Origin of the sequence: Hydrogenophaga taeniospiralis CCUG 15921 (genome assembly GCF_001592305.1) — a bacterium.
Taxonomy (GTDB): Bacteria; Pseudomonadota; Gammaproteobacteria; order Burkholderiales; family Burkholderiaceae_C; genus Hydrogenophaga; species Hydrogenophaga taeniospiralis.
Genome location: NZ_BCWR01000011.1, coordinates 55,610 through 110,868 on the forward strand (window position 1 = coordinate 55,610; position 55,259 = coordinate 110,868).

Below are 55,259 nucleotides of genomic sequence, written 5' to 3' on the forward strand. Positions count from 1 at the left end.
GAAAGCCAGCCGGTGACCGCACCGGGCGATTGCACCGACCGCCAGTCGCGCGCCCAGCTGATCAACTGCCTGCAGCCCGACCGCCGCGTGGAAGTGGAAGTCAACGGCACCCGCTGACCCCCTGAGCGCCTGCCACACCCTGTGGGGCAGCAGGCGCAAAGACAAAGCCCGCCACCAGCGATACCGCTGGGGCGGGCTTTGTCCTTGTCGGACCCGACAGTGCTGCGATCAGGCTCAGGCGCTGACGCTGACGGGCCTCATGCCAGCGTGAGGCGGCAGTCCACCGGCCAGCCCGGCGCCGGCACGGCGGGGGCCTGCGGCAGGCCGACCAGGGTGAGGTCCTGCTGCTGTTGCGCGCGGCGCCAGCGCGCCATCTGCTCGCCCAGCGCGGCGGTGTCCAGCCCCACCACACGCACCTCCACGAACAGCACCGCCCGCGCCTCTTCGATGCGCGTGAGCACGCAGTCGCCGAGGTCGATCACGGTGTCGTCGTAGGCGGGGTCGGCGGGGTCCATTTCGTCGAGCCGCGCGATCAGATGGCGCAACGGCGTGTGGTCCCACAGCGCTGCCTGGGCCCGGGCATTGCAGCCCAGCACCGGGCGCACCACGGGGTAGAAAACTTCTTCCTCGATCTGCGCGTTCAGGCTCAGTGCGTCGCACAGCCGGTCCACGATCTCGGCCTTGCGTGCGGTGGTACAGCCTTCCACCAGACGCAGGCCGTCGTATTCACGCAGCAGTTTTCGGATCACCTCGTAGTCCAGCCGCAGCTGGTCGAGGGCGTCGCGGGTGCGCAAGCCGGCTTTGGGGCGCATCGGTGGCTCCGGGGCGTCGCGCTCAAGCGGGCCGCGGGGGCGTTGTGCCTGGCGTGGGGGGCGGCGTGTCGGTGGTGGGGGGCGGCGAGGCTTCGCCGGTCACGGCGTTGTCAGGATCTTGCGGCGCGAGCGGCTGGGGCTTCGCAGGGGTGGCTTTGTTGGCGAGTTCGATCATGGCAGGCTCCTGGCACGGGGCGGCGCACAGCGCGCCCACCCGTGTGTCTTTGTAACGGTGGCGCCAGGCAGCGTCTGTACGACACCGCACCCACCACCGTCACACCGCGAGGCGGTGGGGCAGCAGCCGGTCGTACTCTTTCTTGACCACGGCATAACACTCGCAGACGCGTTCTTCGAGCGCCTCGCGATCGAGCACCGTGATGTGCCCACGGGCGTAGCGGATCATGCCCAGCTTCTGCAGCTTGAGCGCCGCTTCGGTCACGCCCTCGCGGCGCACCCCGAGCATGTTGGCGATCAGCTCCTGCGTCATCACCAACTCGTTGCCACTCAGCCGGTCAAGGCTGAGCAGCAACCAGCGGCAGAGCTGCTGGTCCAACGAATGGTGGCGGTTGCACACCGCCGTCTGCGCCATCTGCGTGATCAGCGCCTGGGTGTAGCGCAGCAGCAGGTGCAGCACCGGCCCGGAGCGGTTGAACTCGTCCTTGATGTCGGCCGCGCGCAGGCGGTAGCCGTGGCCCGCGCTCTGCACCACTGCGCGGCTGGGTGTGGTTTCGCCCCCCATGAAAAGCGCGATGCCCACCAGCCCTTCTTTGCCCACCACCGCGATCTCGGCCGACGCGCCGTTCTCCATCACGTACAGCAGCGAGACGATGGCGTTGATGGGGAAATACACGTGGCTCATCTTGCTGCCCGACTCGTACAGCACCAGGCCCAACGGCAGGTCCACCACCTCCAGCAGGGGCGCCATGCGTTGCCACTCTGGCGCAGGCATCGAAGCCAGCAAGTCATTGGCCGACTGGTCCGGTGCGGTGTTCATGGTTCGTGTTCCCCTGTGTGGTTGTGTGTACCGCCCGGGGCAGTGTGGTGTGTCTGCTAGCGTACACACAAACAGGGGTTTTGTCTGTTCGCTGGCGTACAGAGGCCCGTTCGTGGTGCAGCCGACGCTGTGGGGGTGTTTCGCTTCAGGCGACCGGCGGCAGCGGCACGACAAAACAACTGTCTTGCGGCAGATCGGTCCAGCGCAGGCGCTCGCCCACCCCCAGCAAACGCGCGTTCGGTACGCCGCAATCGGCCAGCGCGGCCATGGCGTCGCCGCGCAGCAGCACAAAGCGCATGCGGCGGCCGTCGCGCAGCAGGGTCAGCTCGGCCCGTGGCCAGTGCGAAGGCAGGCAGGGGGTGAAGAACAGGTCTTCGGCACCGATCTGCAGGCCCAGGATGGACCCCAGCGCGGCCCGATGCAACCAGCCGGCCGCCCCCGTGTACCAGCTCCAGCCACCACGGCCCTCATAGGGCGGCTGGCTGTACACATCGGCCGCCATCACATAGGGCTCCACGCCGTAGCGCGGCCCCCAGTCGGCGTGCGCTGCGCGGTGGGCCGGGCTCAGGTAGGTGAAGTAGCGGTAGGGCGTGTCGTGCGTGGCGATGTTGCCGGGCTCGCGCTGCGCCAGCACGGCCGCGGCCATCAGCGCCCAGACGCCGGCGTGGGCGTACTGCCCGCCGTTTTCGCGCACGCCTGGCGGGTAGGCCTGGATGTAGCCGGCGCTGGGCTGTGCGTGCTGCAGCGGCGGGTCGAGCAGGCGGATCAGCCCGTGCGCCCGGTCCACCAGTTGGGCCTCCACCGCGTCCATCGCCTGGCGCTGGCGCTCGGGCGAGGTCTGGCCCGAGAGCACGCTCCAGGCCTGCGCGATCAGGTCGATGCGGGCCTCGGGCTGCGTGGCCGACCCCAACGGGCTGCCGTCGTCGAAGAAGGCGCGCTTGAACCAGGCGCCGTCCCAGGCTTCGCTGCCCAGTGCGGTGCGCCAACCCGTGAGCGCGGCTTCCCAGGCGCGTGCCCGGTCGCGTTCGCCGCGTGCGCGCGCCAGCGGCAGCCAGTCGCTCACGATGCTGCAGAGGAACCAGGCCAGCCAGACCGACTCGCCCCGCCCTTCGCTGCCGACGCGGTTCATGCCGTCGTTCCAGTCGCCACTGCCCATCAGCGGCAGGCCGTGGGCGCCCACCGGCAGGCTGTGGTCGATGGCGCGCGCGCCGTGTTCGTAGACGCTGGCGGTTTGATGGCTGATGCCGGGCGTGTCGTAGCGGTCTTCCGCGCCCTCGGGCAACGGTGCGCCTTCGAGAAAGGGCACCGCTTCGTCCAGCACGGCCTTGTCGCCGGTGGCCTGCAGGTAGTGCGTGGTGGCCAGGGGCAGCCACAGCAGATCGTCCGAAAAATGCGTGCGCACGCCGGCGCCACCGGGCGCGTGCCACCAGTGCTGCACGTCGCCGGCCTCGAACTGGCGCGACGCGCAGAGCACGATCTGCGCGCGCAGGATAGCCGGGTCCGCGCCCACCAGGGCCATCGCGTCCTGCAGCTGGTCGCGGTAGCCGGTGGCGCCGCCGGCCTGGTAGAAACCGGCCTTGGCCCACAGGCGCGAGGACACGGTCTGGTAGAGCAGCCAGTGGTTGACCAGGGTGTCAAACAGCGGGTCGGGCGTGGCCACCTGGGTCGCGCCCAGCAGCGTTTTCCAGCGTGCCCGGGTGAGGTGTTCGCGCTCGCGGGCGTTGCTGGCGGTGGCCTGGCGCATGAGCGTGCGCGCCGCCTCGGGGCTGGGCGCGTAGCCGATCAGGAAGACCTGGTCGAGCGCGGCGCCGGGGCGCAGCGTGACCGGCCGCGACAGCGCGGCACACGGGTCCAGCCCGAAGCCGCTGCGCTGCCCCAGGCGCTGCGGCAGCACCAGCTGGCCCTGCCGGTCGAAGAAGGCCGCGCGGTCGCAGGTCCAGTCCATGCCCTCGGGGTCGTGCACGCCTTCATTCGATTCGCAGAAGAAGGCGGTGCCCTCGCCAAAACCGCCCGCGGCCTCGGTCTGGGTGCACAGCAGCCCGATCAGGCCGGCGCCGGGCGGGCTCACGAAATACGGTTGGCTCAGCAGGCTGGCGCGGTCGCTGCGCTTCTCGCCCATCATCCACTCCACCAGGCCGGTGATGCGCAGGTGGGCCTTGCCGTTGCCGTGGTTGCGCAGGTGGATGCGCACCTGTTTGACCGCGGTCTCGGCATCGACGCACCAGCTCACCGACACGGCCAGCGGCCCGCGCCGGTGGCTGATGGTGGTGAGGCCCTGGCCGTGCACCACCTCGTAGGTGATGCCCTCGGCGGCCCAGGCCGACGGGGTCAGGCTCCAGACCTCGCGCGTGCGGCGGTCCTGCAGCAGGAAACATTCGGACGGCGGGTCGCCCACGGGGTCGTTGGCCCAGGCGGTGAGCTGGTTCAGGCGGCTGTTGAGCGCCCAGGTGTTGCCACCACCGCTCTCGGACAGCAGCGCGCCGAAGCCCGGGTTGGCCAGCACGTTGCACCAGGGCCGTTGCGGCGTCTGGGTGGCGTTCACCTCGAAGGCGAAGGCGCCGAGGTCGTCCGCGAACACGCCCTCGGCCGGCGCTGCCGCAACCTCGCCGAGGTGCAGCGGCACCGGGTCCGGCACGGCGGGCGCGCCGCGCCAGGGGCTCGCTGTCGGCGTTTCGTGGCAGTCGCACCAGGCACGCACCTGGTGCAGCAGGGCCTGGCCGTCGGCCTGCAGCTGCACACGCGCCAGGCTTCGCAGCGTGCCGATCTGTTCGGCGGAGAGATCGTCCGCGCGCAGCAGGTACAGGCCGGTCACGGCCGGCCCGGGCCGGGCCTGCAGGTCGGCCGCGTGCTGTTCGAGCAGCAGGGTGAGCTCGCGCTGCAGCGGCATGTGGTACGAGTGCGCTTCGTGGCTGAGCACCACCAGGTCGCAGGCCACGCCGGCGCGCGACCACTCGCGCAACACCAGCGCCAGCACGCGCAGCAAGCCCAGACCCTGCGACGCCCCGGCGTGCACCAGCAGCAGCGGGCGCTCGCCCGAGAGGCCCAGCGGCCAGAGCAGGCGCCGGTCGCTGCGTTGCGGTGGCGCGTTCGCGGGGCCGGGGTGTGGCGGGGCCACCTTGGGCAGGGTCAGCACCAGGGCGGTGGTCAGGGCGTGCAGCACGGGCAGGTAGTCGGTGCGCGGGCGGTTCGGCACCGCCGAGATGCCGGCCAGCGTGGCCGACATCACCGAGGAGCGCGCCACGTAGCTGGGCTGGCGGTACTTGTCGATCACGGCGCACAGCGTGGCCGCGTCGTCGCTGGCGGCGGTGGCGAAGGTCACGATGGCCTGCGCGCCAGGCGCGATGCGCAGCCGCACCCCGAGCGCGGCCACCGGGTCCAGCCCGGTCTCCAGCGGGCCGGCTTCCAGCGGCACCGGGTCCATCTGCGCCAGCGGCTGGGCCGGCGTGTGGTGGCGGCCGAGCCAGCGCAGGCGGTCGGTCTGGCAGCGCAGCCCCAGCACCTCGCCCTCGGTGTCGGCCACGAAATGCGCCGCCTGCATGGTTTGCTCGGTCACCAGGCGCGGCGCGCGCACGCAGCGCAGCGCCTGCTGCTCGGGCAGCCAGTCGGTCTTGACGAACAGGTTGGAGAACGCCGGGTGTGCCTCGTCGGCGGCGTGGCTGGCCAGGGTCACGTCGAGCGCGGAGATCAGCTCCAGCTCGATGGTTTCGTCGCTCAGGTTGGACAGCACCACTTTGCGCAGCTCGACGTCGTCTTCCGGGCTGACCCAGACCGTGGTGTTCACGCGCAGCTCGGGCCAGAGCGCGTCGAAACACACGCGGTCGGTGTGGAAGCGGCAGCTGTAGGCCGCGTGGGGGTCGGGCGCGGGGTGGCTCGTGACCGACACCGGCGCGCCCGAAGCGCCCAGGCGCAGGTACACGAAGGCGCCGCAGGCGTCGCGCAGCGCGTCGTCGCGCCAGCGCGTGATGCCGGTCTGGCCCCAGCGGCTCCAGCCCGCACCGTTGGGGCGCAGTGTCACGCTGTAGCGCCCGTTGCCCAGCAGGTGCGTGGGCTCCAGCGCCTGCGCGCCCGGGATCAGCGTGCGGATGTGGTCCGGCGTGCGGCTCTGCAGGGCCTGCAGCGGCAGCCGCAGCGGCGCCAGCAGCGCGGGCAGCTCGCGCGGCGCGCGCTCGTGCAGCAGCGAAGCCACCGCCTGCATGCGCGGATGCGCCATGCCCCAGCGTTGCGCCACGCCAGCGCGCAGCACGTTGGCCAGCGCCACCAGGCTCATGCCCTGGTGGTGCGCCATGAAGGTGTGGACCACGGTGAAACGATCGCCGTGGGTCTGCCGCGTGGGCGTGTAGTCCAGCGCCTCGCAGAAGCCGTAGCGCCCGCGCGCGGACAGCGCGGCGAGGCGCCGCAGGTTCTCGCAGGCCAGGGCCGCGTCCACCTGGGTGGCGAGCACGGTGGCGTAGGGCGCGATCACACGCTCGGTCAGCGGGGTGCGGCGCAGCGCCAGGCGCGGCACGCCCTGCGGCGCGTACTGGTAGGCCAGGGTGTGGTCCTGCCCGGCGTAGGCGCTCTCGGAAATGCCCCAGGGCATGGGCGTGCCGTCGACGAAGGCGATCTGCTCCTGCAGGGCCGACCGCCCGGCTTCGCGCAGCGCGCTGCCGCGGGGTTCGGCGACCACCAGCGAGGGCATCAGGTACTCGAACATCGAGCCCGACCAGGAGCGCAGCACGGCGCGCCGCCCGCTGGCAAAAAACGGCCGGCCCAGCGCCGCCCAGTGGCGCACCGGCAGCTCGCCCTTGGCGATGGCCAGCAGGCTGGTGCTACGCGATTCCGAGGCCAGCAGGTCGTAGTAGCTGGCGTCGAGCTGCTGCTCTTCGAGCCGGTAGCCGATGTGCAGCAGGTGGCGCCTGGGGTTGTAGAGACAGTGGAAGTCCGGCGCCCAGGCCAGCGCCTCCAGCGCGGCGGCGAGGCTGCGCAGGCGCCCGGTGGCGCGCTCGCAGCTGCCCGCGCCCATCGCGGCGGCGTCCTGGCCGGCCGAGTGCAGCGTGGCGAGGTGGTCACTCAGCAGCCAGGCCAGTTCGTCCTGCGGCGTGGTGACGTGGCTGACGATGGCCGGGTTGCGCAACTGCGTGAGACCGCCCAGCTCGTGGCTCGCTTCCTGCAGCAGGGCGAAGAAGGCGGCGCAGGCCGCGGCCTCGCAGGGCTCGGGCATGGGGGTTTCCAGCAGCCGGCCGATGGCGGTCTGCTCCAGGGGCCGGTGCAGCAGGGTCTGCAGCAGGCCCAGGCGCGGCTGCAGCCGCTGGCGCGACAGGCGCAGTGCCTCGGCGCCGGGCTGTGCCGCGTGCGGCTCGTGGGCCAGCTCGGTGCAGGCCTGGGCCACCGTGAGCAGGTGCGCGCTGAGGTTGCCGCTGTCCACCGTGGACACGTAGCGCGGCGGCAGCGGATGCAGGGTCCGGGTGTCGTACCAGTTCAGGAAGTGGCCGCGGTGGCGCTCCATCCGCTGCAGGGTGGCGAGCGTGGCTTCCAGGCGCGTGAGCAGGTCCTGCGTGCCGATCCAGCCGAACTGGCGCGCACAGGCGGTGCTCAGCAGGTACAGGCCGATGTTGGTGGGTGAGGTGCGGTGCGCCACCATCTCGTAAGGCATGGTCTGCAGGTTGTCGGGCGGCAGGTGGTGGTTGTCGGCGTCCACGCAGCGCTCGAACAGGCGCCAGGTGTCGCGCGCCACGCCTTCGAGCAGTTCGCGGTCGGCCGCGGCCAGCGCGGGGCGGGGCCGCCGCGGGGTGTTGCACAGCCACACCAGCAGCGGCGCCAGCGCCCACAGCCCGAGCACGGCCAGCGCCAGCGCGCCGGGGGCCGGTATGAACAGCCACAGCAGGCCCGCCAGGGTGAGCGCGGCCAGCGACTCGGCGCGGTGGCGCCACAGGGTGGGCAGCAGGCCGGTGCCCAGGCCGGCCTGGGCCGCTTCGGCGGTGGTCCATTCAAGCAGGTGGCGCCGGCTCAGCAGCAGCCGGTGCAGGGTGCGCAGCACGGCGTCGAGCGCGAGCACCGCCTGCTGCGGCAGCAGCGCCAGGTGCCAGAGCCCGCCGCCCAGCGCGCGCAGCAGGTCCAGCGTGGCGGCCACCGCATAACGCTGGCCCAGCAGGCGCCAGTGGCGCGGCACCCAGCCCGCCAGCGCGCCCATGAGCGGGCCGGCGGTGTAGGCGGCCACGGTCAGCGCCAGCGCGGCGGGCAGGGAAACGCCCAGCCCCGCCATGGCCAGCCCGACGAGCAGCAGGCAGGCCGGCGCCACCAGCGAGCGGCGCAGGTTGTCAAACAATTTCCAGCGGTTGATGGCGCCCAGCGGCCATTGGCGGGACCGCAGCAGGAAGGGCAGCAACTGCCAGTCGCCGCGGGCCCAGCGGTGCAGGCGCGAGGCGGCGGCGTCCGCGTGGTCGGGCTCGGGCTCGATCAGGGTCACGTCGGTCACCACGGCGCAGCGCACCAGGGCGCCTTCGAGCAGGTCGTGGCTGAGCACCTGCTCGCTCGGCAGGCGCTTGCCCAGCACGGCGTGCAGCGTGGGCACGTGCAGCAGCCCTTTGCCGGTGAAGCTGCCTTCGCCAAACAGGTCCTGGTACACGTCGGAGCTCATGGCGCTGTAGGGGTCGATGCCGGTCTGGCCGTCAAACAGCCATTGCCAGGCGGTGCGCACGCCCTCGCCCGCCAGCGGCTGCACCACGCGCGGCTGCAGGATGCCGTAGCCCTGCAGCACGCGCCGCCCGCTGGCGTCCAGCCGGGGCTGGTTGTCCGGGTGTTCGGCCACGCCCACCAGGGTGCGCAGGCGCCCGGGTGGCAGCTGGGTGTCGCTGTCGAGCGTGAAGATGTAGCGCGTGTGCGGCGCCGTGCGCGAGAGCTCACCGAGCTCGAAGAAGGGCCCGGGCGTGCCGGTGGCGAGCGCGGCCACCAGTTGCTCCAGCTTGCCGCGCTTGCGCTCCCAGCCCAGCCACTGGCCTTGCGTGGCGCTGTGGCTGCGCGGGCGGTGCAACAGCAGGAAGCGCGGCGGGCTGCCCGGCGCCACCGGGTGGCGCGTGTTGAGCGCGGCGAGCTGGTCCTGGGCGTAGGACAGCAGGGACTGGTCTTCGGGCCGGTGTTCGGTGTCGGCATCGCACCAGTCGCTGAGCAGGGCAAACTGGGCGTGGGCCTCGGGGTTGGCCAGGTGGTGCAGGTGCAGCCGGTGCACCGTCTGCGCGATGCCGGCCGGGTGGTTCAACAGGGCCGGCACCACCACCATCACCCGGGCCTGCGGCGGGATGCCCTCGGCCAGCAGCAGGCGCGGCAGGTGCACGGGTTTCACCGACTCGCCGATCAGGCGGTTGAGCACGGCCACCACGGCCTCGGACGCGGGCAGCAGCATCACCAGACCCACCAGCACGCTGCCGAGCTGGGCGGGCCAGCCCGCGTCCAGCCAGCCTGGCCGCTGCAGCAGCCAGGCCACCAGCAGCACCGTGCCCACCCCCATGGCGCCCAGGTAGGCGGGCGTGCGCGAGACCCCCGCCACCGAGCGCCACAGCCCGGCCACCCGCTGCTTCAGGCCGAGCGCCTGCTCCAGCGTGGTGCGGCCTTCGCCGCGCAGCCAGTGGCCGGCCAGCGCGGCGGGGCCGCTGGCGCCGTCCATCAGCACCAGCAGCACCTGGGCCACGGCGGCCTCGCCCTGCCCGCTCTGGGTGGACAGGCGCTCGATGCCGTGCAGCGTGGCGTCGCGCGTGGCGTCGTCTTCGGCCTTGAACACCGGCGAGCGCAGCATCACGCGGACCACGCGGCTGGTGCGCGCCACGATGCCGGGCCAGTCGGCCGCGCCGATCAGGCGCAAGGCGGTCACGGCGTTGCCCACGCTCAGGTGGTCGGCGGCCTGGGCGGCGTGGTGCTGGGCCTGCAGCGCGGCCAGATCGGGCACCACGTCCTGCAGCCACCGGCGCACCTGCGCCAGGGGCGAGTCGGTGGCGGCGGTGGCGTGCCCCACCAGGCTTTGCGCCAGGTGCGAGAGAAAAACATCGCCCACGCCGCGCTGCTCCATGAGCTCGCGCATCGACGTGACCGCGCCCAGCGAGAGCTCGCCGATCCGGCTGGCGCACAGGCTGGCGAAGTCGCGCGCGGCCTTGTGGCTGGCGATGCGGTCGGCCAGGCGGCGCAGGTTTTCCACCAGCACCACCCGCAGCGTGGTGGGCAGCGCCCACAGCTCGCCCTGGCTGAGTTCGCGCGTGTCCTGGTAGGCGTCCAGAAAGTGGCCCAGCAGGGTTTCGTCGAAGGCGCTGTCGGTGTGCGCGACAAAGGCCCAGGCCACACCGTAGATGCGCGGCAGCCCCACCAGCGGTGCGTCCTGCAGCACCGGCAGCGAACGGTAATAGCGCGCCGGCAGGCCTTCGCGGATTTCCCGCAGTTGGCTTTCGATCAGGTGGAAGTTGTCAAACAGCCATTCGGCCGCCGGGCTGATGTCGTGCCCGTCGTGGGCCTCGACCGCGATGTACTGGTAGGCCGCCCGCAGGCTGCGGATGTTGCTCTGCAGGCGGGGGTAGAACGTGGCCTGGCCGAAGCCTGCACGCCCGGCCCGGTGCGACTCGCCCAGGCTGCGGCCGTGCTGCTCGAAGCGGGCAACGCCAAAGAGCTCGGAGCGGATCGGTTCGAGGGCGACGCCGCGTGCGGCGTCCAGCATGCGCTCGATCTTCGGCGGGACCCAGGCCCATTGGGCTTGCAGGCTGCCGGCGGCCACTTACAGCATGAGCCAGGAGCCGCCGAACAGCAGGGTGAGCACCACCGCCGACGTGATCACGCGCCCGGCCAGGATGCCCTGGAGCTCGTCGGCCCCGCTCCACAGCAGCTGCAGCCGCCCGCGCTGGGCGCCGCAATGGGCCAGATGGTCGCCCAGTGCCGTTCGCTCCAGCGCCGAGATGTCCGCGGGATGGCCCAACGACGAGGTGGCCCAGTGGGGGGCCAAGGAAGGATTGGTTGACATGGTCTTCTCCGGAATCGGGTTTTGGGGGATTGCCAGGCAGCGCCCCGCATCGCCCTTTGTACCTGCGGGAGCGCCGCGGGTCTGTACGTTGACGAACAGACCGACCGTCCCCCGCCAGCCCCGCGCCCCGGGGTGTTCGTCAGCGCACAGACGGCCCCCGATCCGGGGGCCATCCTGAAACCCGACCCACAACGTTTCCCCCCCACCAAGGACTCCCCATGCGACACCTCACCCCCCTCTTCACCCTGCGCCAGACCGCCACCTGGCTGGCCGTGGCCACCACGCTGGGCCTGGCCGGCTGCGCCGCGCCCTACCCGGTCTATGAACAACAGCCCATGGCGCAGGAACCGGTGCAGGTGCAAACCTACCCCAGCCAGCGCGAACAGCGGCGCGACTACCGCCGCCGCCAGCACGAAACCCTGTACGAGGCGGAGGTGCTGTCGGTGCGCGCCGTCATGGGCCAGACCGAACAACGTTGCTGGATGGAGCGCGAACAGGTGCAGCAGCGCCCGCCGGCCAACGTCGGTGGCGCGATCGTCGGCGCGGTCATCGGTGGTGTGATCGGGCACCAGATCGGCGGCGGCAGTGGTCGTGACCTGGCCACCGCCGGCGGTGTGGTGGCGGGTGCGGCCATCGGCTCACAAGTCGGCCGCGACCGCTACGGCAACCCCGTGAGCACGCAGGAGGTGCAACGCTGCAGCACCGTCAACAGCCAGAGCGAACCCGCTTACTGGGACGTGACCTACCGCTTCCGCGGCATCACGCACCGCGCGCAGATGCTCTCGCCCCCCGGACGCAGCCTCACCGTGAACGGCAACGGCGAACCACGGGAGGAGTAGGTCCCCCCCGCAGCGCTTCGCGCTACCCCCCCGGGGGGGCGGCACTGGCCGTCCGGCGGAGCCGGCCCGGCGGTGCCCTGGGTTGGGGGTGCTTCAGGCGTCTGGATCGCGCTCCGTCAGATAGTGCTCCCCCTGCAGCGCTTCGCGCTCCCCCCCAGGGGGGCGGCACTGGCCGTCCGGCAAAGCCGGCCCGGCGGTGCCCTGGGTTTGGGGCATGTCGCTCCGGAAGGCGTGGTGTCCTTCACCGCGCCCCTGGAGCTGGGCGTTTTACTTGGTTGAGCCCAGCATTTCGACGCCGAAGCCGCGGTAGCCGATCAGCGTGCAGCGCGAGTCGAACATGGGTGTGCCGCTCACGCGGTACTGCCGGACACCGCCACCGGGCAGTTCCCGGCTGAGCACCATGTCCAGAAACGGGCTGCGCGCGGCGATGCGGGCCTGCAGCCGTTGGCGCTCGGCCGGGTTCCAGCCATCGTCGCTGTGCTCGTGGCCGCTGTCGTCGTTCAGGGCCTCCACCTGCAAGCCCAGCATTTCCAGCACCGGTCCCGAGACTTTGGTGAAGCGGCCTTCGCCGTCCTGCTCCCAGTACCAGTCGGTGGCCAGTTCGGTCAGGCCGCGGTAGCGCGCCTCGCTCTCACGCAGTTCGGCCGTGCGCTCCTGCACCTGCCGCTCCAGCGCGATGTTGTGCTGCGCCAGCTTGCGGTGCAGCAGGCGCACCTCGATCAGGTTGTGGATGCGCGCCTTGACCTCGACCATGTCGAACGGTTTGCTCACAAAATCCTTGGCGCCGGCCTGCAACGCGCGCAGCTTGTGGCCTGGCTGGGCGGTGATCACCAGCACCGGCAGGTAGTCGTCTTCGGCGGTGCTGGCCTTGAGGCTATCCATCACCTGGAAGCCGTCCATGGTGGGCATCTGCAGGTCCAGCAGGATCAGGTCGAAGGGCGTCTTGCGGTGCATCGCGCAGACCTTGTCGGGCTCCATGGTGCTGGTGACCTGGGTGTAACCGGCCTCCTCCAACATGGCTTCGAGCAGGCTCACGTTGGCTGGCTGGTCGTCCACGATCAGGATGCGGGCGCCGAGCCGTTCTTGTGCGGTGAGTTTCATGCGGGTTCCTGTTGGGTGGCGGGGCCGCTGGTGGTTTCGGCCACGCGCAGGGCCGCGTCCAGCGCGTCCATGAGCTGGGCGACCTTGATGGGTTTGGTGAGGTAGTTGAAGAAGCCGGCCTCCAGGCCCTTCTGGATGTCGCGCGGCACGGCGTTGGCGCTCAGCGCGATGACGGGGATGTGGGCGGTGGCCGGGTCGGCGCGCAGGATCTTCAGCGCCTCGATGCCGCTGATGCCGGGCAGGTTGATGTCCATCAGGATCACCTCGGGCTGGTAGACCCGCGCGAACTCGATGCCCAGGCTGGCGTCGGCCGCGCCCAGCAGGCCCAGGTCGGTGCGCCGCGCGATGATCTGCTCCACCAACTCCAGGTTGGCCGGGTTGTCTTCCACATACAGCAGCGTGCGCAGCGGCGTGCCCGGCAAGGCGTCGGGGCGCGGTGGGTCGGCGGGCGCCGCGTCCAGCACGGCGTTCAGCGGTGCCGCGGTCAGCGCCATCTCGACCCAGAACACGCTGCCCAAGCCGGGCGTGCTGCTGGCGCCGATCTGACCACCCATGAGGTGCACCAGCCGCTGCGTGACCACCAGGCCGATGCCGGTGCCCTCTTCGGCGCCCGACTCCTGGCCCAGCCGGTTGAAGGGCTGGAACAGCTGGGCCAGTTGCTCGGGCACGAGGCCCGGGCCGGTGTCGCGCACGCTGATGCGCACGGTGTCGGGCGGGTCCAGCGTGAGCGCGCACTCCACCGTGACGTGACCGCCGCGCTGGTTGTATTTGATGGCGTTGAACAGCAGGTTGATCAGCACCTGCTTGAGCCGTGTGCGGTCGGCCTTCACGTAGCGCGGCGACTCCAGCCGCGCGAACACCATGCCGATGCCCCGCTGCTGGGCCTGCGGCTCCACCATGGCCCGGCACTCGGCCAGCACCTCGGTGAGCGAGACCGGCTCGCCCGAGAGCGAGAGCTTGCCGGACTCGATGAGCGTGAGGTCGAGGATTTCGTTGATCAGCTCCAGCAGGTACCAGCCGGCCTTCAGGATCTGCCCGATGCTGCGCTGCTGCGTCGGTGTGGGCGCGGGCGTGCCCGACTCGACCAGCTGCGCGAAGCCCAGGATGGCGTTGAGCGGCGTGCGCAGCTCGTGGCTCATGCTGGAGATGAAATCGGTCTTGGCGCGGTTGGCCTTCTCGGCCGCGTCCACGGCCTCGTTGAGCTGCTGCTCCACGCGCTTGCGCACCGAGTTGTCGGTGCCGATCAGCAGGTAGCCGATGAGGTCGCCGTAGTCGTCGCGCAGCGCGGTGATCGACACGATGGCCGGGAACCAGCTGCCGTCCTTGCAGATGTAGGTCAGCTCGTAGATGTCTTCGATGCCGCGCGAGGCCTTGAAGGCCAGGGCCTCGAAGCCGGGCGCGATCGGCGTGTCCAGCTCCAGGCTCAGTGCCATGGCGCGCGCCCGCACTTCCTGCGGGTCGTGCATGTCGCTCGGCCTCACACGGTTGACCACCTCGTCGGCACGGTAGCCCAGCATGCGCTCGGCGCCCACGTTGAAGAGCTGGATGATGCCTTTTTCATCGGTCGCGATGATCGAGAAATTGGCGCTGTTGAGGATGGCGTTCTGCAGCGCACCGGCCTTGAGCAGGGCATTGCGCCGCCCGGACTCGGTGGTCTCGCCCGGTTTGCCCGGGAACGCTGGGGCGCCGGGGCGCGGGATGTTCTCGGGCATCAATGTCTCTGGTGGGTGCCACCCGCGGCGGCATGAGAAGACACTAGCCGCCCCTGCGGACAGCGTCTGTACGCTGGCCCACACAGCCAGCGCACCGGGTGTTTTCTTTTTTCTAGAACGGACTGCGCCCGCTGATCACGCGCAGCAGCACCATGACGATGGCGACCACCAGCAGGATGTGGATGAGGCCGCCCATGGTGGTGGCGGTGACGAGACCCAGCAGCCAGAGGATGAGCAGGACGACGGCGATGGTGTAGAGCATGGGGACTCCTTTGAAGGTTGGAATCAGGGAGGGCTGCGGTGCCGACGGCTCCACAGCAGGGCAGCGCCAGCGATGACCCCGACGGCCAGACTGGTCTTGGGATGGCGACGCACCACGGCCAGTGCGGCGGCGCCCAGTGCCAGGGGTTCCTCCAGCGGCGGCGCGGGCGGGGTGGCCGGCGTGCGCTGCTGCCAGCCTCGGGCCAGCGCACCGAGCGCGAGCGAGACCACCGGCTGGCTGCCCAGGCCTTGCAGCACGGGCCACAGCGCTCCCGCCAGCCAGCCGCCGGCGCTGCGCTCGGCCCGGTGGCGGCGGTCCTGTTCGAGCCAGCCGGACAGGCGCTCGCGGTTGCGCGCCAGCCGGTCGCAGGCCAGCACGGCGCGCACTTCGGCCGTCAGCGGTGGCGGCGCCGCGCCGGGGGCTCGGGCCGGGCTCATGGTGTTCCCGGGATGCGCAGCAGCGCGGCATCCTCGGCCAGTTGCCGGCGCAGGTTGGCGAACCATTCCACCGCCTCGCGGTCCTGCGCCAGCCACAGGGCCCACAGGCCGAGCACCGCCGGCAGCACGGGCGTGAGCACGAACAGCCAGGGCGCGCGGGCACCGGCCCCGGGCAACGAGGCCCACAGCAGCAAGGCCACACCCAGCAGCACGGCGGCCACCACCAGGCAGGCAACGCCCGCCAGCTGGAGCGCCAAGCGCCGCTGCAGGCGCGCGCTGCCCATGGCCAGCTCTTCACCCAGCAGGCCCGCATAGGCCGCCGCGTGCTCCGCCAGCAACTGAGGCTGCGAGGCCGCCAGACGGAACACGGGGTGGATCATGGCCAGCGCTCCGGGCTCAACGGCCGTTGTGGCCGCCGTGTCGGCTGCTGAACAGGGCCAACAGGCCCATGAGCGCCGCGCCCACGGCGGCGGCCATCAGCACCGACTTGACCGGCTCGTGCTGGATGTAGCTGGTGGTGGCCTCTTTCGCGTGCAGCGACTTCTCGCGCAGCTGGCCGGCGCTGTCGCGCACGGCGTCCATGCCACGGTGCGCCAGCGCTTCGGTGTCGCTCTTGAGGTGCTGGAACGCGGTGCTGGCCTGGCCACGCACGTTGCCCACGTCGTCGGACAGACGGTCCATGCCCTGCTGTGTCGCGCGCTGGGTGGCGCGCATCGCGTCCCCGGTGGTCTGTGCGACCGCGTGGGCCAGCGAAGAGGCGTCATCACTCAGGGTGTTGGGGAAGTTGGAAGTCGTGCTCATGGTTTTCCTTCGGTGAGGTGGTGGGAAAGGCCGCGGGATTCACGCAACGGTGGAGTTCCGTGTGTTCACGGGACGGCCTCGTCGGGGGAAAAAGGGATGCCAGAGGGCCGAAGCCCGTCGGTCATTTCATGCGCATGTCGTTCTTCACCGACTTGACGCCGGGCACGCCCTGCGTGACCAGCACGGCGCGGTTGATGTCGGCTTGCGAGTTCACGAAACCACTGAGCTGGACCACGCCCTTGAAGGTCTCGACGTTGATCTCCGCCGACTTGAGCGAAGCGTCTTTCAGGATCTCGGCCTTCACCCGGGTGGTGATGACGGTGTCGTCCACGTACTGGCCTGTGCTCTCCTGCTTGGCGTTCGAAGCGCAGCCGGCGATGCCGGTGAAGGCGGCCGCGGCGAGCAGGAGGATGGCGAAGCGTTTGGTGGTTTTCATGATCGTCTTTCTGTGGTGCGGTTAAACGGCGGCCGCATCCCGGGAAGAGGGTGCTCCGCATGGCAGGCTGGCTCGGTTCCAGCGCCAATGGGTCCACAGTAAGCCCGTGAAGCGGGTGCGTCTGTGCGCTGGCGCACCACCGGCCGGCGCGGCCGCAGGGGATGGATCAGACGGGGATGTGCGGCGCTGCCGCGCCGGGTGCCGCCACGAAGCCGAGCGCGGCGCGGCGCCCGAAACCTGTGTGCGGTCTCAGGGGGCCGTGGCCTGCCACTCCCGGAAGAAGCGGATGCGCGCGGCGTGGTCCGGGTGGCTGGAGATGGCGATGGGCAGCGGACCGCCTTCGTCCTGCGCCTCGGCGCTTTCCTCGTCCCGGGCCGGGTCTTTGGGGCCTGTGTGCGGCCCCGGTGGGTCGGCGGGCAGGTCGATGCCCTCCTCCTTCAGCAGGCGCTCGAAGAAGACCGCCATCACCGCCGGCGGTATGCCGCTGCGGTGCAGCATCAGCGCCGAATGGGCGTCGGCCTCGCGCTCGGCATCGCGCGAGTACGACTGCGTGGCCAGGGTGGCGGGCACGGTGGCCAGGAAGCCACTGGCGTCGCCCAGCACCACGCCCACCAACGCACTCACCAGGCTGGCGCGCACCATCAAGTCCAGCCCGTGGCGGTGCTGCACATGGCCGAGCTCGTGCGCGAGCACGCCCACGATGGCATCGGGCTGGTCGTCCAGCAGTTCGACCAGTTCGTCGGTCATCACGATCGCGCCACCGGGCAAGGCGAAGGCGTTGGCGCCCAGCAGCTCGGAGCGGTGAAACGACAGCTGCCAGGCCGGTGCATCGCCCTCGGGGTAGGCGCGCTCGACCACTGAGGTGAAGCGCTGGCGCAGGGCGTCCTGCCGGGCCTGGGGCAGGCGGCTGGGCTGGAGGAACAGCCCGTCGAGCTGCTCCAGGCTTTGCTCGCCGATGGCGACCTCCAGCGAAGCGGGCACCAGCTGGGTCAGGGTCTGGCTGAGCCAGGGCACGCCCCAGACCCAGGCGGCGGCGAAAAACGCCACGCTGCCCGCCATGGCCACCAGCGTGGCGCGCCAGCTCTGCATCCAGCCCACCACGGCACTCTCGTGCAGGCCGCTGGCCTGCCACCACGCATCCCATTCGGCGGCGTTGGCGTGCTGCACCAGGCCACCGTCGGGCAGCTCGGCCTGGCGCTGTCCGTGGGTGGTGCGCTCGGGCCAGCGCACGGCCTTCACCGGGTAGCGCCGCACCTGGCCATCGTCGGCGCCCAGCAGCAGTTCGTCGCCTTCGATCCGCAGGCTCGCGGGCCGGGCCCGTGGGCTGCGCCCGTCAAACCAGAGGGTATCGAGCGACCCAGGCGTGTTCATCACAGGCCCATGTCAAAACCGAAGAAGTCGCCCGCGGCATCGCCCAGCACGCCCTGCCCCGGCGTCTGCGCCGCAGCGACCCAGTGGTCCACATCGCCCTGCACCTGCAGCGACATGGCTTCGAGCCGCACCCGCGTGGCGCGCACCTTGGCAAAAGGCCAGAACAGGCCCAGGGTGACGATGATGAGCAGCCAGTTCACCAGGGTGACGCGAAAGAGCGGGCCGAAGCGCAGCTCGCTCTGGAACTGCACCTTCGGGCTGCTGGTGTGTTCCCACAGCAGGTTCTGCAGGCGCGAGGTGGTGTAGGGGCCGACGATCAGCGGCAGGATCAGGTAGGCCAGACCGATGACAAACACCATCGCGATCATGGCGAAGATGCCCTGCGAGGCGCCGCCCCTGAAGATCTCACCCAGGGTGAACGCACCGAGGGCGATGAACACACCCATCGCCAAGCCCACCAACACGCCAGCGACCAGCATGGCCAGCAGGATCACCCCCAGCACCTTGAGGAACAGCAGGTAGAAGCGCCCGGCGCCCACGGTGAGTTCGGTGCGCTCCTGCGCGAAGGCGTAGCCCCCATGCTGGTAGCGCTTGATGCGCGCCATCAGCCAGGGGAACGTGAACAGGAAACCCAGCAGCACCACGGCCTCCACCGTCAGTATCTGTTTGATGACTTCGGGGTCCACCTTGTCGCCCTCGGGCATGTCGGGCAGGAACAGCAGGAAGGCCAGACCCGGCAGGAAGAACGGCAATATGCTCAGGTAGGCCGACTTCAAATCGCCCAGGAAGGCCAGCCGCACACCGCGCCAGCTGGTGTTGCGCAGACGGAACTGCAGCGAGGCGCGCCACAGCGCCGGCCACAGGACCATCAGCACCAGCAGCGCCACCCAGGCGAAGGCCGGCATGAAATTCGACACCCCCCAGTACCCCACACCGAGCACCAGCACCAGCAGGTAGCCACGGAACATCTTCCAGGGGTCGGCGTGAAAACCCAGCGGGTCGCCGCCCACCAGGGTGTTGTTCTGGAAATAGGCCATGCGCCGCGCGCGGGCGAAGGGCAGGTACAAGGTGAGCGTGACCAGGGTCAGCAGCAGGTTGACGATCCAGATACGGAAATACTCGCTGCCCGATCCGGTGAAGCGGATGTCCAGCTCCCGGGTTTTGTGCGGTGCGCCGGGCGCGCCGCCCATCCACTCGGTTGGCGCGAAATCGTCGTTTGCCTGCATGGCCGATCCTCCCTCTGTTTGAAATTGGCGTGCATCGTAACATTTGGCTACATGCACCCTGTCCACACGCCCGCCGCCGCCAAACGGGCACTTGCAACGGGCCGCCAACCGCCCATCCCGAAAAAGCACCGGCCGACGAAAGGGCGCGCCCGGACCGGGGAAACGGGATATGCTGCACTGCAACATGAACGCCTCCAACGCACTCTTGCTGCCCGGACTGGAAGACCTTCTGGGCGACCTGCAATACGCGCGCCGCAGCGGCGACATGGGCCGGCTGGCCCTGCTGGCCTATTGCGAGGTGCGGCGCTGGGCCCGGCAAGCGGGCGAACAGGCGCTGGCCGAGCGCTCCACCGAACTGATCACGAACAGCCCGCACACCAGCCGGGAAGAGTTCATGGAACAGGTCGACGAGCTCATCGGCGAGCTGGAGAAGGTCCACACCCGCATCGCCAGCGCATTGGCACACAGCCACGCCTGACCCCTCCCCGCCCGGCAGTGCCCGGGCTGAACCCTCGCCTGCGCGGCGGGTGGCGCGGCGGCGCCATGACCCCCTAAGATGCATGGACGATGGCCAGCCCCTGGCGCGGCGCCATGGGCGGCGCTTCCCCCGGCGCTCCCGACAGAAAGGCGATCACATGCAACCCCATCAAAAGACCCAGTGGAACCTGGGCTACTGGCTGCTGGCGCTGCTGGCCCTGACATGGATCCAGTCCCTCTGGCAGACCGCCCGCACGGTGGAGGCCGTGCCCTACAGCGAGTTCGAGCAGGCGCTGGCCGAGGGCCGTGTGGCCGAAGTGGTGGTGGGAGAGACCACGCTCACCGGCACGCTCAAGGCCCCCGCGGCCGACGGCAAGACCACCATCGTGGCCAACCGGGTCGAGGGCGATCTGGCCGAACGCCTCTCGAAACACGGCGTGCCCTACCGACGCGTGGTGGAAAGCACGCTGCTGCGGGACCTGCTGTCGTGGATCCTGCCCGGCCTGGTGTTCATCGGCCTGTGGTTCTTCGTGATCCGCCGCTTCATGGACCGGCAGGGCGCGGGCGGCTTCATGAACATCGGCAAGAGCCACGCCAAGGTCTATGTCGAGCGCGACACCGGCGTGACCTTCGCTGACGTGGCCGGCGTGGACGAGGCCAAGGCCGAGCTGCAGGAGGTGGTGAGTTTCCTGAAAGACCCGCAAGGGTCTGGCCGGCTGGGCGCGCGGCTGCCCCGCGGCGTGCTGCTGGTCGGGCCACCGGGCACCGGCAAGACCCTGCTGGCCAAGGCCGTGGCCGGCGAGGCGGGCGTGCCGTTCTTCAGCATCTCGGGCAGCGAGTTCGTGGAGATGTTCGTGGGCGTGGGTGCGGCGCGGGTGCGCGACCTGTTCGAGCAGGCACGCGCCAAGGCGCCGGCGATCATCTTCATCGACGAACTGGACGCGCTGGGCCGCGCACGGGGCGCGGTCTCGCCCATTGGCGGCCACGACGAGCGCGAGCAGACGCTGAACCAGCTGCTGGCCGAGCTGGACGGTTTTGACAGCTCGTCGGGCCTGGTGCTGCTGGCGGCGACCAACCGGCCCGAGGTACTGGACCCGGCCCTGCTGCGCGCCGGCCGCTTCGACCGCCAGGTGCTGGTGGACCGGCCCGACAAGGCGGGCCGGGTGCAGATCCTGCAAGTGCACACCCGCAAGATCCGGCTCTCGCCCCAGGTATCGCTGGAACAGGTGGCCCAGCTCACCACCGGCTTCTCGGGCGCCGACCTGGCCAACCTGTGCAACGAAGCGGCGCTCGCGGCCACCCGGCGCGGCGCGCCCGACATCGCGCTGGAAGACTTCACCACCGCCGTCGAGCGCATCGTGGCCGGGCTGGAGAAGAAGAACCGTGTGCTCAACCCGCACGAACGCGAGGTGGTGGCCTTCCACGAAATGGGCCACGCGCTGGTGGCGATGGCGCTGCCGGGCACCGACACCGTGCACAAGGTGTCCATCATTCCGCGTGGCATCGGCGCGCTCGGCTACACCATCCAGCGCCCCACCGAAGACCGCTTCCTCATGTCGCAGGAAGAGCTGGAGCACAAGATCACGGTGCTGCTGGGCGGCCGCGCGGCGGAGAAACTGGTGTTCGGCCAGCTCTCCACCGGTGCGGCGGACGACCTGGCCAAGGCCACCAACATCGCGCACGACATGGCCGCGCGCTACGGCATGGTCGAGTCGCTGGGCTATGTGGCTTTCGAGCCCCAGCGCCAGCCCTTCCTGGATGTGCCGGGCCTGGCGCAGAACGGCTGGCACCCCGGCCCCGAAACCCAGCAACGCATTGACGAAGCGGTGAAAGCCGCCGTGATGCAGGCCTTCGAGCGTGCCACCGACATCCTGCGGGAGCGGCGCGAACTGCTGGAGCGCTGCGCACGGGAACTGCTGGTGCGGGAAACGCTGGACGCGGACGCCTTGCGCGCCCTGACCGGCCTGCCGGCGCCCGGGCAACCCGCTCCCGAACTGCCCGTGAACTGAAGGCTGGCCGGTCGCGGGCTTTCAGGAAATTTCGAGACGCTGCGAGGTGGCCGGCGCCTTCTTGGGCAGGGTCAGTTCCAGCACGCCGTCCTGGTACTTGGCCGTGGACTTGCCCTTGTCCACCGGGCTGTCCAGCCAGAAGCTGCGGCTGGCGTAGCCGTACTGCCGCTCGGAGCGGATGACGCGGTCGCCCTTCTTCTCTTCGCTTTCCTTCTTCATCTCGGCCGAGATGCTCACCTTGTTCTCATCGATGTTGATCTCGATGTCTTCCTTGCGCACGCCGGGGATGTCGGCCTTGAGCTTGTAGTCGCCGTTGCTTTCGGTGAGCTCGATCTTGATCTGGGGGGTGTGGCTGGTGCCACGGGCCACCCAGGGGCGCAGGAAATTGCGAAAAGCGTCATCGAAGAGATCGGTGGAGAACGGATCGCGGGTACTGAGTTCGTTCATGAAGCTTCTCCTTTGGGGTGGTATGCGGGATGACTGGAGCGCAAAGGCAGCAACGCGCCCCGACGGGAATGCTGCTACGCGGCAGCAGCCTGCGCATTGAGTCTGGTCAATGGCGCGCCACGCGGCGACGCACCGCTGGCGGCGGCCCCAGATGCCACGGCATTGCGCACGCTCAATCGAACCTGCCCCGGGCGGTGGAAAGATGCGCTGAACGCCGCCATCACACAGATGCCCAGAGATTTGCCGCTGGAGGACTTGGACATGACAGCCAGACAACTGCTCTTTCGCGAAGAGGCCCGCGACAAGATCCGCCGCGGTGTCGATGCCCTGGCCGAGGCGGTGAAGGTGACGCTGGGCCCGCGCGGGCGCACCGTGATCCTGGACCGCGACTACGGCGCGCCACAGATCGTGAACTCCGGCGTGCTGGTGGCCAAGTCGGTGGAGCTGGAAAACCGCTTCGAAAACATGGGCGCGCAACTGCTGCGCGAGGTGGCCTCGCGCACCAGCGAGATGGCGGGCGACGGCACCACCACCGCCACCGTGCTCGCGCACGCCATGATCCAGCAGGGCCTGCGCTACCTGGCCGGCGGCATGAACCCGATGGACCTGAAGCGCGGCATGGAGCAGGCCATTGAAGCGGTGGTGGCCGAACTTCACCGCATGGCGCGGCCCTGCGCCAGCTCGCAGGAGATCGCCCATGTGGCATCCATCTCGGCCAACAACGACCGCTCGATCGGCGAGCTGCTGGCGCGCGCGATCGACAGCGTGGGCCGCGAGGGCGCGATCTCCATCGAAGACGGCTCGGGCCTGAGCAGCGAGCTGGAGGTGGTGGAGGGCCTGCAGTTCGATCGCGGCTTTCTCTCGCCCTACTTCATCAACAACCCCGAGCGCCAGAGCGCCACGCTGGAGGATGCGGCCATCCTGCTGTACGACAAGCGCCTGTCTTCGCTCAAGGACCTGCTGCCTCTGCTGGAAGAGGTGGTCAAGGGCGGCCAGCCCCTGCTGGTCATTGCCGAAGACATCGACAGCGATGCCCTGGCCACGCTGGTGATCAACACCATGCGCGGCACGCTCAAGGCCTGCGCGGTGAAGGCCCCCGGCTTTGGCGACCGGCGCAAGGCCATGTTGCAGGACATCGCCGTGCTCACCGGCGGCACCGTGATCAGCGACGAGCTGGGCCTGACGCTGGCCAAGGCCCAGCTCTCCGATCTGGGGCGGGCCAAGCGGGTGGAGGTGGGCAAGGACGACACCACGGTGATCGGCGGCGCCGGTACCACGCAGGCGATCCAGGAACGCGTGGCCAGCCTGCGCAAGGAGCGCGAGGCCGCCACCAGCGACTACGACAAGGAGAAGCTGGAAGAGCGCATCTCCAGGTTGTCGGGCGGCGTGGCCCTGATCAAGGTGGGCGCGGCCACCGAGACCGAGCTGAAGGAACGCAAGATCCGCGTCGAAGACGCGCTGCACGCCACCCGCGCGGCGATCGAGGAAGGCATCGTGCCCGGTGGCGGCGTGGCGCTGCTGCGCGCGCGGCGTGTGCTGGCGGACCAGCACGGCGGCTCGCTGGACCACGACTCGGGCATCCGACTCATCGCGCAGGCGCTGGAAGAGCCGCTGCGCTGCATCACCCGCAATGCGGGCGACGAGCCCTCGGTGGTGCTGCAGCGCGTGGACGACTCGGCCGAGCCCGCGTACGGCTACAACGCGGCCACCCGCAGCTACGGTGACCTGCTGCAGATGGGCGTGATGGACCCGGCCAAGGTGACGCGCCTGGCGCTGCAGAACGCCGGCTCCATCGCCAGCCTGGTGCTGACCACCGACTGCATGATCGCCAACGCCCCGGCGCCCAAGGCCCCGCAGGACATGGGCATGCCCGGGGCCACCATGCCGGAGTTATAGGGTGGAACACCCCCCGCGCCATCAGCCACCGACATGGCCATGATCAATGAAGCCGTGGTTCTCCAGGCGTCTTCGCTGCAGGGCGATCTGGCGCTGCCGGCCCAGGCCCGGGGCCTGGTGCTGTTCGCGCACGGCAGCGGCAGCAGCCGCCTGAGCGAACGCAACCGCTGGGTGGCCCGCGCGCTGCAACGGCACGGGCTGGCCACCCTGCTGTTCGACCTGCTGACCCTGGACGAAGCGCGCGACCGGCGCAAGGTGTTCGACATCGCGCTGCTGGGTCAACGGGTGCAGGAGGCCCTGCGATGGGCCAGGCAGCGCGAAGACCTCTCGGGCCTGCCGCTGTGCCTCTTTGGCGCCAGCACGGGGGCAGCGGCCGCGCTGGTGGCCGCGGCGGATCGGCCCCAGGACATCGCCGCAGTGGTCTCACGCGGCGGGCGCCCCGATCTGGCCCCGGAGCACCTGACCCGGGTGCAGGCGCCCACACTGCTGATCGTGGGCGGCGACGACGAGGACGTGCTGGACCTCAACCGCTGGGCGCTGCGCCAGTTGCGCTGCACCAAACGCCTGGAAGTGGTGCCGGGTGCCACCCACCTGTTCGAAGAGCCCGGCGCACTGGAGAGCGTGGCCGCGCTCGCCGCCGACTGGTTCCTGAAACACCTGCCTCACAGGCCGGGCGTCTGAAGCGCGCCGTCACCCCATGAACGACGTTCCAGGCTCCCGAACCTGCCTCTACGACAGCGCCAGCCTGGGCGCTGTGATGGACCGCATGGCACAGCAGGCGACCGGGTTGCTGCACGGCAGCGGCCCGGTGGCGGTGGTGGGCGTGCTGCGCCGGGGCGCGCCGCTGGCCGACCGCCTGACCCAGCGCATGGTGCAGCGCCATGGCCTGGCCCCGCCGCTGCGGCTGGACCTGTCGGTCAAGCGCTACGCCGACGACCTCACGCTGTTGTTCCCCGACACGCAGTTCGCCGAAGCGCCGCACCACGCCGCGCTCGACCTGCGCGACCACACCCTGCTCGTGGTGGACGATGTGCTCTACACCGGTCACTCCGCGCTGAAGGTGGTGGACTGGCTGACCCGCAAACGCCCTGCGGCCGTGCACCTCGTGGTTCTGGCCGACCGCTGCGTGACCACTTTGCCGCTGCGTGCCGACGTGGTGGGGCTGCGGCTGGAAGTCGCGCCCACCGACATCGTCGAATGCCATGTGCCCCCCTACGAGCCGGACTTCAGCGTCCAGTTGCTGCGGCCAGCGCCCGCGGGCCGGGCCACTTGAGAGGACCCACCATGTTCCAGGACCGCGAAGACGCCGCCCGCCAGCTGGCGACCCGCCTGGGCGCCTACCGGGGCCAGAAACCGCTGGTGCTCGCCATTCCCCGTGGCGCGGTGCCCATGGGCAAGACCCTGGCCGACCTGCTCCTAGGCGATTTCGACGTGGTGCTGGTGCGCAAGCTGCACGCGCCGTACCAGCCCGAACTGGCCATCGGCGCCATCGACGAGAGCGGCTGGAGCACCATCGCACCCTATGCGGCCGAGGTCGGCGCCGATCCGGACTACATCGCCGAGGAAAAGCGCCAGCAGCTCCGGGCGCTCGATGCGCGCCGTGCGATGTATTCGCCGCTGCGCACCCCCATCGACCCGGCCGGGCGCGTGGTGATCGTGGTGGACGACGGCCTGGCCACCGGCGCGACCATGATCGCCGCGCTGCACAGCGTGCGCCAGCGCCACCCGAAGCGGCTGGTCTGCGCCGTGCCGGTGTCGTCGATCGAAGCACTGGAGCATGTCCAGCCCCTGGCCGACGAGGTGGTCTGCCTGCACGCCCCCGAAGACTTCCAGGCCGTCGGCCAGTTCTACCGCGACTTTCCCCAGGTGGAGGACGACGAGGTGATCGCGCAGCTCAGGGCCTGAACCGCCTGCGCATTCAGGCCGGCGCGTCCATGCGCAGCACGGCCGCGCCCTGGAAAGCGCCGCGGCGCAACTGGTCCAGCGCCTCGTTGGCCTGCTCCAGCGCGAACAGGTGCACCTCGGTCTGCAGCGGCGCCTGCCGCACCAGTTCGAAGAACTCGTCGCCATCGCGCCGCGTCAGGTTGGCCACCGAGCGCAGCGAGCGCTCGCCCCAGAGCCAGGCGTAGGGAAACGAAGGGATGTCGCTCATGTGGATGCCCGCACACACCACGCAGCCGCCCCGCTCCACGTGCCGCAGCGCGGCCGGCACCAGCGCGCCCGCCGGGGCAAAGATCAGGGCCGCGTCCAGCGGTTCGGGGGGCGTTTCATCCGAACCACCGGCCCAGGCCGCGCCCAGGCTGCGGGCAAACGCCTGGCTCTGTGCATCGCCCGGGCGCGTGAGCGCGAACACCTCGCGGCCCTGGCGCCGCGCCACCTGCGTGATCAGGTGCGCCGCCGCACCGAAGCCGTACACCCCGAGCCGCCGCGCATCGCCCGCCATGCGCAGCGCGCGGTAGCCGATCAGCCCCGCGCACAGCAGCGGCGCCAGGTGCTCGGGCGCGGTTTCTTCGGGCAGCGCGAAGCCGTAGCGCGCGTCGGCCACGGTGTACTGCGCGTAGCCGCCGGGGATCTGGTAGCCGGTGAAGCGCGCCCGTTCGCACAGGTTTTCCCGTCCGGCACGGCAGAACCGGCAGTGGCCACAGGTCCAGCCCAGCCAGGGCACGCCCACGCGTTGTCCGGCCTGCCAGCCCTGCACGCCGGCCCCCAAAGCCACCACCCGGCCCACGATCTCGTGGCCGGGAATCATGGGCAGCACCGGGTCGGGCAGCTCGCCGTCCACCAGGTGCAGGTCGGTGCGGCACACGCCGCAGGCTTCCACCGCGATCAGGACCTGACCGACGCCGGGCTCCGGCACCGCGCAGTGCGTCAGGCGCAGGCGGGTACCGGGCCGCTCCAGCACCATGGCGCGCATCGTGTGGCTCATCTCGCTGCCCTTTCATTGCCATCGCCGTCCCCGGGCGGGGCCTCCCCCATGAGCTCCCGGCCCAGCCGGTGCTCCAGCCCGAAGCGCACCAGCGCGGCCGTGGAGTCCAGCCCCAGCTTTTCCTGGATGTGTTTCTTGTGCGTGCTCACCGTCTTGATCGACAGGTGCAGCGCGTCGGCGATGTCCACCGGGCGCTGGCCGCTCACGATGCGCTGCAGGATGTCGAGCTCCCGGTTGGTCAGGGTCTGCAGATCGTGCAGCGGGTGCTGCCCATTGAGCTGATGCACCACCCGCTCGGCCAGCGACGCCGAAAGGAAAACACCACCCGACGCCACCTTGCGCACCGCGGCCACCAGCTCGGTGACCGCGCTGTCCTTGGTGACGTAGCCGTTGGCCCCCGCCTTCAAGGCGCGAATGGCGTATTGCTCTTCGCTGTGCATCGTCAGCACCAGCACCGCCACCGAAGGGAACTCGCTCTTGATGCGCTGGATCAGATCCAGCCCGCTCATGCCCGGCAGGGACAGGTCCACGATGGCGAGATCGAAAGCCTGGCGGCGCAGGCATTCCAGCGCCTGAAAACCGGTGCCGGCCTCGGTGATGCTCCACGGGTTCGCCTGCGGGTCCAGCAGCCGCTTGAGCCCCTCGCGCACCACCGTGTGGTCGTCCACCAGCAGCAGACTGAGCCCGGCGTGCAATGTGGTGTCGTTCATGGCGCATCTCCAGCAACCGAACCGTTGTCCTGCGGCGCCGCCGTGGCCATCGCCGTGTCGTGTGTCCCGGATATGGGCAACCTCACCACCAGCTTCGCACCACCCTCCGGCAGGTTGCCGATGCTGAGCTGCCCTCCCAGCATGAGCACCCGCTCGCGAATGCCGATCAGGCCGAACGAACGCCTCGGGGTCCGGGGCGGGTCATCGGGAAACCCGCTGCCGTTGTCCTCGACGCAGAGATCGATGTGCGATGCCGAGTGGGCCATCGACACCACCGCGCGCGTGGCGCGCGCGTGGCGAACGATGTTGGTCAGGGCCTCCTGCACGATGCGGTAGAGCGCGGTCAGGGCCTTCTGCGGCATCGGGTCCGGCAAAGGGTCGAGCCGCAACACCACCTGCAGCCCCGTGCGCTTCTCGAAATCCTGAGCCAGCCACTCGATGGCCGCGCTCAGGCCCAGGTCGTCCAGCATCAACGGGCGCAAGTCCATCGAAATCCGGCGCGTGGCGGCCACCGTGTCGTCCACCATCTCGATCATGGATCGCATGTGCGCCGAGGGCCCACCCAGCGCCCCGCTCCTCTCCAGCGCGGACAGCTCCAGCTTCAGGGCCGTGAGCCGCTGGCCCAGCTCGTCGTGCAGCTCGCGGGCGATGCGCCGCCGCTCTTCTTCCCGAGCGTCCACCACGCTCGCGGCCAGGTCCCTGAGGGTGCGCCGCGAGTCCAGCAGGTCGCGCCGCTCCTGTGATTGTTCCGTGACGTCGGACAGGACCATCTGGACCAGGGTGCGCGAGTGGTCCGGCAACGCGGCCACCACCATCTCGACATCCCGTGACGATCCGTCGTGCCGGGCAATCTTCCCGTGCACGGTCAACACCTCTTCCTGCCAGGCCAGCGCATGGGCCATTTTTTCGCGGACCAGGTCGTGCGCCACGGGAGCCAGGAGCGCGTAGATCGATTGCCCGGTCAGGCTCTCGCGACGCGCCATGCCAAACAGGCGGGCACATGCCCGGTTGGCGTAGACCACCCGCTCGCCTTGTGCGATCCAGATCGCCACAGGCAGCAGATCAAACAGCGAACGCATGCGCCGGTTGAGCTGATCGATCAGCGCCTCCAGCCTGTGTTCGTCGCTCACGTCGCGCAGCAGCGCCGTGACATAGCGCTTCGCACCCCCAGCGCCCGCAACATCCACCTTGCAGATGGCCGCTTCCAGCGGGAACACCTCGCCGTTGGCCCGCAGGCCCACCAGCTTGCCGCGCTCGGCCATCGGGCGCTCCACCACGTCCGATCCCATGAACTGCCGCACGTGATCGGCGTGCGGCGCCCGCAACGCATCCGGAATCAGGATGGACAGATCTCGACCCAGCGCCTGCGAAGCGCTGCGGCCAAACATGCGCTGCGCGGCGGGATTGATCATCACGATGCGCATCGATTCATCGATGGTGACGATGCCTTCCAGTGCCGCATGAATGGCCCCGGTCTCGATGAGCGAATCCATGTCCTGGGCATCCGCAGGAGGACGGTGTTTGTGCATGCAGAACCTCTCTGTTGAATCAGATTTTTCCTACACTCCATCAGACAACTTCCCTCGCGCCCCGACCCGGATTCCGACTCCATCCGTGCGCCGAGTCCGATGGATGGATCGTGACATTTGGCACATGCTGACGAATGATGAACCTGTTTCGAGGTTTGCAAGCAGGAGCAAGCGATGAGCCGCAGAAATCCGAGCCAGACCCACGGCGGGCAGGCCGATCGCACCGCCCGATCCGCGGTCAGCACCATGGCCGATCTGTTGCAGTTGACGGGGACCCCTGTTGAACGTCCGCAGGCCGCCGAGCGGATCCCCGTCGTCCTTCGGCATCTCCATGCGGGCGAGTGCCTGGTGCTCGAAGGTGCGCCCGTCGACGCCCTCTTTTTCGTGCGCGCAGGCACGTTCAAGATCTTCCGCACCGACGAAGACGGCTATGAGCAGGTGCTGGCCTTTGCCATCCGCGGCGAAGTCCTGGGATTTGACGCACTGTGCATGGCGTCGTATCCGGTGGCCATCTCCGCCCTGGAGGCATCCGCCGTCCATGTGGTTCCCTGCAGCGACATACCGTCTCTGAGCCAGGCGCTTCCGGCCTTTGGCCAGATGCTGCAGCACTGCGGCAGCCGGACCCTGGCGCACAGCCGCGAGCTGGTGGACATCATGGCGGCGGTCGCTTCCGAGGTGCGCCTGGCCCGCTTCCTGATCCAGCATTCCCGGCGCATGGCGGACTGTGGACTGTCGCCGAGCCGCTTCCTCCTGCGAATGGGGCGGCGCGAGATCGCCAGCCTGCTGGGTGTGGCGCACGAAACGGTCAGCCGCAGCTTCACCACCCTGGCCGCGCTGGGTCTGATCCAGGTGTGCGACCGAGAAGTCGGGATACGGGACATGGACGGCCTTGCGGCCTTCGCCCGCAGCACCCGGCGGCCGATGGACGCGCCCCTGATCGTGCGCGCCCGGCTCCCCGCCAACGGCAGCATGCCCGCGCAGAGCCGGCGCCCCACCGTTCACCGGCTCGCGGCCTGAGCTGTTCAGAAAATCTGAAAATCTGCGGCTGAATTGAGCATGCTCAATGGCCACACGCCCCGGTGGCTGCACACTGCAATGGCCAATGGGGGATGTGATGAAAGTCCGCCCGCCAGCGGCGAGGTGAGGTTTCCCTTTAGGGGGAAAGGTCGTGGTGTCTCCGACACCACGAGGGGTGAAGGCACCCTCAGACCGGCAGGACGGTCGCACGCGATGCCGGGGACCTTCACAAGGCCCGCCACCCGTCAGGGTCGGCGGGCCTTCTTCATGTTGAAGGGCTGGCCCGTGGCCCCTTGAGCCCAAAAGGCCGGCCAAGCGCCATCCCCACCCGGCGCACCCAGGAGAAACCCATGCGCGAAAAGATGAACGCCGCCGACATCTGCAACCGGATCGTCACCGTGGCCGAGCGCAGCATGCCACTGGGCGAAGCAGCCAGCCTCATGCGAGAAAGGCACGTGGGCAGCCTGATCGTGGTGGACGACACCGGCGCCGGCCGCATCGCCGTGGGCATACTGACCGACCGCGACATCGTGACCGCCGTGGTGGCCCAGGGACTGGATCCCGCCGTTCTCGCGGTCGAAGACGTGATGACCCCCAACCTGGTCACGGCGCTGGAAGAAGACTCGATCAAGGACCTGCTCTCGACCATGCGCCACAAGGGCCTGCGCCGGCTGCCGATCGTCACGCCACAAGGGTTGCTGGTCGGTCTGGTGACGCTGGACGATCTGCTGCCACTGATGGCGGACCAGTTGCGCGACATGGCGGCCACCATCGAAGCGCAGTACCTGCATGAACGCAGGGACCGCCCCTGAGCACCCATTGCCCGGGCTCACGGGGGGTCGGTCCGTCCGCCCTACTTCACCAGCAGGACCGGCACCTTGGCCAGGTGAACCACCCGCTGAGCCACCGACCCCAGGAACAGACTGCCCATCGAGCCCATGCCGCGCGTTCCCATGGCGATCTGGTCAACCCCGAGGTCGTCGGCGGCCCGCACGATCTCCGACGCCGCAGTCCCGCTGGGGTCCCGTGTGGCGCTCACCGTCAGGCCGCTGGCCCGCGCGTGGGCGGCGGCTTCCTGCAGCACCCGGGCCTGCTGGGTCAGCACGGCGGCCTCCAGCTCCTGCAAGGCATCGGGCGGCAGCTCGGCGTAGTAGATCGGGTCGTTCCTCACGTTGATGAGGACCACTTCCAGGGGCGCCGGCGCGCGTGCCAGCGCGGCAACGGCACCGATGGCATTCATCGCGTGCGCGGAACCATCCACGGCGATCAGAAACTTCAGCATGGCGATACCTCCATCCTCTGCGCCCCGTTGACACCAAAGGCCGCGGTACGAAGGCGACAAGCGCACTGCAACCCATCCGATCCTAGGCAGCCCAACACCGCTCCCGATTGAGTCTGCTCAACCCGGTTCAAAGCGGTGGCCCCACACGGTGGTGGGGGTGAGCAAGATCGGAACCGGTGGTGAAAACTACACTGCGTACGGAGGACGGGCACACGCACCGCCCACGGACAGGAGCCCCCATGTCGAACCCCAGCGCCACCGCCATGCCAGTCGCGACCCCGCCACGGACCGAACAGGACCCGCCCGCGCCGCCGCGCCACAATGAAAGCGCGGGACGCCACGCGGTGGCCGACGTGCCGAGAGCCACACCGGGCCAGACGGTGGCCGAGGTGTTGACCCAGCTGATCGCGCGGCCCAGCAAGTGCATGGACCTGGTGTGCGTGGTCGGAACCGATGATCGCCTGCTGGGCATCGTGCCGCTGGGGGCCTTGCTCACCCTGCCGCGCGACATGCGCCTGGACCAGGCGGTCACCGCCCATTTTCCCAAGGTACACCCCGAAACGGACCAGGAGCGCGTGGCATCGCTGGCGCTGCACCATGAGCTCAGTGCGATCCCGGTGACCGACACCCAGGGGCGCCTGGTGGGCGTGGTGCCGGCCTCGGCGCTGCTGCACATCCTGCGGCGCGAACACGTGGAAGACATCCACCGCTTCGCCGGCATCACGCGCGAGGGCCTGCACGCCCGCGAGGCGATGGAAGAGCCGCCCATGCGCCGCCTGCGGCACCGCCTGCCCTGGCTGCTGGTGGGGCTGCTGGGCAGCGTCCTGGCCACCTTCATCGTCGCCCGCTTCGAACACACACTGGCCTTGCACCCGTCGATCGCCTTCTTCGTGCCCGGGCTGGTGTACCTGGCCGACGCCATCGGCACACAGACCGAGGCGGTGGCGGTGCGCGGGCTCTCGCTGAGCCATGCGCGCCTGTCCACGCTGATCGGTGGCGAGATGCGTACCGGCCTGCTGATCGGCCTGGTGCTCGCCGGGCTCACGCTGCCGGCGGTGGGATTGGCGTTTGGCGACTGGCCACTGGCCTTCGCGGTCGCGGCGGCACTGGTGGCGGCCGGCGGCATCGCCACCACGATCGGGCTGGTGCTGCCCTGGGTGCTGAGCCGGCTGGGCAGCGACCCGGCCTACGGCAGCGGCCCGCTGGCGACGATCGTGCAGGACCTGCTGAGCCTGCTGACCTACTTCGTGGTCGTGAGCGCGGTGGTGCTGTAGTGCGGCAAGCCGGCCACGGCCTCACGCCCCGGGCGAGCTCCGGCAAGGCCAGGCAAAAACCCGGCACACTCCTGCCATGAGTGCTGCAGCCCCGACCGAACGCCCAAAAGCCACCACCCCCACCTCGCTGGGCGGCCTGTTGCCGTTCATGCGGCCCTACCGGCTGCAGATCGGGCTGGCCGTGGTGTTCCTGATCCTGGCCGCGGTGGCCACGCTGCTGTTTCCACTGGCGCTGCGCCACCTCATCGACGGCGGCCTGGTCTCGCTGGACCGCGGCGCGCAGACCATGGGCCTGCGCGGGCACTTCCTGCAGCTGTTTGGCGTGGCCGTGCTGCTGGGCCTGTCGTCGGCGCTGCGCTTCTATTTCGTGAGTTGGCTGGGCGACCGCATCACCGCCGACCTGCGCAACGCGGTCTACAGCCATGTGCTGCGCCAGAGCCCGCAGTTTTTTGAAACCACCCAGACCGGCGAAGTGCTCTCGCGCCTGACCACCGACACCACCCTGGTGCAGACGGTGGTGGGCTCTTCGCTTTCCATGGGACTGCGCAACCTGGTCACCGGCCTGGGCGCGCTGGTGATGCTGGTCTGGACCAACCCCTACGTGATGACGCAGGTGTTGCTGATCCTGTTGCTGGTGGTGCTGCCGAGCATGTGGTTTGGCCGGCGCGTGCGCAAGCTCTCGCGCGCCAGCCAGGACCGCGTGGCCGATTCGAGCGCGATCGCGGCCGAGGTGCTCAACGCGATCCCCATCGTGCAGAGCTACACGGCGGAAAACCGCGAAGCGCGGCGTTTCGCCGACGCGACCGAACACGCCTTCAGCACCGCCGTGCGCCGCAGCCGCGCGCGCTCCGGCCTGGTGGCGTTCATCATCATCAGCACGGCCGCCCTGCTGCTGTGGGGCCTGTACCAGGGCACGCAGGCGGTGATCGCGGGAGACATCAGCGCCGGGCACCTGGGCCAGACCGTCGTCTACATCATCATCCTGGCCGGCGCGGTGGCGGTGCTGGGCGAGGTCTATGGCGACCTGCTGCGCGCCGCGGGCGCGAGCGAGCGGCTGATGGAGTTGCTGAGCCTGGAGTCGCCGGTGCAGTCGCCCGCCCAGCCGGTGGCCGCGGCCCAGCCGCAAGGCGGCAGCGCGCTGGTGTTCGAGCAGATCACGTTCCACTACCCGTCGCGCCCCGCGCAGGCGGCGCTGGCGGGCTTTTCGCTCGACGTGAAGCCCGGCCAGACCGTGGCGCTGGTGGGGCCGAGCGGCGCGGGCAAGAGCACGGTGTTCGGCCTGCTGCTGCGCTACTACGACCCGGCCTCGGGCCGCATCGCGCTGGACGGCGTGCCCATCGACCAATTGAGCCTGCACGATCTGCGCAGCCGCATCGGCATCGTGCCGCAGGACCCGGTGATCTTCTCCACCAGCGCGCTGGAAAACATCCGCTACGGCAAGCCCGGCGCGAGCGACGAACAGGTGCGCACCGCGGCCCACGCGGCCTTCGCGGACGAGTTCATCTCGAAGCTGCCCGAGGGCTATGACACCTTTCTGGGCGAGCGCGGCGTGCGACTCTCGGGCGGGCAGCGCCAGCGCATCGCCATCGCACGCGCCACGTTGAAGAACCCGCCCCTGCTGTTGCTGGACGAAGCCACCAGCGCGCTGGACGCGCAGAGCGAGCGCATGGTGCAGGCCGCGCTGGAATCGGCGATGAAGGACCGCACCACCCTCGTGATCGCCCACCGCCTGGCCACGGTGCAGCAGGCCGACCACATTGTGGTGTTGGACCACGGGCGGCTGGTGGAACAGGGCACACACGCGCAGCTCGTGGCGCGGGGTGGTGTGTACGCGGGGCTGGCGGCGCTGCAGTTCAACGCATAGGACGTACGCCCCCACGCTCCGCCGCTGCGCGGGTCGCTGCCCCCCAAGGGGGCTGTTTCGCCTTGGGGCGGCCCGGCGGCGAAACTCCGCCCCCACGCCCCGCCGCTGCGCGGGTCGCCTGAAATCAAACGTGGTGGCAAGCCACCTGCCGCCCTTCCAGAGGCCGCAACAACGGCAGCTCACGCTCGCAGCGCGCATCGGCCTTCGGGCAGCGCTTGTGGAAGGCGCACCCGCTGGGCGGGTTCAGCGGGCTGGGCAGCTCGCCGTGGATCTTGATCTTCTTCTGGCGCTGCGCCGGATCGATCGACGGCGTGGCCGACAGCAGGGCCAGCGTGTAAGGGTGCAGCGCGTTGGCAAAGATCGTGGCCTTCGGGCCAGCCTCGACCACGCGGCCCAGGTACATCACCATCACATCGTTGGCGATGTGCTCCACCACCGCCAGGTTGTGCGAGACGAACACGTAGGCGGTCTGCAGCTGCTCCTGCAGGTCCATGAACAGATTGAGCACCTGGGCCTGGATCGACACGTCGAGCGCCGAAGTCGGCTCGTCCGCCACCAGGATCTTGGGCTGCAGCACCATGGCGCGCGCGATGGCGATGCGCTGGCGCTGGCCGCCGGAAAACATGTGGGCATAGCGGTCGTAGTGCTCGGGGCGCAGGCCCACGCGCTTGAGGCTCTCCAGCACCTTGTCCTTGCGCTCGGCGGCGCTCAGCGTCGTGTTGAGCAGCAGGGGCTCGCCGATCTGGTGGCCGATCTTCTGGCGCGGGTTGAGCGAGGCGTAGGGGTTCTGGAACACCATCTGCACCTGGCTGCGCAAGCGCTTGTATTGCGCGCGGTCGCCCGGCGTCACCCATTCGTCGCCCACCTGCAGGCGGCCAGCGGTGGGCGGCTCGATCAGGGTGAGCTGGCGCGCCAGCGTGCTCTTGCCGCAGCCGGACTCGCCCACCACGGCCAGCGTCTGGCCGGCCGTGAGCGTGAACGACACGTCGACCAGGGCCTTGACCGTGACGTTCGGTTTCAGGAAACCCTGCGACACGCCGTAATGGCGGGTCAGCGATTCGGCCTGCATCACGGGCGCCGTGGGCGCGGTCATCGGGGTGGCGGTCATAGCGTCTCCTGCGCCGTCATGGGGTAGAAGCAGCGCACCAGACCGCCGCCCTGTGCCAGCAGCGCGGGGCGTTCGACGTGGCAGCGGTCCTGGGCCTTGGGGCAACGCGGCGAGAGCAGGCAACCGGTGGGCCGGTCGAACTGGCCGGGCACGATGCCGGGCAGGGTCTGCAGGCGGCGCGCACCACGGCTGTGCTCGGGCACGCTGCTGAGCAGTGCATGAGTGTAGGGGTGTGCCGGTGCGGTGAACAGGCGCTCCACGGCACCTTGCTCCACCTCCTGGCCGGCGTACATGACCGCGACGCGTTGCGCCACCTCGGCCACCACGGCCAGATCGTGCGTGATGAGGATCAGGGCCATGTTGTGCGCCCGCTGCAGCTGCACCAGCAACTCCATGATCTGGGCCTGAATGGTCACGTCCAGCGCGGTGGTGGGCTCGTCGGCGATCAACAGTTTGGGGTTGCAGGCGATCGCCATCGCGATCATCACGCGCTGCGCCATGCCGCCGGAAAACTGGTGTGGGTAGCTCTCCAGCCGGTGCGCGGCCCCGGGAATTTCCACCATCTGCAGCAGTTCGATGGCGCGCGCCCGGGCGGCCGCGCCGCGCAGGCCCATGTGTTCGCGCAGCACCTCTTCGATCTGGAAGCCCACGGTGAAGCTCGGGTTGAGCGAGGTCATCGGGTCCTGGAAGATCATGGCCATGTCCTTGCCCAGGATCTTGCGGCGCTGGCGGTCTGAAATGGTCTGCAGGTCCTTGCCGTCGAACCGCAGGCGATCGGCGCCGACGTGGCCCTGTCCGGCCAGCAGACCCATGACGGCCATCATCGCGACCGACTTGCCCGAGCCCGACTCGCCCACGATGCCCAGCACCTGGCCCTGGTCCAGCTGCAGGTCCAGCCCGTCCACCGCGCGAAAGGCACGGCCCTTGGCGCCGAACTCGACGCGCAGGTTTTGAATGTCAAGAAGACTCATGCCAAATCTCTCAAGGGTTGCACCGCACCGCCACCGGCGCGAGATGTCTGAGCCAAGGATGCGGCGGAACCGGCTTTGCCGGGCCGCATCGCATCGCCCCATTGAGGGGGTCGCGCGCAGCGCGGCGGGGGTGTTTCATGTGGCGGATTTGAGTTTCGGATCGAGCGCATCGCGCAAGCCGTCACCCACCAGGTTGATCGCGAGCACCGACCACAGAATGGTCAGGCCCGGCAGCGTCACCACCCACCAGGCGCTCTCGATGTAGTCGCGCGCCGAGGCGAGCATGGTGCCCCACTCGGGCAGCGGCGGCTGCACGCCCAGCCCCAGGAAACCCAGCGCCGCGATCTCCAGGATGGCGGCGGAAAAGCTCATGGTGGCGTGCACGATCAGCGGCGCCGTGCAGTTGGGCAACACGGTCACGAACATGAGCCGCAGCGTGCGCGCGCCCGACAGGCGCGCGGCGGTCACGTAGTCGCGCTGCAGCTCGCCGATGGCCGAGGCGCGCACCAGCCGCACATAGGCCGGCAGCGACACCAGCGCGATGGCGATCATGGCGTTGAGCAGGCCCGGGCCCAGGATGGCCATGATGGCCACCGCCATCAGCAGCGAGGGCAAGGCCATCACGATGTCCATGGCGCGCATGATGGCGGCGTCCACCCACTTGCCGGCGAACGCGGCCACCAGCCCCAGGATCACGCCCGGAATCATCGCCAGCACCACCGACACCAGGCCCACCAGCAAGGACAGCCGGGCGCCGTGGATCAGGCGCGAGAGCAGGTCACGACCGAGCTCGTCGGTCCCCAGCAGGAACTGGCTGGTGCCACCGGCCCAGACCGGGCCCTGCAGGAAGTGTTCGCGGTATTGCTCGATCGGGTCGTGCGGCGCGACCCAGGGCGCGAAGATCGCCAGCAGGCCCACGATGGACATGAACACCAGGCCGGCCACGGCGCCCTTGTTTTGCGAGAAGGCTCGCCAGAATTCCTTGAAGTTCATGCTTGCACCCGGATGCGAGGGTTGGCCACGCCGTAGAGCAGGTCCACGACGAAGTTGGTACCGACGACGAGCGTGGCCACGAGCAGGATGCCGTTCTGCACCACGGGGTAGTCGCGCCGGCCGATGGCATCGATCAGCCACTTGCCGATGCCCGGCCAGGAGAAGATGGTTTCGGTCAGCACCGCGCCGCCCATCAGCGTGCCCACCTGCAGCCCCACCACGGTGAGCACCGGAATGAGCGCGTTGCGCAGCGTGTGCACAAAGATCACGCGCATGGGCGACAGACCCTTGGCGCGCGCCGTGCGCACATAGTCTTCGCGCAGCACTTCCAGCATGCTGGACCGCGTCATGCGCGCGATCACCGCCAGTGGGATGGTGCCGAGCACGATGGCCGGCAGGATCAGGTGGCGCACCGCGTCCCACAGCGCGCCGCTGTTGAGCTCGGGGTCGGCGCGCTCGGCCAGCCAGGCGTCGATCAGCATGAAGCCGGTCTGCGGCTGCACGTCGAACATCAGGTCGAGCCGGCCGGACACCGGCGTCCAGCCCAGCCCCACCGAGAAAATCAGAATCAGCAGCAAGCCCCACCAAAAAATGGGCATGGAGTAACCGGTGAGCGCACCCGTCATGACGGTGTGGTCCAGCCAGCTGCCCCGCTTGACGGCGGCGAGCACGCCCGCCGTCAGGCCCAGCACCAGGGCCAGCAGCAGCGCGCACAGCGCCAGCTCCAGCGTGGCCGGAAACAGGTCCTTGAATTCGCTCCACACAGGGGACTGCGTCTTGAGCGACTGCCCCAGGTCCCCCTGAGCCAGTTGCCCCAGATAACGGCCGTACTGCACGTACAGCGGCTGGTCCAGACCGAGGCGTTTGAGGGCGGCGGCGTGCAGCTCCGGGTCGAGCGTGCGCTCGCCCACCATCACTTCGACCGGGTCGCCGGGGATCAGACGGATCAGGGAAAAAGTCAGCAGCGTGACGCCCAGGATCGTGGGAATCAGCACCAGCAACTTCTTGAGGAGGTATCTCAGCATGAGGGAGCACCCCTTGTTGTTTTCAGAATGCGTAAAAAAGAGCAGACGTCAAGAACTTGACGCCTGCCATCTAACGAAAACCATGCTCGACCGCGTTACCTTGGAACGGAGCAGGCTACACGCAGTGAGCCTGCGGCGAGCGAAGTCCCAGAACGCGGCGGAACCGGCTCCGCCGGGCCGCTCGCGTTGCCCCCCCGGGGGGGTGACGCCGCAGGCGGCGCGGGGGGGATCACTTCACACTGACGCCTTCGAAGTTGTAGTCGCCAAACGGGCTGATCTTGAAGCCGTTGAGCTCCTTGCGCATGGGCTGGTTCACCGTGGAGTGGGCGATGGTGGACCAAGGCATGTCCTTCTTGAACACCTCCTGGGCCTTCATGTACAGCTCGGTGCGCTCTTTCTGGTTCACGCTGTTGCGCGCCTTGAGCACGTAGCCGTCGAACTCCTTGCTGCAGTAGCGCGCGTAGTTGGAGCCGCCGATGGCTTCGCAGGTGAGCAGCACGCCCAGGAAGTTGTCGGGGCTGGCGTAGTCGCCGGTCCAGCCGATCAGGCCGGTGTCGTGCTCACCTTGCTTCAGGCGCTTGAGGTACTCACCCCATTCGTACTGCGTGATCTTGGCCTTGATGCCCACCTTGGCCCAGTCGGCCTGGATCATCTCGGCCATCAGCTTGGCGTTGGGGTTGTAGGGGCGCTGCACCGGCATGGCCCACAGGGTGATCTCGGTGCCCTCGGCCACGCCGGCCTTCTTCAGCAGCTCTTTGGCCTTTTCGGGGTTGAAGGCGGCGTTCTTCAGCTTGGCGTTGTAGGACCACAGCGAAGCCGGGAACGGATTGGAAGCCGCCTGGCCCTGCCCCTGGTACACCGCGTCGATGATGGCCTTGCGGTTGATCGCCATGTCCAGAGCCTGGCGCACTTCGACCTTGTTCAGCGGCGCCTTTTCGGTGTTGTAGCTCAGGTAGCCGATGTTGAAGCCCGGTGCCGTGTCCATCTTCAGCTTGGGGTCGGCCTTCATGGCGGCGATGTCCTGCGGTTTCGGGTAGGACATGATGTGGCACTCACCGGCCTTGAGCTTCTGGAAGCGCACCGAGGCGTCGGTGGTGATGGCGAAGATCAGGTTGTCCACCAGCACGTCCTTGGCATTCCAGTAGTCCTTGTGCTTGACGTAGCGGATCTGAGCGTCCTTCTCGTAGCGGCGCAGCGCGAAGGGGCCCGTGCCGATGGGCTGCTGGTTGATCATGCTGGCCTTGCCTTCGGCCACCAGTTTGTCGGTGTATTCCTTCGACAGAATCGAAGCAAACGGCATGGCGATCTTGACCAGCAGATCGGGGTCGGGCTGCTTGAGCTTGATCACCACCGTCAGGTCGTCGGTCTTGGTCACCGACTCGGTGTTGCTCTCCAGGCCCACGTCCGAGGCGTAGGGGAACTGGGCCGGATAGGCCTTGTTGAACGGGTGGTCCTTGTTGACCATGCGCTCGAAGGTGAAGATGACGTCGTCGGCGGTCATGTCACGGCCCGGCTTGAAATAGTCGGTGGTGTGGAACTTGACGCCCTTGCGCAGCTTGAAGGTATAGGTCAGTCCGTCGGCGGACACGGTCCATTCGCGCGCCAGGCTCGGCTGGACCTCGGTGCCGCCCTTCTTGAACTGGGTCAGGCGGTTGAAGATGGCGTGACCGGCGGCGTCGAAGGTGTTGCCTCCCGTGTATTGCGCGGTATCAAAGCCCTCCGGACTGCCTTCGGAACAGAAAATCAGCGTGCCGGCGGCTTGCGAGGCCATCGCCACCGCAGACAGGCCCAGAGCCAGGGTCAGTTTCTTCAGTTCAAGCATGGGTCATCCTTCGTTGTTGCGGGAGCAGCGACATGCGCCCCCTTGTTAAGGAAAAATTCATTATCAACACAAAACGTCACGTGTCAGTCACCTGCGTTGGTGCCACCCGTTCAAGGCGCGAAGGCTCCACCGGGCGCCCGTCAACCCTCGCAAAATCGATGCCATCGCACAACGCCGCACCCAAAGAAGGAAAGCCATGATCCGCTGGGAAGCCCATACCTGCCTGCCCCTGCACCCCGATGCCAGCTTTGAACCTCTGGAGCGCTACCGCACCGCAGGGGTGCACCACGTCTGCATCAACGTGGGCATGGACATGAATCCGCTGAGCCAGATCCTGCCGGTGCTCGCCGCTTTCCGTGCGCGGCTGCGGGCCGAGCCCGGGCGCTATCTGATCCCGAGCACTGTGGCCGACATCGAGCATGCGCGCAAGACGGGGAAACTCGCGGTGGGTTTTGACCTGGAGGGCGCCTTGCCCCTGCTGGAGCGCCCCGAGATGGTGGCGCTGTACCGCGATCTCGGCGTGCGGCAGATCCACTTCGCCTACAACCGCAACAACAGCGTGGCCGGCGGCTGCCACGATCAACCCCAGGGCCTGACCGCGCTCGGGCGCCGCATGGTGCAGGCCGTGAACGATGCGGGCGTGCTCATGGACTGCGCCCACACCGAACGGCGCACCACCTTGGACATCATGGCCCACTCGCGCCACCCGGTGGTGTTCAGCCACGCCAACCCGCTGGCGCTGGCCGAACACGGCCGCAACATCACCGACGAACAGATCCGCGCCTGCGCGGCCACCGGCGGTGTGGTCTGCATCTCCGGTGTGTCGAAGTTTCTGGGCTGCGAAGCACCCCAGGCGAACGACCTGGCGCGCCATGTGGCCTACGTGGCCGATCTGGTGGGCGCGCAGCACGTGGGCCTGGGCCTGGACATCGGTTTTTCGCAAGCCGAACTGAACGACGATCCGCCCGGGGCTTTCGATCCGGGCTTCTGGTGGCCCGCGCAGGCGGGCTACGGCCGAGGCATCAGCCAGATGCGCTACGCGCCCATCGAGACCTGGCAAGCCCTGCCCGATGCACTGCGGGCGGTGGGTATGGGCTCGAGGGACGTCGATGGAGTGCTGGGTGACAACATGGCGCGTGTGGCACGTCAGGTCTGGGGCGCGGCGACCGATTGAGCGCACCGGCCCGCCGGCAGGGTTATGCATTTGCCGCATAAAAGCATGGCAACACAGCCTTGGACAGGTGCCACGGCGCTCCGTACAGTCGCATCCGTTGACCCACCATTCCGGGCCAGCTCACCCCTAGGAAACAACGCAACATGTCACAAGCACCGCACCCTACCGGCGCCGCGGCCAACAGCCCGGCCGCCTTCACCAGCGCCCTGCCCTCGTATCTGGACCCCACCAATCTCGGGCCCTGGGGCATCTACCTGCAGCAGGTGGATCGCGTGACCCCCTATCTGGGCAATCTGGCCCGCTGGGTGGACACGCTCAAGCGACCCAAGCGCACCTTGATCGTGGACGTTCCCATCCACCTGGACGACGGCTCGATCGCGCACTTCGAGGGCTACCGCGTGCAGCACAACACCTCGCGCGGCCCGGGCAAAGGTGGCGTGCGCTTCCACCAGAACGTGACCCTGTCCGAAGTGATGGCGCTCTCGGCCTGGATGTCGATCAAGAACGCGGCGGTGAATGTGCCCTACGGTGGCGCCAAGGGCGGCATTCGGGTGGACCCGCGCCAGCTGTCGATGGGTGAGCTTGAGCGGATCACGCGCCGCTACACCAGCGAGATCGGCATCATCATCGGCCCGAGCAAGGACATCCCCGCGCCGGACGTGAACACCAACGAACAGGTCATGGCCTGGATGATGGACACCTATTCGATGAACGAGGGTTCCACCGCCACCGGCGTGGTCACCGGCAAGCCGGTGGACCTGGGCGGTTCGCTGGGCCGGCGTGAAGCCACCGGCCGCGGTGTGTTCACCGTGGGCGTGGAAGCCGCCAAACACACGGGCATGGACATCAGCAAGGCGCGCGTGGCCGTGCAGGGTTTCGGCAACGTGGGTGGCGTGGCCGGCAAGCTGTTTGCCGACGCCGGCGCCAAGGTGGTGGCGGTGCAGGACCATGGCGGAACGATCTACCGTGAAGCGGGTCTGGACGTGCCTTCACTGCTGGCGCATGTGTCGCGCGTGGGTTCGGTGGCGGGCTTCCCCCACGCCGAGGTCATTGCGAACGATGCGTTCTGGGAAGTGCCCTGTGACATCCTGATCCCGGCCGCGCTGGAGCAGCAGATCACGGAAGAGAACGCAGGCCGCATCCAGGCGAAGATGGTGATCGAAGGCGCCAACGGCCCGACCACGCCGCAAGCCGACGACATCCTGCACGACCGCGGCATCCTGGTGTTGCCCGACGTGATCGCCAACGCCGGCGGCGTGACGGTGAGCTACTTCGAATGGGTGCAGGACTTCTCCAGTTTCTTCTGGAGCGAAGACGAGATCAACGAACGCCTGGTGAAGATCATGAAAGGCGCGTTCGCCGCCGTGTGGCAGGTGGCCGAAGAGAACAAGGTGAGCCTGCGCACCGCGACCTTCATCGTGGCCTGCAAGCGCATCCTGCACGCCCGCGACTTGCGCGGTCTGTACCCCTGAAGCTCAGCACTTGATCGCCGCCCCGGCGACGCAACAAAAAAGGGCCCCGCATGCGGGGCCCTTTTTGCTGGGTGGTTCGAGACGCTCGGGCGGTGTTCAACGCGGGCTGCGACGGGCCACCGGGCGGGCGGGTGCGCCACCTTCGGAACGGCGCGGCTGGAACTCACCCCCACGCAAGGCGGCGCGTTCCGAGTTGCCGCGGTCGCTGAAGCGATCGGCGCCGCGCTCGGGAGCCCGGTCGTTGCGACCGAAGCTGGAGAAGCCTGCGGGCTTGGCACCGAAACCTGCGCGGGCCGGGGCCTTGTCGCCAAAACCACGACCGGCCGGACGGCTGTCGCCACGGTTGTCAAAGCGGTTGTCGCCACGCGGGGCTTCGCGTTCGAAGCGGTTGCCCTCGAAACGGGGCGCGTCGCCGCGACCTTCAAAACGCGGTGCGTCACCGCGGCCCTCGAAACGCGGACCGCGCGGTGCCGGCGCGCCACGGCGATCGGCAAAGCGGTCGTTGCCACGACCCGCCGGGCGTCCACCAGGGCCCCCACGGCCAAACGGCTCGGCCTGGGGCGCGCGCTGGCGTGGCTCCAGGCCAGGGATGGTTTCCACGGCGATGCGCTGGCGCGTGAAGGCTTCGATGTCGAAGATCTTGCGACGGTCGCGGGTCTCGGCAAACGTGATGGCCTGGCCATCGCGCCCGGCGCGGCCGGTGCGGCCGATGCGGTGCGTGTAGTCCTCGGCCTTCATCGGCAGGCCGAAGTTGAAGACGTGGGTGATGGTCGGCACGTCGATGCCACGCGCGGCCACGTCGGTGGCCACCAGGATCTGCACTTGGCCCGCGCGCAGCGCCATCAGTCGGCGGTTGCGGATGCCCTGGCTGAGCGCGCCGTGCAACGCAACGGCGGAGAAGCCTTCCTGCTGCAGGTCGTTGGCCAGGCCGTCGCACTCGATCTGGGTGCTGGCGAACACGATGGCCTGGTTGATGCTGGTGTCGCGCAGCCAGTGGTCGAGCAGCTTGCGCTTGTGGTCGGCGTTGTCGGCCCAGAACAGCTTCTGCTGGATGTTGGCGTGCTGTTCCTGCGGGGAATCGATCTGCACCTTCTGCACGTGCTTGCCGCCGTCGTGCATGACACGCATGGCGAGCTGCTGGATGCGCGGCGCGAACGTGGCGCTGAACATCATGGTCTGGCGGCGCTGGCTGGTCAGGTCGTTGACTTCGGCCAGGTCGTCGGCAAAACCGAGGTCGAGCATGCGGTCGGCTTCGTCCACCACCAGGAACTGCACCTGGTCGAGCTTGAGCTGCTGCGAGCGCTGCAGATCGAGCAGACGACCGGGCGTGGCCACCACGAGGTCGGCGTTCTGCAGCTTGGCGATCTGCAACTGGTAGGGCATGCCGCCCACCACGTTGGCGATGCGCAGGCCGCGGCAGTGGCGCACCAGGTCGATGGCGTCGTTGGCCACCTGCTGGGCGAGTTCACGCGTGGGGCACAGCACCAGAGCGCCCGGGGTGGCGGCCTTGAAGTTGCGCGGATTGGTCGGGTCCTTGCGCTTGGGGCGCTTGGGCGCGGCCTCGCCACGGGCCAGCGCGTCGGCGCAGGCCTGCTCGAAGTCGGCACGCTCCTGGGCTTCGGCCTGGGCCTGTTGCTGCAGCAGGGTGTGCAGCACGGGCAGCAGGAAAGCGGCGGTCTTGCCGCTGCCGGTCTGGCTGGAGACCATCAGGTCGGCAAAGCGTTTTTCGCCTTCGCCCAGCATGGCCTTGGGGACCACGTTGTTCTGCACCTGGGTGGGTTGCACGTAGCCGAGGTCGGCACAGGCTTGCACCAGCTCGGGGGCCAGGCCCAGCAGCTCAAAGCCGTTGGGTTCGGCCGGGGTGGGGGTGACGGGGGTGTCTGCTTCGGGTTCGGCAGACAGGATTTCGGGCGAGAAATCGCCGCGGGCTTCAAAAGAGTCGCTCATGTTCGTCCATGCGCATTACGCGCAATTGATCGAATAAAGACACTGGTGGCCCGCCTGCCATGTGAGGCGGGAGGCTCCAGCGCGCCAGATCCGTTCGTGGTTACAAAACATCAACCATCAAACGGTCTACGCGCCATGGGTCCCACTTCACAAGTGGAGGACGCCGGGAGCGAAGGCCCCATCCGCAACACCAACGGAGAACCGCTGGCGGGCTGGCAAGACATCTATCGAAAGAGGCGCATGCCAGCGCAAAGAATCGGGGAGCCTGGTGTGTGAGGCAGATGCACAAATCAGCGCAGTTTCCTGCGCAGCCAACGATTATGGCACGCTTGAGGGAAAACCCCAAGCGATTTGTCGAATTTCAGCCCAGCACGGCCGCCACCAGGTGGAACAGGATCGCCGCGAGCACGGCCGTGGCGGGCACGGTGACGATCCAGGCCGCCACGATGCGCAGCACGGCCGAGCGTTTGACGATTTCCTTCTTATAGGCTTTTCTCAACGCCTTCTGTTCCTTCTTGGCGAACACCGCGCCATCGACCGCCTCACGGTCCTTGGTGCGTCGTTTCATATCGGCAAGCATGCGTTTTTTCTCGTGCACCTCGGCGGCTTCGAAGCGCTGCAGATAGCTCTCGACCTCGGCACGGTCCTGCCCCTGGTGCCCGGCGAACACCACCGCCTCCATCTTGGCGTAGTTCACCTTGAGCAGCTCGCGCAGAAAGCCCACCCCGAACACCGCACCAATGGAAATGTGGGTGGTGGAGACCGGCATGCCCAGCTGGGACGCGAAAATCACCGTGAGCGTGGCGGCCATGGCGATGGAGTAGGCCCGCATGTTGTCCAGCTCGGTGATTTCCTTGCCCACCGTGCGGATCAGGCGCGCACCATACAGCGCCAGACCCGCCGCCAGGCCCAACGCACCCAGCACCATCACCCACAGTGGGGTGGCGGCCTTGGTCGCGACCGCACCCGCGATCACCGCTTCGTAGATGGCGGCCAGCGGCCCCACGGCGTTGGCCACGTCGTTCGCCCCGTGCGCAAAACTGAGCAAGGCGGCCGAACACACCAGCGGCCAGGTGAAGAGGCGGTTGACGCCCTCCTTGGTGTTGGCCTGCTGCCGCGCTTGGCGGGCAACGGGTTTGCGCACCAGCAGCAACACGGCGCCACCAAAGAGTGCACCCAGCACGATGGCGAGCCAGAAGCTCACTTTCACCAGTTGCCCCAGACCTTTGAGCAACATGTAGGAGCCAAAGGCCCAGGCCATCACGGCAATCAGCCAGGGCACCACGCGGGTGGCCGCCTCGGTCATTTCATTGCGGTAGGTGATGCTGCGCTTGATGATGTACAGGAAGAGAGCGGCGATCGCACCGCCCATGAGCGGCGACACCAGCCAGCTGGCCACGATCGATCCGATGGTTCCCCAGTTGACCAGACCCCAACCGCCCGCCGCAATGCCCGCACCCATGACGGCGCCGATGATGGAGTGCGTGGTGGACACCGGGGCACCAATGGCGGTGGCCAGGTTCAGCCACAGGGCGCCCGCGAGCAGCGCTGCGAACATGACCCAGGCGAACAGCGTCGCATCGGTGATCTGCTTGCTGTCGATGATGCCGCCCTTGATGGTTCCCACCACCTCGCCGCCCGCCACGATGGCCCCCATGGCCTCGAACACCGCGGCCACCACGATGGCCCAGCCCATGGTCATGGCGCCCGACCCCACGGCCGGCCCCATGTTGTTGGCCACGTCGTTGGCGCCGATGTTCATGGCCATGTAGCCGCCCACCACCGCCGAGATGATGAGCAACCAGACTGCCGGCCCCGACAGGCCCAGCACGTCGGCGCCCGTCAGGGAGGCATACAGGCCCACCAGAAGCAGAAAACCCAGGGCTGCGCCCAGTTGCAGCACGTCCTGGTGCTTGGAAATAAAGCGGGAGCGGGATTTTTTCGTCATGTTTTGTTCACGTGAATTTCACAATTCTGACATGCCGACGTCTCACGACCGGGCCTTGGCCAGGTCTCTGGCCGAGGAGCCGGACGTCGGCAGAGGGATCAGACTCAGCGCAGGAAATGGGTCCGGTAGTGCTCGAGTTCGTCGATCGACTCGTGCACATCGGCCAGCGCGGTGTGCTTCTGGTGCTTCTTAAAGCTGTCGTATACCTCGGGACGCCAACGCTTGGCCAGTTCCTTGAGCGTGCTCACGTCAAGGCAGCGGTAGTGGAAGTACGCCTCCAGCTTGGGCATGTACTTCACCAGAAAACGCCGGTCCTGGCTGATGGTGTTGCCGCACATGGGCGAGCCGTTCTTCGGCACGTATTTGCCAATGAACGCCAGCAGTTGTGCCTGCGCCTCTTCTTCGTCGACCGTGCTGGCCTTCACCTTGTCGATCAGGCCGCTGCGGCCGTGGGTGCCCTTGTTCCAGTTGTCCATGGCGCCCAGCACCGCGTCACTCTGGTGGATCACCAGCACCGGCCCCTCGACACGGGGCGTGAGCTGCGGACCGGTGATCACCACCGCGATCTCGAGCAGGCGCTCCTTTTCCGGGTCCAGACCGCTCATCTCGCAGTCGATCCAGACCAGGTTCTGGTCGCTCTTGCTCAAGGTGGGGGTTTCGGGGGCCGCGGTGGCGGTCGGGCTGCTGAGGTCGTTCGGTACTTGCATCCGGCGATTTTCGCCGATCGGCCGGACCGGTCCTTTTGCCATGGAACCTTTGCTCTGGCGACCCGTGTCCAGGCCCTGCCGCGTCAGGGGCCGGTGGTCTTCGATAGACTCCCCGGTATGGACGACACCGCCTGGATTTTCACCGCCACCTTTTGTGCACTGATTGTGCTCGGACTGATCACGCGCACCGTGCTGGCCAGCCGCCAGATGCGCCACGTCGCCCGCCACCGCGCCACCGTGCCTCCGGCCTTTGCCCAGACCATCACGCCCGAGGCCCACCACAAGGCCGCCGACTACACCATCGCCAAGACCCGGTTCGGCCTGCTGGAGCTGGCACTGGAAAGTGCGCTGTTGCTGGGCTGGACGCTGCTCGGCGGGCTGGACTGGCTCAACCAGGCCCTGCTTGGCACCATGGGTGGCGGCATGCTGCAGCAGCTCGCGCTGCTGGCGTGCTTTTCGCTGATCGGTGGATTGATCGCCCTGCCGCTGGCCTGGTGGTCGAACTTCCGCATCGAAGCGCGCTTCGGGTTCAACAAGATGACGCTGTCGCTCTGGCTGACCGATCTGCTCAAGGGAGCGCTGGTGGGCGCGTTGATCGGATTGCCGATCGCCGCCCTGGTGCTGTGGCTCATGGGCGCGGCCGGCGCCACCTGGTGGCTCTGGGCCTGGGGCGCCTGGATGGGCTTCAACCTCCTGCTGCTGGTGCTCTACCCGACGGTGATCGCACCGATCTTCAACAAATTCCAGCCGCTGCAAGACGAAGCCCTCAAGGCGCGCGTGAACGCCCTCATGCAACGCTGCGGCTTCGCCGCCAAGGGCCTGTACGTGATGGACGGCAGCAAGCGCAGCGCGCACGCCAACGCCTATTTCACCGGCTTTGGCGCGGCCAAGCGGGTGGTGTTTTTCGACACCCTGCTGCAGCAGCTCAACCCGGCGGAAATCGACGCCGTGCTGGCCCACGAACTTGGCCACTACAAACGCCGCCACATCGTCAAACGCATCGTGCTCATGTTCGGCCTGAGCCTGCTGGGCTTTGCCCTGCTGGGCTGGATATCGGGTCAGGCCTGGTTCTACACCGGGCTGGGCGTCACCCCGTCGCTGGACGCGCCCAACAATGCGCTGGCGCTGCTGCTGTTCATGCTGGTGGCGCCGCTGTTCACGTTCTTCCTCTCGCCCCTGATGGCGCAGATGTCCCGTGGGCACGAGTTCGAGGCCGACGCCTACGCCGTGGCCCACACCAGCGGCACCGACCTCGCCAGTGCCCTGCTCAAGCTCTACAAGGACAACGCCAGCACGCTGACGCCCGACCCGGTGTACGCCCGCTTCTACTACTCCCACCCGCCCGCCAGCGAACGCCTGTCGCGGCTGCTGGCCGCCGGTCCGGCCTGAACGGAAGGACCGGATGAGCACGCCCCACGCCAGCAGGTTGCCGTTTTGAAGCGCAACCACGCCCTGCCCGCCGCGGCCAGCTCCTCACAGCCGGCCGGCACCCTTTCCGGGCTGGTGGTGGCGGCCCACGGACGGCACTGCCTGGTGGAAAGCCCGGACGGACAGCGCCGCATCTGCCACCCGCGCGGAAAGAAGAGCCAGGTGGTCGTGGGCGACCATGTGCAATGGCAGGCCACGGGCGACGAAGGCAGCATCGAACGCGTGGACACCCGGCGCAACCTGTTCTACCGACAGGACGAGATGCGCACCAAGTCCTTCGCCGCCAACCTCGACCAGATCCTGGTGCTGATCGCAGCCGACCCCGAATTCTCCGAACGCCAGCTCGCGCGCTCGTTGATCGCGGCCGAAGCCGAGGGCATCCCGGTGCTGATCGTGCTCAACAAGAGCGATCTGCAGCCCGCTTTCGATCAGGCCTGGGACCGGCTGGAAAGCTACCGGCGCATGGGTTGTGATGTCCTGCCACTGCGGCTCAAGGGCCAGACCGCGGCCGGCAGCGAAGCCGGCCTGGTGGAACTGCAGCAGCGCCTGACCGGCAGGACCACGCTGGTGCTCGGCCCCTCGGGGGTGGGCAAGAGCACGCTGGTCAACCGCCTGGTGCCGCAGGCCAAGGCACTGACCGGTGAAATCTCGCGCGCGCTCAACTCGGGCAAGCACACCACCACCAGCACCACCTGGTACTGGGTGGACGAGGCGCGCAGCACGGCGCTGATCGACTCGCCGGGGTTTCAGGAATTCGGCCTCAACCACATCGAGCCGATGCAGCTCGCGCACCTCATGCCCGACCTGCGCGCGACGCTGGGGAACTGCCGTTTTTACAACTGCACCCATCTGCACGAACCGGGCTGCGCGGTGCTGGCCCATGTGCAGAAAACGGGCGACGATCCGGCCAGCGCGGACCCACTGGCCATCGGCGAGAACCGCTACCGGATCTACGGCGAGCTGTTTGCCGAGCTGTCGGACCGCCGCCAGTACTGAGCCCTGTTCTGCGGCACCCGCCGGGCTCGTTGTTCCACTATCCCAACAGGCGGGCCAGCGTCAACAGCGCCAGCAGCAGCATCCACAACACCACCGAGCGCCAGACCAGGCCCACCACGCTGCCCAGGTGCGCGAGCTGCGGTTCGGGACGCGTGCCGCTCTCGGCGTCATCGGGCAAGGTGGCGCTCTCGGCCAGCGGGGTGAGCCGCACGTTGAGCGCACCCGAGGTGGCCGCCAGCACCACACCATCGCTGCCCGGCGCAAAACTGTCGGCGTCGCTGCGCCAGCTCGCAACCGCTTCTTCGAAATTGCCGACGATGGCAAAACCCAGCGCCGTCACCCGGGCCGGCAGGTGGTCCACCCAGTCCCAGGCCCGGGCCGCCGCGTGGCGCAGCGCCGGGCTGGGCGTGCCATCGGGGCGGGCGCGCCAGTTGCGCGACAGGTACTCGGCCATGCGGTAGAACACCGCCCCGGACGGTCCCAGGCCCAGCACCCAGAACACCACGAAACACACCAGCACGCCAAACACATGCCGGTGCGCCGCGAGCACCGAATGTTCGATGACCTGGCGCAGCAGCTCGGTGCGCGGCAGGCTCGACGCGTCCACCCGAAGCCATTGCGCCAGCTTCTCGCGGGCGGTGGCGTCGTCCCCCACCTCCAGCGCCTGCCGGATGTCGCTGAAATGGTGGCTGAACTGGCGAAAGCCCAGCGTCACGTACAGCACACCGACCATCCAGACGAACGCAAGCACCGAACTGAAGGCCCACAGACCCCAATAGACCAGCCCGGCGATCAGGGCCGGCACACCCACGGCCAGCACCCAGGCGACCCAGCCGTGCGAGACCTGCCCGGCATCCAGGTTGCGCCGCACCGCCCGGGCCCAACCGCGCAGCCCCGCATGCACCGGGTTGTCGTGGGCCAGCGGGCGCGCTTGTTCCAGCAGCAAGGCAAGGAGGATGGCGAAAAAACTCATGGCACCATCATAGCGACGTGCCCCACGGCGAGACCCCGCCAGCGGCACCCCTCAGGCACTGAGCAAGCGGTAGAAGTTGCGCAGCATGCCGGCCGTGGCACCCCAGATGAAGCGCTCGTGCTCGCCGTCCTGATACGGCATGGAATACCACTCGCGCATCACGCCGCCCCACTCCCAGGCGTGACGGCGGTGGTGCGCGGGGTTCATCAGAAAATCCAGAGGCACCTCAAACACCTCGTCCACCTCGTACGGGTTGCGCTGCAGTGTGAAGCCGGGCTGAACCAGACCGACCACCGGGGTCACGATGAACGCCGTCCCGGTGACATACACCGGCAAGGTGCCCAGCACCTCCACGCGCTCGGGCGGCAGGCCGATCTCCTCCTGCGTCTCGCGCAGGGCCGCCGCGATGGCATCGGCGTCGCCCTCGTCGAGCTTGCCGCCGGGCAAGGCGATCTGCCCCGAATGGGTGGACAGGTGGGCGGTGCGCTGGGTCAGCAGCAGGGTCGGGCGCTCGTGCATCACCAGTGGCAGCAGCACCGCTGCCTGCGCCGGCAGGCGGTCGGCAAACTTTTTCTCGCGCAACAACTCGGGCGTCCACACGGGCGGGCGGGCGAACAGCTCGCGCAGCCCACCGGCGGTCAGCCGATGGGGCTGCGCGGGCAACAAGCCTTCGTCTGGCGCGGCCGGCAGCACCGGGACCAGGCGAGGGTCGAAAACGGGCAAAGGCAAGGGCTGGGACATGGACAGGAGCATAGGCCAGGTGTGCCAACCCGCGCGTGCCGGGGGTGACCCGGTGAGAGGCGGGCAGCGGCGAACGGGCACAAAAAAGCCGCTCCTGGGAGCGGCTTTTCGGGAGGCCAGGGCCGGAGCCGATGAGGCTCCTGGCTTCGGGCGCAAACCCGTCGCTTACGCGCCGAGTTTTTCCTTGATACGTGCCGACTTGCCGCTGCGCTCGCGCAGGTAGTACAGCTTGGCGCGGCGCACATCACCACGGCGCTTGACTTCGATCTTGGCGATCAGCGGGCTGTACAGGGGGAACGTACGCTCCACGCCTTCACCGTTGGAGATCTTGCGCACGATGAAGTTGGAGTTCAGGCCACGGTTGCGACGGGCGATCACCACGCCTTCGTAAGCCTGCACGCGCTTGCGGGTGCCTTCGATCACGTTGACGCTGACGATGACGGTGTCGCCGGGCGCAAACGCGGGAATTTCTTTGTTCAGGCGAGCAATTTCTTCTTGCTCAAGGGTCTGGATGAGGTTCATGGTTTCCTGTTTTCACGATCATGCCCGCGCTGCACTAAAGGCCACGAATCCGGCAGGGGCCCTGTCCAGAAACACAATGGGGGTTTGCACCCTTGCCTGTGTTTTTGCGGGCTGGCCCGGTCACGGCGGCCGGTCAGAGGATCGAAAAGCTTTGGATTATAGCTTTTTTGACTGGCGCAGAAAAGCGTCGTCCGCGGCGCCAATGCGGCCCTGGGCGCGCGCCTGTTCCAGCAGGTCGGGGCGCAGACGGGCGGTGAGCGCCAGGCTTTGTTCGCGGCGGTAGCGGGCGATGCGTTCGTGGTGACCGCCCAGCAGCACCTCAGGCACCGCCATGGGCCCTGCGGGGCCCTGCCAGATTTCGGGTCGGGTGTGGTGCGGGCTGTCCAGCAGTCCGTCGAGCGCGGGGTTGAAACTGTCCTGCTGGTGGCTGCCCTCGTCCCCCAGCACACCGGGCAGCAGGCGTGCCACGGCGTCGAGCAGGGCCATGGCGGCCACTTCGCCGCCCGAGAGCACAAAGTCACCCAGGCTGATCTGCCGATCGACGCAGGCATCAATGAAGCGCTGATCGATGCCCTCGTAACGGCCACAGACCAGCACCGCACCCGCACTGTCGGCCCAGCGGGACACCCCGGCATGGTCCAGCCGCTCGCCGATCGGCGAAAACAGCACCACCGGCGCACGGGCCTCGTCGGCTTCGTTGCGGTCGGCGCGCAAGGCCTGCAGGCACCGCCACAGCGGTTCGGCCATCATGACCATGCCCGGGCCGCCACCGAACGGCCGGTCATCGACCCGGCGGTAGTTGCCGTCCGCGAAATCGCGCGGATTCCACAGCTTCACCTCCACCAGCCCGGACTCGAACGCGCGCCGGTTGATGCCGCTCGTGAAAAACGGGGCAAACAATTCAGGAAACAGGGTGATGACGTCGAATCGCATGAGGGCTATTGTCTCCCCCCCTGCGCCGCTGCGCGGCTTCCCCAAGGGGTCAGTAATCAGCCTGCCAGTCCACCGTGATGCGGCGGGCCGTCAGGTCCACGCCATCCACATAGGCGGACACGAAGGGAATCATGCGTTCGGCGATCTGGGTCTTGCCGTCCACGGTCTCGGTGTATTCGAGCACCAGCACCGAGGTCGGGCCGGTGGGCATGAGGTCGCGCACCACACCCAGGTGCACACCCTCGCGGTTCACCACGTCCAGGCCGATCAGGTCGACCCAGTAGTACTCACCCTCGGGCGTGGCCGGAAAGGCACTGCGCGGCACGAAGATGCGCACGCCTTTGAGCGCCTCGGCCGCGTTGCGGTCGTCCACGCCTTCCAGCCGGGCGACCACGCCATCGGCATGGACCTTGATTTCGGCCACGGTAACGACAACGCAGCCCGTGAACGCCGAAAAGCCGCGCGCGAAGCGGGCTTCGGGCGGCTGCAGGAACCATTGGAAAGAGGCAAACAGCGCTTCGGTATCGGCGCTGTGCGGCAGGATGTGAACCCAGCCTTTGAGGCCCCACGGGTCCTGGATGCGTCCCAACTCCACCGCATCGCCCGGCAGGGACGATGCGCTGAAGACGCCAGGCGTGGGGCTGCTCACCAACGGCCTGTGATCAGGCGGCGGCCTTGGCAGCGTGTTGCTTGACCAGGCGGGCCACGGTGTCCGAAGGCTCAGCGCCCACACCGGTCCAGTAGGTCAGGCGGTCCAGGGCGATGCGCAGGGGCTCTTCACCGCCACGGGCCAGGGGGTTGTAGAAGCCGATGCGTTCGATGAAACGGCCATCGCGGCGGTTGCGCTTGTCGGCAACCACGATGTTGTAAAACGGACGGGCTTTTGCGCCGCCGCGGGAGAGTCGAATGACGACCATGATTTATCCTTCGGGTGGAGAAGCCCCAAGAGCGGGACTTCAGTGGGTTTTTTTGGCTGAATAAACCCCATTCATTGCGGCGCCTGAGACACACGACTGACCACCCGGCCAGCGAAACACCACAAAACCCGCGATTATAGCCCGTGTGGCACCCTTTTCAACACCAACCTCAACCCTCGCAAAAGCGCCCCGACATGCCCCTCATCCGTCCCAGCCGCGACGAAGATCTCGACGCCATCGCCCGCATTTACGGCCACCACGTGCTGCACGGCACCGGCACCTTTGAAACCACACCGCCGAGCCCGGCCGAAATGGGCACCCGGCGCGCCGACGTGCTGTCCAAGGGCCTGCCCTGGCTGGTGGCCGAAGAGGATGGACAGGTGCTGGGTTTTGCCTACGGCAACTGGTTCAAGCCGCGCCCGGCCTACCGCTTCTCGGTCGAGGACTCGATCTACCTGGCGCCCGAAGCCGCGGGCAAGGGACTGGGCCGCGCCCTGCTGGCCGAGCTGCTCGCCACGCTGGAGCGCGCGGGCGTGCGCAAGGTCATGGCCGTGATCGGGGATTCCGGCAACGCGGGGTCGGTCGGTGTGCACCGCGCGCTGGGCTTCGAGCAGGTGGGCGTGATCCAGTCCTGCGGCTGGAAGTTCGACCGCTGGCTCGACATCGTGCTGATGCAGAAGACCCTGGGTGCGGGCGACACCACGCCGCCCGAAACCAGCGGGACCCCCGCATGAGCGCGACCTGGGCGAAGAACAAGACGCTGGCCGCCTGGCTGGCCGTGCTCGGCGGCAGCATGGGTCTGCACCGCTTTTACCTGCGGGGCCTGGGCGACTGGATCGGCTGGCTGCACCCCATCGCCGCCGCGCTGGGCTGGTGGGGCGTGCAGCGCATCCAGACCCTGGGCCAGGACGACCAGCTCGCCTGGGTGCTGGTGCCGTTTCTCGGCAGCAGCATCGCGGCCGGCTGCCTGGCGGGCATCGTCTACGCGCTCAGCGATCGCGAAAAATGGAACCGCTGGTTCAACCCCGGCGCCGAAGACCAGGCCATCGCCGGCGGCACCAACTGGTTGACCATCGGTGCGCTGGTGCTGGCCATGCTGCTCGGCACCGTGGCCTTCATGGGCAGCCTCGCCTACGGCATCCAGCACTACTTCGAATACCAGATCGAAGAGGCGCGCAAGATCAGT

The 55,259-nt window shown here is 68.6% G+C and carries 51 protein-coding genes (2 of these 51 running past the window's edge); 18 read left to right on the plus strand and 33 right to left on the minus strand.

What is annotated here, in order from left to right:
* Window positions 1–117 carry the end of an OmpA family protein gene (locus HTA01S_RS14470; protein WP_068172963.1) on the plus strand. It extends 1,014 nt beyond the left edge of the window, so 117 of the gene's 1,131 nt are visible here — the last part of the coding sequence; its start codon lies off the left edge, out of view; it ends in the stop codon at window positions 115–117.
* A gap of 140 nt (window positions 118–257) precedes the next feature.
* On the opposite strand, the gene HTA01S_RS14475 is transcribed toward HTA01S_RS14470, so the two are convergent.
* The 5 genes from HTA01S_RS14475 to HTA01S_RS14490 form a co-directional block, all read right to left on the minus strand.
* Window positions 258–812, minus strand: coding sequence for a hemerythrin domain-containing protein (locus HTA01S_RS14475; RefSeq protein ID WP_068172964.1), 555 nt, complete (start codon window positions 810–812; stop codon window positions 258–260).
* Between the two features lie 22 nt (window positions 813–834).
* Window positions 835–987, minus strand: coding sequence for a hypothetical protein (locus HTA01S_RS25300; RefSeq protein WP_157572117.1), 153 nt, complete (start codon window positions 985–987; stop codon window positions 835–837).
* A gap of 99 nt (window positions 988–1,086) precedes the next feature.
* Window positions 1,087–1,806, minus strand: coding sequence for a Crp/Fnr family transcriptional regulator (locus HTA01S_RS14480; protein ID WP_068172966.1), 720 nt, complete (start codon window positions 1,804–1,806; stop codon window positions 1,087–1,089).
* A 145-nt stretch (window positions 1,807–1,951) separates the two neighbouring features.
* A complete protein-coding gene (locus tag HTA01S_RS14485; RefSeq protein WP_068173498.1) occupies window positions 1,952–10,480 on the minus strand; it encodes a GH36-type glycosyl hydrolase domain-containing protein in 8,529 nt (2,842 codons plus the stop codon).
* A gap of 57 nt (window positions 10,481–10,537) precedes the next feature.
* Window positions 10,538–10,780, minus strand: a complete 243-nt coding sequence (locus tag HTA01S_RS14490) for a hypothetical protein (protein ID WP_068172974.1) — start codon at window positions 10,778–10,780, stop codon at window positions 10,538–10,540.
* A gap of 218 nt (window positions 10,781–10,998) precedes the next feature.
* On the opposite strand from HTA01S_RS14490, the gene HTA01S_RS26180 reads away from it, so the two are divergent.
* Window positions 10,999–11,619, plus strand: coding sequence for a glycine zipper 2TM domain-containing protein (locus HTA01S_RS26180; protein ID WP_068172978.1), 621 nt, complete (start codon window positions 10,999–11,001; stop codon window positions 11,617–11,619).
* 267 nt (window positions 11,620–11,886) lie between these two features.
* On the opposite strand, the gene HTA01S_RS14500 is transcribed toward HTA01S_RS26180, so the two are convergent.
* From HTA01S_RS14500 to HTA01S_RS14535, 9 genes are all read right to left on the minus strand, one after another.
* Window positions 11,887–12,720: a response regulator gene (locus HTA01S_RS14500; protein WP_068172986.1), complete on the minus strand. Its 834-nt coding sequence runs from the start codon at window positions 12,718–12,720 to the stop codon at window positions 11,887–11,889.
* A complete protein-coding gene (locus tag HTA01S_RS14505; protein WP_084236121.1) occupies window positions 12,717–14,432 on the minus strand; it encodes a PAS domain-containing hybrid sensor histidine kinase/response regulator in 1,716 nt (571 codons plus the stop codon). The genes HTA01S_RS14500 and HTA01S_RS14505 overlap by 4 nt, the downstream gene beginning before the upstream one ends.
* A gap of 112 nt (window positions 14,433–14,544) precedes the next feature.
* Window positions 14,545–14,694 carry a lmo0937 family membrane protein gene (locus HTA01S_RS25310; protein WP_157572118.1) on the minus strand — a complete coding sequence of 50 codons (150 nt, stop codon included), beginning with the start codon at window positions 14,692–14,694 and terminating at the stop codon, window positions 14,545–14,547.
* A 23-nt stretch (window positions 14,695–14,717) separates the two neighbouring features.
* On the minus strand, window positions 14,718–15,131 hold the full coding sequence (locus HTA01S_RS14510) for a hypothetical protein (protein ID WP_068172988.1): 414 nt from the start codon (window positions 15,129–15,131) through the stop codon (window positions 14,718–14,720).
* On the minus strand, window positions 15,128–15,511 hold the full coding sequence (locus HTA01S_RS14515; RefSeq protein ID WP_068172990.1) for a hypothetical protein: 384 nt from the start codon (window positions 15,509–15,511) through the stop codon (window positions 15,128–15,130). Before HTA01S_RS14515 ends, HTA01S_RS14510 begins: the two co-directional genes overlap by 4 nt.
* A gap of 16 nt (window positions 15,512–15,527) precedes the next feature.
* On the minus strand, window positions 15,528–15,932 hold the full coding sequence (locus HTA01S_RS14520) for a hypothetical protein (protein WP_068172992.1): 405 nt from the start codon (window positions 15,930–15,932) through the stop codon (window positions 15,528–15,530).
* A gap of 121 nt (window positions 15,933–16,053) precedes the next feature.
* The gene (locus HTA01S_RS14525) at window positions 16,054–16,368 is read right to left on the minus strand and encodes a BON domain-containing protein (RefSeq protein WP_068172994.1); all 315 of its coding nucleotides are present in this window, start codon (window positions 16,366–16,368) and stop codon (window positions 16,054–16,056) included.
* Window positions 16,369–16,617: 249 nt separating this feature from the next.
* Window positions 16,618–17,739 (minus strand): M48 family metallopeptidase, encoded by a 1,122-nt coding sequence (locus HTA01S_RS14530; RefSeq protein WP_068173008.1) that lies wholly within the window; start codon window positions 17,737–17,739, stop codon window positions 16,618–16,620.
* The gene (locus HTA01S_RS14535; protein WP_068173012.1) at window positions 17,739–18,965 is read right to left on the minus strand and encodes a YjgN family protein; all 1,227 of its coding nucleotides are present in this window, start codon (window positions 18,963–18,965) and stop codon (window positions 17,739–17,741) included. Before HTA01S_RS14535 ends, HTA01S_RS14530 begins: the two co-directional genes overlap by 1 nt.
* A 184-nt stretch (window positions 18,966–19,149) precedes the next feature.
* On the opposite strand from HTA01S_RS14535, the gene HTA01S_RS14540 reads away from it, so the two are divergent.
* Together HTA01S_RS14540 and ftsH are read left to right on the plus strand one after the other, a co-directional pair.
* The gene (locus HTA01S_RS14540; protein WP_169804781.1) at window positions 19,150–19,443 is read left to right on the plus strand and encodes a hypothetical protein; all 294 of its coding nucleotides are present in this window, start codon (window positions 19,150–19,152) and stop codon (window positions 19,441–19,443) included.
* A 157-nt stretch (window positions 19,444–19,600) separates the two neighbouring features.
* A complete protein-coding gene (gene ftsH, locus HTA01S_RS14545) occupies window positions 19,601–21,451 on the plus strand; it encodes an ATP-dependent zinc metalloprotease FtsH (protein ID WP_068173017.1) in 1,851 nt (616 codons plus the stop codon).
* A gap of 21 nt (window positions 21,452–21,472) precedes the next feature.
* Here the strand turns inward: ftsH and HTA01S_RS14550 are convergent, their stop codons facing one another.
* Window positions 21,473–21,898: an Hsp20/alpha crystallin family protein gene (locus HTA01S_RS14550; RefSeq protein ID WP_068173022.1), complete on the minus strand. Its 426-nt coding sequence runs from the start codon at window positions 21,896–21,898 to the stop codon at window positions 21,473–21,475.
* 261 nt (window positions 21,899–22,159) lie between these two features.
* On the opposite strand from HTA01S_RS14550, the gene groL reads away from it, so the two are divergent.
* From groL to HTA01S_RS14570, 4 genes are read left to right on the plus strand one after another with little or no spacing between them, the layout of a single operon-like run.
* Window positions 22,160–23,794 carry a chaperonin GroEL gene (groL, locus tag HTA01S_RS14555; protein ID WP_068173501.1) on the plus strand — a complete coding sequence of 545 codons (1,635 nt, stop codon included), beginning with the start codon at window positions 22,160–22,162 and terminating at the stop codon, window positions 23,792–23,794.
* A gap of 33 nt (window positions 23,795–23,827) precedes the next feature.
* Window positions 23,828–24,475: a dienelactone hydrolase family protein gene (locus HTA01S_RS14560; RefSeq protein ID WP_068173027.1), complete on the plus strand. Its 648-nt coding sequence runs from the start codon at window positions 23,828–23,830 to the stop codon at window positions 24,473–24,475.
* A 16-nt stretch (window positions 24,476–24,491) separates the two neighbouring features.
* Window positions 24,492–25,067 (plus strand): bifunctional pyr operon transcriptional regulator/uracil phosphoribosyltransferase PyrR, encoded by a 576-nt coding sequence (locus tag HTA01S_RS14565; RefSeq protein WP_068173030.1) that lies wholly within the window; start codon window positions 24,492–24,494, stop codon window positions 25,065–25,067.
* A gap of 11 nt (window positions 25,068–25,078) precedes the next feature.
* Window positions 25,079–25,699, plus strand: a complete 621-nt coding sequence (locus HTA01S_RS14570) for a phosphoribosyltransferase (protein ID WP_068173033.1) — start codon at window positions 25,079–25,081, stop codon at window positions 25,697–25,699.
* A gap of 13 nt (window positions 25,700–25,712) precedes the next feature.
* Here the strand turns inward: HTA01S_RS14570 and HTA01S_RS14575 are convergent, their stop codons facing one another.
* Genes HTA01S_RS14575 through HTA01S_RS14585 form a run of 3 tightly spaced genes read right to left on the minus strand, consistent with a single transcriptional unit; the run spans window position 25,713 to window position 28,959 of the window.
* Window positions 25,713–26,708 (minus strand): zinc-dependent alcohol dehydrogenase family protein, encoded by a 996-nt coding sequence (locus HTA01S_RS14575; protein WP_068173503.1) that lies wholly within the window; start codon window positions 26,706–26,708, stop codon window positions 25,713–25,715.
* Between the two features lie 8 nt (window positions 26,709–26,716).
* Window positions 26,717–27,430: a response regulator gene (locus HTA01S_RS14580; RefSeq protein ID WP_068173043.1), complete on the minus strand. Its 714-nt coding sequence runs from the start codon at window positions 27,428–27,430 to the stop codon at window positions 26,717–26,719.
* On the minus strand, window positions 27,427–28,959 hold the full coding sequence (locus HTA01S_RS14585; protein ID WP_068173045.1) for a PAS domain-containing sensor histidine kinase: 1,533 nt from the start codon (window positions 28,957–28,959) through the stop codon (window positions 27,427–27,429). Before HTA01S_RS14585 ends, HTA01S_RS14580 begins: the two co-directional genes overlap by 4 nt.
* Window positions 28,960–29,205: 246 nt before the next feature.
* Here HTA01S_RS14585 and HTA01S_RS14590 point away from each other — a divergent pair, with 246 nt between their 5' ends.
* Both HTA01S_RS14590 and HTA01S_RS14595 read left to right on the plus strand, forming a co-directional pair.
* Window positions 29,206–29,976, plus strand: coding sequence for a Crp/Fnr family transcriptional regulator (locus HTA01S_RS14590; protein ID WP_169804782.1), 771 nt, complete (start codon window positions 29,206–29,208; stop codon window positions 29,974–29,976).
* A 350-nt stretch (window positions 29,977–30,326) separates the two neighbouring features.
* Window positions 30,327–30,788, plus strand: coding sequence for a CBS domain-containing protein (locus tag HTA01S_RS14595; RefSeq protein WP_068173052.1), 462 nt, complete (start codon window positions 30,327–30,329; stop codon window positions 30,786–30,788).
* 41 nt (window positions 30,789–30,829) lie between these two features.
* Here the strand turns inward: HTA01S_RS14595 and HTA01S_RS14600 are convergent, their stop codons facing one another.
* Entirely contained in the window at window positions 30,830–31,258 is a 429-nt protein-coding gene (locus tag HTA01S_RS14600) for a universal stress protein (protein ID WP_068173055.1), read from the minus strand.
* Between the two features lie 239 nt (window positions 31,259–31,497).
* On the opposite strand from HTA01S_RS14600, the gene HTA01S_RS14605 reads away from it, so the two are divergent.
* Entirely contained in the window at window positions 31,498–32,532 is a 1,035-nt protein-coding gene (locus HTA01S_RS14605; RefSeq protein ID WP_218017357.1) for a magnesium transporter, read from the plus strand.
* A 76-nt stretch (window positions 32,533–32,608) separates the two neighbouring features.
* Complete coding sequence (locus HTA01S_RS14610) at window positions 32,609–34,396, plus strand: ABC transporter transmembrane domain-containing protein (RefSeq protein ID WP_068173058.1); 1,788 nt, start codon at window positions 32,609–32,611, stop codon at window positions 34,394–34,396.
* A gap of 124 nt (window positions 34,397–34,520) precedes the next feature.
* Here HTA01S_RS14610 and HTA01S_RS14615 read toward each other — a convergent pair whose 3' ends face one another.
* From HTA01S_RS14615 to HTA01S_RS14635, 5 genes are all read right to left on the minus strand, one after another.
* A complete protein-coding gene (locus HTA01S_RS14615; RefSeq protein ID WP_407656113.1) occupies window positions 34,521–35,504 on the minus strand; it encodes a dipeptide ABC transporter ATP-binding protein in 984 nt (327 codons plus the stop codon).
* Entirely contained in the window at window positions 35,501–36,475 is a 975-nt protein-coding gene (locus tag HTA01S_RS14620) for an ABC transporter ATP-binding protein (RefSeq protein ID WP_068173060.1), read from the minus strand. Before HTA01S_RS14620 ends, HTA01S_RS14615 begins: the two co-directional genes overlap by 4 nt.
* Before the next feature lie 135 nt (window positions 36,476–36,610).
* The gene (locus HTA01S_RS14625; protein WP_068173062.1) at window positions 36,611–37,468 is read right to left on the minus strand and encodes an ABC transporter permease subunit; all 858 of its coding nucleotides are present in this window, start codon (window positions 37,466–37,468) and stop codon (window positions 36,611–36,613) included.
* On the minus strand, window positions 37,465–38,493 hold the full coding sequence (locus HTA01S_RS14630; protein ID WP_068173064.1) for an ABC transporter permease subunit: 1,029 nt from the start codon (window positions 38,491–38,493) through the stop codon (window positions 37,465–37,467). The genes HTA01S_RS14625 and HTA01S_RS14630 overlap by 4 nt, the downstream gene beginning before the upstream one ends.
* A 229-nt stretch (window positions 38,494–38,722) precedes the next feature.
* Entirely contained in the window at window positions 38,723–40,315 is a 1,593-nt protein-coding gene (locus tag HTA01S_RS14635; RefSeq protein ID WP_068173071.1) for an ABC transporter substrate-binding protein, read from the minus strand.
* Between the two features lie 196 nt (window positions 40,316–40,511).
* On the opposite strand from HTA01S_RS14635, the gene HTA01S_RS14640 reads away from it, so the two are divergent.
* Entirely contained in the window at window positions 40,512–41,489 is a 978-nt protein-coding gene (locus HTA01S_RS14640) for a dipeptidase (RefSeq protein WP_068173073.1), read from the plus strand.
* A gap of 143 nt (window positions 41,490–41,632) precedes the next feature.
* Entirely contained in the window at window positions 41,633–42,961 is a 1,329-nt protein-coding gene (locus tag HTA01S_RS14645; protein ID WP_068173082.1) for a Glu/Leu/Phe/Val family dehydrogenase, read from the plus strand.
* Window positions 42,962–43,057: 96 nt separating this feature from the next.
* Here the strand turns inward: HTA01S_RS14645 and HTA01S_RS14650 are convergent, their stop codons facing one another.
* The 3 genes from HTA01S_RS14650 to orn all read right to left on the minus strand — a co-directional run bounded on the left by HTA01S_RS14650 (window position 43,058) and on the right by orn (window position 47,563).
* On the minus strand, window positions 43,058–44,908 hold the full coding sequence (locus HTA01S_RS14650) for a DEAD/DEAH box helicase (RefSeq protein ID WP_084236124.1): 1,851 nt from the start codon (window positions 44,906–44,908) through the stop codon (window positions 43,058–43,060).
* A gap of 361 nt (window positions 44,909–45,269) precedes the next feature.
* Window positions 45,270–46,856: an inorganic phosphate transporter gene (locus HTA01S_RS14655; protein ID WP_068173085.1), complete on the minus strand. Its 1,587-nt coding sequence runs from the start codon at window positions 46,854–46,856 to the stop codon at window positions 45,270–45,272.
* A gap of 104 nt (window positions 46,857–46,960) precedes the next feature.
* Entirely contained in the window at window positions 46,961–47,563 is a 603-nt protein-coding gene (gene orn, locus HTA01S_RS14660) for an oligoribonuclease (protein WP_068173088.1), read from the minus strand.
* A 117-nt stretch (window positions 47,564–47,680) separates the two neighbouring features.
* On the opposite strand from orn, the gene HTA01S_RS14665 reads away from it, so the two are divergent.
* The gene (locus HTA01S_RS14665) at window positions 47,681–48,952 is read left to right on the plus strand and encodes a M48 family metallopeptidase (protein ID WP_068173092.1); all 1,272 of its coding nucleotides are present in this window, start codon (window positions 47,681–47,683) and stop codon (window positions 48,950–48,952) included.
* Between the two features lie 45 nt (window positions 48,953–48,997).
* Window positions 48,998–49,987, plus strand: coding sequence for a ribosome small subunit-dependent GTPase A (gene rsgA / locus HTA01S_RS14670; RefSeq protein ID WP_174545194.1), 990 nt, complete (start codon window positions 48,998–49,000; stop codon window positions 49,985–49,987).
* A 37-nt stretch (window positions 49,988–50,024) separates the two neighbouring features.
* Here the strand turns inward: rsgA and HTA01S_RS14675 are convergent, their stop codons facing one another.
* The 6 genes from HTA01S_RS14675 to rpsP form a co-directional block, all read right to left on the minus strand.
* Window positions 50,025–50,960: a CobD/CbiB family protein gene (locus tag HTA01S_RS14675; RefSeq protein ID WP_068173095.1), complete on the minus strand. Its 936-nt coding sequence runs from the start codon at window positions 50,958–50,960 to the stop codon at window positions 50,025–50,027.
* A 51-nt stretch (window positions 50,961–51,011) separates the two neighbouring features.
* A complete protein-coding gene (locus tag HTA01S_RS14680) occupies window positions 51,012–51,701 on the minus strand; it encodes a CoA pyrophosphatase (RefSeq protein ID WP_068173509.1) in 690 nt (229 codons plus the stop codon).
* Between the two features lie 165 nt (window positions 51,702–51,866).
* Window positions 51,867–52,223 (minus strand): 50S ribosomal protein L19, encoded by a 357-nt coding sequence (rplS, locus tag HTA01S_RS14685; protein ID WP_068173098.1) that lies wholly within the window; start codon window positions 52,221–52,223, stop codon window positions 51,867–51,869.
* A gap of 156 nt (window positions 52,224–52,379) precedes the next feature.
* Complete coding sequence (gene trmD / locus HTA01S_RS14690; RefSeq protein WP_068173101.1) at window positions 52,380–53,156, minus strand: tRNA (guanosine(37)-N1)-methyltransferase TrmD; 777 nt, start codon at window positions 53,154–53,156, stop codon at window positions 52,380–52,382.
* A gap of 49 nt (window positions 53,157–53,205) precedes the next feature.
* Complete coding sequence (gene rimM, locus HTA01S_RS14695; protein WP_068173511.1) at window positions 53,206–53,805, minus strand: ribosome maturation factor RimM; 600 nt, start codon at window positions 53,803–53,805, stop codon at window positions 53,206–53,208.
* A 13-nt stretch (window positions 53,806–53,818) separates the two neighbouring features.
* The gene (gene rpsP / locus HTA01S_RS14700; RefSeq protein WP_068173104.1) at window positions 53,819–54,073 is read right to left on the minus strand and encodes a 30S ribosomal protein S16; all 255 of its coding nucleotides are present in this window, start codon (window positions 54,071–54,073) and stop codon (window positions 53,819–53,821) included.
* Window positions 54,074–54,267: 194 nt separating this feature from the next.
* Between rpsP and HTA01S_RS14705 the strand changes: the two genes are divergently transcribed.
* Both HTA01S_RS14705 and HTA01S_RS14710 read left to right on the plus strand, forming a co-directional pair.
* Window positions 54,268–54,807, plus strand: coding sequence for a GNAT family N-acetyltransferase (locus HTA01S_RS14705; protein WP_068173109.1), 540 nt, complete (start codon window positions 54,268–54,270; stop codon window positions 54,805–54,807).
* Window positions 54,804–55,259, plus strand: partial view of a TM2 domain-containing protein gene (locus HTA01S_RS14710; protein WP_068173112.1) — the 5' portion only. Its footprint extends 6 nt past the window's final position; 456 of the gene's 462 nt are visible here — the first part of the coding sequence; its start codon is at window positions 54,804–54,806; its stop codon lies off the right edge, out of view. Before HTA01S_RS14705 ends, HTA01S_RS14710 begins: the two co-directional genes overlap by 4 nt.

Bases quoted from the DNA above. Each gene is read 5' to 3' on its own strand.
- HTA01S_RS14475 (WP_068172964.1), bottom strand. From the start codon at position 812: ATGCGCCCCAAAGCCGGCTTGCGCACCCGCGACGCCCTCGACCAGCTG.
- HTA01S_RS25300 (WP_157572117.1), bottom strand. From the start codon at position 987: ATGATCGAACTCGCCAACAAAGCCACCCCTGCGAAGCCCCAGCCGCTC.
- HTA01S_RS14480 (WP_068172966.1), bottom strand. From the start codon at position 1,806: ATGAACACCGCACCGGACCAGTCGGCCAATGACTTGCTGGCTTCGATG.
- HTA01S_RS14485 (WP_068173498.1), bottom strand. From the start codon at position 10,480: ATGCTGGACGCCGCACGCGGCGTCGCCCTCGAACCGATCCGCTCCGAG.
- HTA01S_RS14490 (WP_068172974.1), bottom strand. From the start codon at position 10,780: ATGTCAACCAATCCTTCCTTGGCCCCCCACTGGGCCACCTCGTCGTTG.
- HTA01S_RS26180 (WP_068172978.1), top strand. From the start codon at position 10,999: ATGCGACACCTCACCCCCCTCTTCACCCTGCGCCAGACCGCCACCTGG.
- HTA01S_RS14500 (WP_068172986.1), bottom strand. From the start codon at position 12,720: ATGAAACTCACCGCACAAGAACGGCTCGGCGCCCGCATCCTGATCGTG.
- HTA01S_RS14505 (WP_084236121.1), bottom strand. From the start codon at position 14,432: ATGCCCGAGAACATCCCGCGCCCCGGCGCCCCAGCGTTCCCGGGCAAA.
- HTA01S_RS25310 (WP_157572118.1), bottom strand. From the start codon at position 14,694: ATGCTCTACACCATCGCCGTCGTCCTGCTCATCCTCTGGCTGCTGGGT.
- HTA01S_RS14510 (WP_068172988.1), bottom strand. From the start codon at position 15,131: ATGAGCCCGGCCCGAGCCCCCGGCGCGGCGCCGCCACCGCTGACGGCC.
- HTA01S_RS14515 (WP_068172990.1), bottom strand. From the start codon at position 15,511: ATGATCCACCCCGTGTTCCGTCTGGCGGCCTCGCAGCCTCAGTTGCTG.
- HTA01S_RS14520 (WP_068172992.1), bottom strand. From the start codon at position 15,932: ATGAGCACGACTTCCAACTTCCCCAACACCCTGAGTGATGACGCCTCT.
- HTA01S_RS14525 (WP_068172994.1), bottom strand. From the start codon at position 16,368: ATGAAAACCACCAAACGCTTCGCCATCCTCCTGCTCGCCGCGGCCGCC.
- HTA01S_RS14530 (WP_068173008.1), bottom strand. From the start codon at position 17,739: ATGAACACGCCTGGGTCGCTCGATACCCTCTGGTTTGACGGGCGCAGC.
- HTA01S_RS14535 (WP_068173012.1), bottom strand. From the start codon at position 18,965: ATGCAGGCAAACGACGATTTCGCGCCAACCGAGTGGATGGGCGGCGCG.
- HTA01S_RS14540 (WP_169804781.1), top strand. From the start codon at position 19,150: ATGAACGCCTCCAACGCACTCTTGCTGCCCGGACTGGAAGACCTTCTG.
- ftsH (WP_068173017.1), top strand. From the start codon at position 19,601: ATGCAACCCCATCAAAAGACCCAGTGGAACCTGGGCTACTGGCTGCTG.
- HTA01S_RS14550 (WP_068173022.1), bottom strand. From the start codon at position 21,898: ATGAACGAACTCAGTACCCGCGATCCGTTCTCCACCGATCTCTTCGAT.
- groL (WP_068173501.1), top strand. From the start codon at position 22,160: ATGACAGCCAGACAACTGCTCTTTCGCGAAGAGGCCCGCGACAAGATC.
- HTA01S_RS14560 (WP_068173027.1), top strand. From the start codon at position 23,828: ATGGCCATGATCAATGAAGCCGTGGTTCTCCAGGCGTCTTCGCTGCAG.
- HTA01S_RS14565 (WP_068173030.1), top strand. From the start codon at position 24,492: ATGAACGACGTTCCAGGCTCCCGAACCTGCCTCTACGACAGCGCCAGC.
- HTA01S_RS14570 (WP_068173033.1), top strand. From the start codon at position 25,079: ATGTTCCAGGACCGCGAAGACGCCGCCCGCCAGCTGGCGACCCGCCTG.
- HTA01S_RS14575 (WP_068173503.1), bottom strand. From the start codon at position 26,708: ATGCGCGCCATGGTGCTGGAGCGGCCCGGTACCCGCCTGCGCCTGACG.
- HTA01S_RS14580 (WP_068173043.1), bottom strand. From the start codon at position 27,430: ATGAACGACACCACATTGCACGCCGGGCTCAGTCTGCTGCTGGTGGAC.
- HTA01S_RS14585 (WP_068173045.1), bottom strand. From the start codon at position 28,959: ATGCACAAACACCGTCCTCCTGCGGATGCCCAGGACATGGATTCGCTC.
- HTA01S_RS14590 (WP_169804782.1), top strand. From the start codon at position 29,206: ATGGCCGATCTGTTGCAGTTGACGGGGACCCCTGTTGAACGTCCGCAG.
- HTA01S_RS14595 (WP_068173052.1), top strand. From the start codon at position 30,327: ATGCGCGAAAAGATGAACGCCGCCGACATCTGCAACCGGATCGTCACC.
- HTA01S_RS14600 (WP_068173055.1), bottom strand. From the start codon at position 31,258: ATGCTGAAGTTTCTGATCGCCGTGGATGGTTCCGCGCACGCGATGAAT.
- HTA01S_RS14605 (WP_218017357.1), top strand. From the start codon at position 31,498: ATGTCGAACCCCAGCGCCACCGCCATGCCAGTCGCGACCCCGCCACGG.
- HTA01S_RS14610 (WP_068173058.1), top strand. From the start codon at position 32,609: ATGAGTGCTGCAGCCCCGACCGAACGCCCAAAAGCCACCACCCCCACC.
- HTA01S_RS14615 (WP_407656113.1), bottom strand. From the start codon at position 35,504: ATGACCGCCACCCCGATGACCGCGCCCACGGCGCCCGTGATGCAGGCC.
- HTA01S_RS14620 (WP_068173060.1), bottom strand. From the start codon at position 36,475: ATGAGTCTTCTTGACATTCAAAACCTGCGCGTCGAGTTCGGCGCCAAG.
- HTA01S_RS14625 (WP_068173062.1), bottom strand. From the start codon at position 37,468: ATGAACTTCAAGGAATTCTGGCGAGCCTTCTCGCAAAACAAGGGCGCC.
- HTA01S_RS14630 (WP_068173064.1), bottom strand. From the start codon at position 38,493: ATGCTGAGATACCTCCTCAAGAAGTTGCTGGTGCTGATTCCCACGATC.
- HTA01S_RS14635 (WP_068173071.1), bottom strand. From the start codon at position 40,315: ATGCTTGAACTGAAGAAACTGACCCTGGCTCTGGGCCTGTCTGCGGTG.
- HTA01S_RS14640 (WP_068173073.1), top strand. From the start codon at position 40,512: ATGATCCGCTGGGAAGCCCATACCTGCCTGCCCCTGCACCCCGATGCC.
- HTA01S_RS14645 (WP_068173082.1), top strand. From the start codon at position 41,633: ATGTCACAAGCACCGCACCCTACCGGCGCCGCGGCCAACAGCCCGGCC.
- HTA01S_RS14650 (WP_084236124.1), bottom strand. From the start codon at position 44,908: ATGAGCGACTCTTTTGAAGCCCGCGGCGATTTCTCGCCCGAAATCCTG.
- HTA01S_RS14655 (WP_068173085.1), bottom strand. From the start codon at position 46,856: ATGACGAAAAAATCCCGCTCCCGCTTTATTTCCAAGCACCAGGACGTG.
- orn (WP_068173088.1), bottom strand. From the start codon at position 47,563: ATGCAAGTACCGAACGACCTCAGCAGCCCGACCGCCACCGCGGCCCCC.
- HTA01S_RS14665 (WP_068173092.1), top strand. From the start codon at position 47,681: ATGGACGACACCGCCTGGATTTTCACCGCCACCTTTTGTGCACTGATT.
- HTA01S_RS14675 (WP_068173095.1), bottom strand. From the start codon at position 50,960: ATGAGTTTTTTCGCCATCCTCCTTGCCTTGCTGCTGGAACAAGCGCGC.
- HTA01S_RS14680 (WP_068173509.1), bottom strand. From the start codon at position 51,701: ATGTCCCAGCCCTTGCCTTTGCCCGTTTTCGACCCTCGCCTGGTCCCG.
- rplS (WP_068173098.1), bottom strand. From the start codon at position 52,223: ATGAACCTCATCCAGACCCTTGAGCAAGAAGAAATTGCTCGCCTGAAC.
- trmD (WP_068173101.1), bottom strand. From the start codon at position 53,156: ATGCGATTCGACGTCATCACCCTGTTTCCTGAATTGTTTGCCCCGTTT.
- rpsP (WP_068173104.1), bottom strand. From the start codon at position 54,073: ATGGTCGTCATTCGACTCTCCCGCGGCGGCGCAAAAGCCCGTCCGTTT.
- HTA01S_RS14705 (WP_068173109.1), top strand. From the start codon at position 54,268: ATGCCCCTCATCCGTCCCAGCCGCGACGAAGATCTCGACGCCATCGCC.